The organism is Leuconostoc citreum, from assembly GCF_007954785.1.
GTDB lineage: Bacteria > Bacillota > Bacilli > Lactobacillales > Lactobacillaceae > Leuconostoc > Leuconostoc citreum.
Genome location: NZ_CP042410.1, coordinates 1,482,501 through 1,540,171 on the forward strand (window position 1 = coordinate 1,482,501; position 57,671 = coordinate 1,540,171).

The following is a 57,671-nucleotide window of genomic DNA, read 5'->3' on the forward strand; positions in this document are numbered from 1 at the left end:
ACTAACAATAAGGGTTGCGCTCGTTGCGGGACTTAACCCAACATCTCACGACACGAGCTGACGACGACCATGCACCACCTGTCACTTTGTCTCCGAAGAGAACACTTCTATCTCTAAAAGCTTCAAAGGATGTCAAGACCTGGTAAGGTTCTTCGCGTTGCTTCGAATTAAACCACATGCTCCACCGCTTGTGCGGGTCCCCGTCAATTCCTTTGAGTTTCAACCTTGCGGTCGTACTCCCCAGGCGGAATACTTAATGCGTTAGCTTCGGCACTAAGAGGCGGAAACCTCCTAACACCTAGTATTCATCGTTTACGGTGTGGACTACCAGGGTATCTAATCCTGTTTGCTACCCACACTTTCGAGCCTCAACGTCAGTTGTTGTCCAGTAAGCCGCCTTCGCCACTGGTGTTCTTCCATATATCTACGCATTCCACCGCTACACATGGAGTTCCACTTACCTCTACAACACTCAAGTTAACCAGTTTCCAATGCCATTCCGGAGTTGAGCTCCGGGCTTTCACATCAGACTTAATCAACCGTCTGCGCTCGCTTTACGCCCAATAAATCCGGATAACGCTCGGGACATACGTATTACCGCGGCTGCTGGCACGTATTTAGCCGTCCCTTTCTGGTATGGTACCGTCAAACTAAAATCATTCCCTATTTTAGCATTTCTTCCCATACAACAGTGCTTTACGACCCGAAAGCCTTCATCACACACGCGGCGTTGCTCCATCAGGCTTGCGCCCATTGTGGAAGATTCCCTACTGCAGCCTCCCGTAGGAGTTTGGGCCGTGTCTCAGTCCCAATGTGGCCGATCAGTCTCTCAACTCGGCTATGCATCATTGTCTTGGTAAGCCTTTACCCCACCAACTAACTAATGCACCGCGGATCCATCTCTAGGTGACGCCGTAGCGCCTTTTAACTTTATATCATGCGATACTAAGTTTTATTCGGTATTAGCATCTGTTTCCAAATGTTATCCCCAGCCTTGAGGCAGGTTATCCACGTGTTACTCACCCGTTCGCCACTCGCTTGAAAGGTGCAAGCACCTCTCGCTGCGCGTTCGACTTGCATGTATTAGGCACGCCGCCAGCGTTCATCCTGAGCCAGGATCAAACTCTCAATTTAAATGAATTTAAATTCATTGTTTGAAGATGTACTCTTCGATTAAACTGACTAATTGCTATATCTCTATAACGACTATCCGTTTATTGTTTGTTACGAATTGACTTCGCAAATTTGTTTTTGTTATTACTGCTAATAACTAGTCACAGATTCGTTTGTTCAAAGTTTTGTTCAGTTTTCAATGTGCTACTTGTTGTCGCTGAGACAACTATATTATCTTATCAGCTTTCGCTGCCGTTGTCAACACTTTATTTCGTCGCTTACTTTCGCTCGCATCGCTTTCGCTTTTTGACAACTTTATTACTATACTTTATTCTTCTCGCTTTGTCAACTACTTGCTCGCGTTCTTTTTCACTCGCTCACACCGTTGCTCTCTTTCGCTCTTAAGAACATATACTAATATACCAACCTTTTCCCCCCTCGTCAACTACTTCCTTTACTTTGTTTTTACTCTTCGTTTTATCTTCCTTATCCTCTTGATTTCCCCTTGCCTCGTTCGCTTTCTGCCTGTGAGGCATGTCTTTATTTTGATAATTTTCGTTTTTGTAGTTACTGTAATGTTAATCGTAAGTCTTCTGGTTGAATCCATCTTAGTTTAACAATGAAAATCCAGCGCAAAATGACAGCAATCGTAATTGGAAAAATGATAAAAGTCACTAAAATAGCAATTATAGCGCCCACTGTTTTATTTGATAGGTTATAGGCTGTTAATGGTCCAATGAGGCCAGAGAAACCAAAGCCAGCTGAAAATGCCGTCCCCTTAATATCAAACATTGTTGCTATTGCACCCATTATTGCTGCCCCGATTGTAGTTGGCAGAAAAAGTTTGGGCTTTGTTAACATATTAGCCATCTGTATTTTAGGCGACCCAATGAAATGCGCTAGTGTCCCACCTAATGGATTAACACTAGCACCCATTGCAGCTAACGTGAAACTTGCAACGACAATACCAGCATTTGCTGCACCCGATCCGACACCTGTTAATCCAATTGCAGTCGCAATACCGACTGAAGATAATGGTGAAACAATTAGAAAGGCGAATGCGGCGCCTAGCAAAGCGCCCATAATAATGGGTGTAAAGTCTGTTGCATAAGCAACGCCAGTGCCTATCCACACTTGAACTTGCCGCAAAGGTGATAACGTAAACAACCCAATGCCACCGGCTACTAAGACCAAAAAAAGTGGCTGGATGAGTATCTTAAGATGGCCAAAGGTAACTTGCGTTAATTGCGCCAGTCCAGTCGCCAAAATAGCCACTAGAATGATATTTAAAATAACGCCAGTACCACTAATCACCATACTTTTTTGTGATTGTATAACCACCCCAGAAGACACAAACATAGCCAGGGCAATCGCCCCTGAATCAATTGCCGACATTTTCCTAATTTGGCCAACTGCAAAACCTGAAACAATTGGTAACGCACTCTGTACCAGCGTTGTCATGAAACCAACTTTCAATGCCACAACACTAGTAGGGAACAGTAGCAAAAATTGACTCACTAGCGCACTAGGTATTAAGGTAATAACAATCCCTAAGCTCGTGCCATTTAAGACATCCACAATAAATTTTTTAACGCGTTTGCGATCACTTTGAGCCATACCCTATGTCCATTGTCCTTTTCATTCTAAAATTGTGTCGCCAGTGTAAAGCTACTGATTGCTTATATTTCGTTAACAGCCTGATGACCTGATATAATCGCTAAAACATCATCCAACGCCGTATTAACCATATTGTCTACTGCAATATTTGTAAAAAAAGCAATATGTGGTGTGAGTAACACGTTTGGCATCGCCATTAATTGTCTGATTTGTGAGTTATCAATGCCTTGTTGCCTTAAATCACGGTTAAAAACGAGTGACTCACCAGTTACAGTATCTAAGGCAGCCGCTGGTATTTTACCTGAAAGCAACGCCGCAATGAGGGCCTCTGTGTTAACCACATCCCCACGTGACATGTTCAAAAACAAGCTACCTATTTTCATTTGATTAAAATCAACCGCTTGGAGTAAACCAACCGTACTATCATTTAAATCAACATGCACACTAATGACATCACTTTGAGCCAATAATGTTGCTTTAGAAACGTATGTCAGATACTTTTTTAAACATTCTTGTGGCTTGACATCGTAGGCAATCACTTTAGCACCAAGTAAATGTAGGAGCTTAGCTAACGTCCCACCAATGCGTCCAGCACCTATAATACCCACAGTAATGGTGTGAATCTCTCTCGCCTGCAAACCAGCCCAGCGAAAATCATTCTGATTCATACGTTGTTCAAAGGCCCAAGTCCGTCGCAGTAATTGAAATATTTGTGTCAAGGCGAGCTCTGCAACTGATCTAGGTGAATATTTCGGCACGTTTGTAATTTTTAAACCAGCACGTTTAGCAAGTGTAACCGGAATCATATCAACACCGGCAGTACGAGTCGTTATTTGTTTTAAGCCTTGATGAACTAATGACTGGTAGAATGCTTCATCACCACCAATATTAGCAGTCTGCTGAACAATTAAGCCATTGTACTCTGATAAATTATCATGCTGTCCGGGATGAAATTCTTCGCGTACCATATCAATTTGTAGATTGTGCGCTTTAGCATAGGTTTTAATACTAGGTTCTTCATCAGATCGTACACTCGTCATCAAAATTTTTGTCATATATTCACCGTGCCATATAGGCTGATAAACGTGCCATAGCTTCTTTTAGTTGTGCCATTGATGCAGCATAACTGATACGAATATAGCCCTCACCACCAGGACCAAAAGCAGAACCAGGTACAACTGCCAACTTATCTTTCTGGGCTAAATCTCTGGCAAATGCAACATCGTCTTGCAGATAACCGGCTGGAATTTTAGCAAAGATATAGAATGCACCTGCTGGCTTTGGCACTACAAAACCTAGCGATATCATTGTTTGATAGACAAAATCTCGTCGTGCTTGGTAAGCTTTTTTCATATCTAATGTATCTTGGCGACCAGCTTCTGTACTTAAAGCTTCAGCCGCAGCAGCCATAGCAGAATTTGTTGCCGTTGTAATCGTGAACTGATGAATCAAGCCCAATTTTGCCACCAATTCAGCAGGTCCTGCCAAGAAACCAATACGATAACCGGTCATCGCATGAGATTTTGAGACACCATTGAGTAAAATTGTCTGTTCGGGAAGATATTGAGCCATTGATACATGCTTTTCATCATAGGTAAGTTCAGAGTATATTTCATCCGAAATAACCACAATGTTAGTGTCTCGTAAGACGTCAGCAAGTGCTTTGATTTCATCTGCAGTGTAGGTTACACCAGTTGGATTAGAAGGGAAATTCAATACAATTGCCTTGATTTTATCGCCATGTTCTGCAATGGCTGCTGTTAACATTTCTGGACTTAAAACAAAGTTATTCGTTGATGTATCAATAAACACAGGTTCACCACCACCGACAATGGTAACGGGTATATATAATGGAAAAATGGGTGTTGGTAATAGGACTTTATCACCCACGTTGAGTAGCGATGTTAACACGGTATATATCGCTTCAGTTGCACCGACAGTGACAATAATTTCATTTTCTGCATGATAATCGAGTTGATAACGGTCTGCCAAGAAATTGGCAGCGGCTTTTCTCAATGCGATTGTCCCATTAGATGCTGAATAATGTGAATCATTGGCTGTTATCGAATGAATGGCGGCGGCCTTAATATGCTCAGGCACATTAAAATCTGGCTCCCCTAAAGTTAATTTCAAAATATCAGGAATCGCACTGACTTCATTATCAAATGCTCGTATAGCACTTGGTTTTACTAAATCTAAACGGTTATTAAATGAGCTTAATAATGATGGCTTTGCTTTGGGCATATTTTTCTCCTAAATTCTGCTTCCTAAATCCTGCTAATGATTTCTAACAAAAACGCACACTCGGTCGATTCCGAATGTGCGTTTACACCAGCCAATAACTGTGTTTACTTTAGCATTCGAACCGTTGATTATCCGAATACCACAACAAAATGCTTTTGGTAAACGGCTACTACCCGAAATACCAAAAGTAAAATCGCATTTTAATTTGTGTTGCTTTATTTGTCATTTGTTAAAAAACCTTAATTTTATTATGAGATAATAATAATCTTTCTTAATCAAAATGTCAAGTTATAAAATACGTCAACTTTTTATTCTAATTGTTTTTTGGGCAAACGACGACCATGCATTATATCTGTCACAAGTAAATCTAGTCTTGTTTTTGTCTTTGACCAGTCATCGTTCACTAATTCATACGCTCTCCCCTTGAGATTCTGCGGCAACTTCATATCTCTCAAAAATTCAGGTGAGGCAACACGTTGTTTGACAGCATGTGGATCATCCCCTCGCACTTGCACGCGGTCGACCAAAACAGACGGACTAGTTACCGTCACAAAAATAATAATCGCCCGTGATCCCAATTCTTGTGCATAAGTAATTGCACCAGCTGTATCCAAGACAATGGTAATATATTGGCTTTTCTGCCATGCACGGTCTAGTCCTTCATACGACGAACCGTATTTAGCCCCTGCATAGGTCACACGTTCTAAATAATGATTATTCTCAAAAGAATCATCCGTTTCAAAGTAGTAGGCAATACCATTCACTTCACGTTCTCTTGGTCGACGTGTTGTATGTGTAATCACACGAGGCATACGATAATTTTCTTGTAAATAGCGGGCAATTGTGGTTTTGCCAACACCTGTCGCACCAGTGATGACAAATACTTTGTTATCTTTCATATAATCTTATTCCTTATCTTTTCTATTGTAACGTATCTGCAAGAGCAAAGTTAGACATTCGCCTATGAAATTGCTAAAATAATAGTTATGTTTAAATTAAAATAATATGGGAGAAACATCATGTCTATCTTTGCGAGAGCATTTAAACGAGAATCTATTGATAATTATATGCAAGCCGATTCTCATATGTCACGAATATTAACCACACGTGATCTCATAGGCCTTGGTGTTGGGACTGTGATTGGGACTGGAATATTTATTTTGCCCGGCCATGAAGCTGCTCAACATGCCGGCCCAGCGGTATCTATTGCTTTTCTTATTGCGGCTATATACTCTGGCTTATCTGGCATGTCATTTGCTGAATTTTCTTCAGCTATGCCAGTTGCTGGATCAGCCTACTCATATGGTAGCGTCATTTACGGTGAAATTATTGGCTGGTTACTTGGCTGGTCCTTAATATTAGAATACTTTTTAGCCGTCTCTGCCATTGCTACTGGTTTTTCAGCCTATCTCAATAACCTGCTCTTAACCTTTGGTGTTCATATGCCAAAGTCGTTACTGGCTGGCCCAATGGAAGGCGGCATCGTGAATTTATTTGCGGTTATGATCATTCTCCTTGTTACCGCGATTTTATCTCGTGGTCTTAACGCTTCAAAGAAGATTGAAAATGGCGCCGTCATTTTAAAAGTAGCCATCCTTGGTTTGTTTATTATTGGTGGTTCATTTTTCATTAAGCATACAAACTATGTCCCATTCTATCCGAAAGAATTTCACACTGGACCACTTGGTTTAAATGGTATTATGTCAGCAACTGCAAGTATCATTTTTGCTTTCCTTGGTTTCGACACAATTGCCGCACACGCTGCCGAAGTGAAAAACCCACAAAAAACAATGGTACGCGGCATTGTTGGCACAGTTTTAATTTCTGCTTTACTATATGTCCTATTTTCAATCGTGTTAACTGGTATTGTTAACTATAAGCAACTAGGTGTTGATGACCCTGCTGCTTTTGCTCTACAGGCTATTCATCAGACGCAATTTGCTGTTGTGATTACAGTTGGTGCTTTGGTTGGTATGTTTACGGCTATTCTCGCTTTGATATATGCTTCTTCCAGACTAACTTATTCCTTTGGTCGTGACGGCTTGCTCCCACGTTCACTTGGTAAAATTTCAAAAAGTTCAAGACTACCCGTTAACGCTTTGCTTGTGGCAGTTGTGATTGAGGCTATATTTGCTGGTCTAATTCCTTTAAATACCCTAGCGAGTCTGATTAATGCTGGTACATTACTGGCTTTCACATTCATTAACTTTGGCGTACTGATTCTACGCCGACGTCAAGATTTGGCTCATGACGGTTTTAAAGTACCTGGTTATCCTGTTATCCCATTCATCGCTGGGATAATTAGTCTATATCTCATTACTAAGTTACCAATCGATACTTTAGAACTATTTAGTATCTGGGTACTTATCGGCGTTGCATGGTACTTCATATATGGTATGCGCCATTCAAAACTATCATGAATGCATATTAAAAGGCCACCTGACTTAAATCGGGTGGCCTTTTAATATATATCAAACTCAGTTTATTTATAATAGTGGCGTTTTACGACGCATATAGGCATCTACTAACTTTTCGTAGACACCAGGTTCCACACTATCAAGTGCCGGTCCCAAAACATCCATCGCCTTATCAAAGTTATAATCACGCTCGTAAAACATGCGCGCCTGCTCACTCGCAGCTGCCACCCGCTCATTAGTAGCGCGATAACGATTAGCATATTGAAGTAACTGCTCAGTTAAATTAGCTTGATCAACAATTTTATCAGTTTTTTCTTTCAAGGTATCGATGTCTGCTGAAACAATATTAAGCTGTCTTTGAACTTCGTCCATGTTAACCAATGTCGCTTGTAGTGATTTGGCTAATCTCTCCAGCTCATTCGATACTGCAAAGAAATACTCCAAATAACTGGCAGGTAGTCCGGGTAAGTTCATACGTTCAACAGCATGCTTGATGTTTTCAATATCTTGTTGGTATTGTCCACCAAATTGTCTTGCAGAACGCTGCGCTTTTTCAAGTCCAGAAATTTTATCCCAAATCTCTATTTGTTGTGCCTCTATTTCAGAAACATGTGCCAGTAACTTTTCTTGCTTAGCCTGTAATTCACTAAAGGACATTTCTGAAGATTCGAGCAAATCATCATTATGGTTAACTTGTTCTTCAGCCGCATTAATTTGTTCTAAAAGCGTCCGGCGCATTTCAATTTCTCTATTGTTGAATTGGAAACTTTGGCCTAAGCGATCTAATTCAATCGCCAATGTACTATTTTGCTCACGTAACCGCAACAAATCTGATGATAGTTGGTCCGCGTGTTTAGTTACTTGCTGACGCGCCGTCATTTCAGTTTCCATCATATCGTAGAGTGTCTCAATTCGTCTTTCGATATAACCATTTTGTTCTGAAACTTCTTTTAACTTTAATTCACTGAGCAACTTTAATACTTGCTGACGTTGGTCATCAATAGCATTAAGCTCCTGATTAATTGTATCGTTTGGAAAAACGTAACCTTGCGCAACTAAATCAGAATGCCCCTGTGACAATTCATTGAGTTGCTCAACGTAGACCCTATCTACTTTATCAAACAGGTCTGGGATGTCTGCCATCATGTTTTCCATTTGTGTGGTTTCCATGGCTAGCTGTTCGTATATATCGGATGCTGTTACGTGATCCCCATCTTCAGTTAAACGTGTGAATTCATCATAGTCGGCTTCTAGTTGTGACAAAAACTTATCTAACCCTGCGTTTGCTGGCCCAAATTTGAAGTTTTCAGCTAATAATCGTTTGCGCAAGTCGTCATATTTTTTCTTTAAATCATTGATTGCTTCACGATGCGCTTCATTAATTTTTTTGAGCTCGGTTAACCCTTTTCGGACATCACTGATTGTTTGTTCCGTTTCGTTGACCATCGCCTCCAAACGTGCCAATTCATGACGCGTTTTAATAAAATTAATACCCCGTGCTTCAAATAATACTAAATTAGCCTGTTGATCAATTTTTAAGAACTTATTGTTTTTAACGTCGTTAAACTGTCTTTCAAGATTCTGATACTCTTTTAAGGACTGTCCAGTTAATGATAACTTCCGCCCTTCAACTAACTCCTCGCGTACCTTCAAAGACGCTAGCTGTTCTTTTCTGAGCTTGAAAACATTGACTTTTTTAATTGTAGTTCGTTGCATCGCAAAAATTGCTATGTAAGCAATAATAACGATACCTAAAATAATAGCTAATATAGTTAAATTCATGTGTTTTTATCCCATTTTTATTGATAACCCAATTCTAACACGCTGTGCCTTGGTTATACAGTAACAGACTGTCTTTTTTGCCAAATCTCAACTCGTTTACACTTTTCTTAATAACTTGCTATGCTGTCTAGTTTCTGTTATTATTAAAAGAAGTTGTTAATTGAGTAGCAGTAAGTAAAGAAGCGCGTCAACAACGCCCCAAATCGTTAGTAAGGCCATAGCTACTGGTTCTGAGAAACGTCAAGTTAGGCGCTGCACGCATCTGGTACTTACCCTCAAATGTACGACAAAATACATTTTGGAGGACATATACATGTCACGTTATACAGGTCCAAAGTGGCGCATTTCACGTCGCTTGGGTGTTTCATTGTCAGGTACTGGTAAAGAATTGTCACGTCGCGCATACGCGCCTGGCGATCACGGTGCCGGACGCCGCGCTAAGATTTCTGAATATGGTATGCAGTTGCGCGAAAAGCAAAAGTTGCGTTTTACTTACGGTTTGACAGAACGTCAATTCCACGCTTTGTTTAACAAGGCGGGTAAGATTCGTAAAGGTACTCACGGTACTAACTTTATGATCTTGTTGGAGCAACGTTTGGATTCACTTGTTTATCGACTTGGTTTTGCAACAACACGTCAACAAGCACGTCAGTTGGTTAACCATGGTCACATCATGGTCGATGGTAAGCGTGTTGATATTCCATCATACAACGTTACCCCTGGTCAAGTTGTTTCAGTACGCGATAAGTCAAAAAACATTGTACCTATCCAAGCTGCTGTTGAATCAGTTGTTGCACGTCCACAATTCGTATCATTTGATGCTGAAAAGCTTGAAGGATCACTCGTTCGCTTACCTGAACGTGAAGAATTAGATGCCGACCTTAACGAAGCTTTGATCGTCGAATACTACAACCGTTTGGGTTAATATACTTAATCTGATTCTGGTTGAAACGTCACCTTTGGGTGGCGTTTTTTGTTTGTCATGTTATTTAATCATAACGTATAATAGAAGTACTACAACGTATCGGAGAATAAAAATCTATGGATATCAATGAACGCCTGCAACAAGAACAATTAGGTGGTCAGCCTAAAATCAACCCCGACGAACAACGTCGATACTTGGGTACTTTTCGTGAACGTGTCATTGCAGCAATAAAAGTATCTCAGCTAACCGATAAAACTATCCAGTCTCAATTTGAAAAGATATTAACCAAACATTCAACCGGAAAAGTCTTAATTGACCAAACCCTCACCACTGATAATTTTCCAACATTTGTCAGTTTAGCAACCAAAACACATCATCCATTTACTGTGTTATCTGATGTTACTGTTAAAAATCAAGTAACCGACCCGATTGCCGTTTTACTGGCAGCGGATACAGCTGTCAACGTCAATACTATTTATCTAGACTAGTTCACTAAAGAAAGGCATTTGAGAAACTATCTTGAAGCATGTCAATCATAGACTTCAACTTGTTTACTCAATATGAAAAATGACTATGCAGCAACCACTTGCTTATCGTATGCGCCCAAATAAAATTGAAGACATTGTTGGCCAACAGCATCTTGTTGGCTCTGGTAAAATCATTTGGCGTATGGTGGCTGCTAAACGCTTAAGTTCAATGATTTTATACGGCCCCCCAGGAACAGGAAAAACATCAATTGCTTCAGCAATCGCCGGTTCATCTAAATATGCTTTTCGTGTGCTAAATGCCGCAACAGATAGTCAAAAAGACTTACAGATTGTTGCTGAAGAGGCTAAAATGTCTGGTACTGTTGTCTTGTTACTAGATGAAATTCATCGTTTAAACAAAGTAAAACAAGATTTTTTATTACCACATCTGGAATCAGGCGCCATTATTTTAATTGGTGCAACTACTGAAAATCCTTATATCAACGTCACGCCAGCAATACGCTCACGAACACAAATTTTCCAAGTGACGCCTTTAACTGAAGATGACATTAAAAGTGCAGTCCATCGTGCATTAAAAGATGACACACATGGTTTAGGCAAATATAAAGTGACGCTAACAGATGACGCAATGAATCATTTGGCACAAGCAACAAATGGTGATTTGCGTAGTGCACTCAATGGTTTAGAATTGGCTGTTTTATCCACACCAACAGCAAAAGATAAGACAATTCACATTACGTTACCAGTCATTGAAGAAACTGTTCAGCGAAAGGCGATGTTTGCTGATAAAGATGGTGATGCGCATTATGACGTGATATCTGCTTTGCAAAAATCAATTCGGGGATCTGATACAGATGCTGCATTGCACTACGCTGCACGTATCATAGAGTCTGGTGATTTACCTATCTTAACTCGGCGATTAACTGTTATCGCTTATGAAGATATTGGTTTGGCCAACCCCACTGCTGTGCAACATGCTGTCACAGCTATCCAATCTGCTCAATCACTTGGCTTGCCAGAAGCACGCATTCCCTTAGCCAATGCCATTATAGAATTAGCGTTATCACCTAAATCCAACGCTGCTTATTTAGCCATTGATAAGGCACTTAGCGACATCCAATCCGGTAAAACAGGTGATGTGCCAGATCATCTTAGGGATTCACATTACAAAGGTGCCGCTGAACTCGGTCATGGCAAAGGTTATATCTATCCTCATGATTTTGACAATGATTGGGTTCCACAACAATATTTACCAGAAAAAATTAGCCAGACACAGTATTTTAGTCCTAAAGGTAATTCAAAAATTGAAAAAGCGTTCAGCGACGTTTATCAAACATTAAAAAAATCTCAGCGTGACGGATTAGACTCCTGACACACTGCTGCTTTTCATTTTGTCAAGACTAGTGATACCCGAATTTTTGCGTTATAATATATTATGAATTACTCAGATATACGCATTGCTACATTATCAGCTTTTTCCTTACAACCTTTATATTTCGGTTGGGAATTCTTGACTTAGAAGATCTGCCTTCTCATTTGGTAATCTGACAATCTTGATGAACCATCCACCTCGATAAATTCGAGGAAAATCTGCGTAGCGATTAACGGTATCAAGAGTATTCCGGGTTTAACCCGTGCGTTCACATCATGTGAGCGCTTTTTTTGAAAGAATGATTGCAAAAATTGAAAAAGACTATTATTTTTTCAATGTAAGCGTTATACTTAGTGTATAAACAGACTTAAGGAGAACGATCATGACAGCAAACTACAACAAGATTTTAGTACCAATGGATGGTTCAAAAGAATCAGAAGCTGCACTTGTACGTGCCATTGAGTTAGCCAACGACGCCGGTGAAAGCGGTGTTTTGTCAATCTTAAATGTCATTGATACACGCGCATTTCAAAATGTGGCTAGCTTTGATGATACTATGGTTGAAGCTGTATCAGATGAAACACGTAAGAGTCTTGAAAAGTACAAGCAGCAAGCGCTTGATGCGGGTGTCAAGAATGTGGACTATCTCATTGAGTATGGCTCACCTAAAACACTAATCGCTAAAGAAGTCCCAAATGAAGTTAGTGCTGATATCATCGTTATCGGTGCAACTGGTTTGAACGCTGTTGAGCGTCTTGTTATTGGATCAGTAACAGAATTTGTCACGCGTACAGCAAAAGTTGACGTACTAGTCGTACGTGGTTAATTTTGATTAATTAAGCTCTAAAAAAAAGGTCTCACACAATGTGAGACCTTTTTTTAGAACTTAATTGTATCCAACTGAGCTAAACGTGCTTCTGCTTTTTGGCAATTTGACAAATAGGCAGCAACATGAGCATAATGAATCTGTTTTTGTGCAGCTTCGTGATTACCACGCTTTTCTTCAACTTGTGCTAATAATTCACTCAAGTCAGGCACCCAGAATAGATCAACCCGCTTACGTAAAATTTCTAACCCCTCAGTCAACAAATCAGCTGCCTTATCCAATTCATTCTGTGCAATCAAAAATTCAGCATAATATTGCCGGCCTTGTAATGCACCATGGAATTCCATATCACCCGCAGTCAACAAATTAGGTTCTAGTTCAAATGCGTACTCAAATTTTTCCTTCGCTGCTTCAATATCACCTTGCAAGTAATAGTTGGTGCCCATTTGACGGTAAGCATAGAATGTATAAAAATCACCTAATGATGGTGTTCTGGTATCAACTGCCAGGTCAGCATAGTGTACGACTTCAGCAAAGTCTTTTTTATTGTGACAAGCATCTGCAGCTTTTAAAATATAATAAGCTTGTAGCGTTGGTGCATTTTGACTTAAAGCTTTTTCAAACTCAGCAAACTCGGACAAGGCATCATGTTTCATTTCTAACACAACTTTGCCAAGTAATTCTTTGGCTTTTTGTGTTAAAAAGTCACCCGAAACAAATTCAGAAATATCTAAATTTAAACGATCGAGTATCGCCAATAAAACATCAGCGTTTGGTACACGATTTTGATTTTCAACAAGAGAAATGGTGGCTTGTGTTGTAATGCCTTCTGCTAACTCTACTTGCGATAAATGCATTTTCTTTCGCGCCGCGCGAATTGCCTTACCATCAAAACTATCGTTTCTATTGTTTTTTACCATTAGTTAAACTTCCCTATTTTTTCTTCACCTAGACTAACAAATTCATAACTTAATTGTGCATTCTTTTCAAATTCAGCAAAGCCATAATCAATCAATTTATCGACTAACTCAACATTATCTATATCTGAATAATCCCACAGGCGCTTAAATAGTGACATGTTTGTAAAACCAGGTAAGGTGTTTGGTTCGCCAAGATATGGTACATTATTCTCATCTAATAAGAAGTCCATACGTGCTTCACCTCTTAAATCGAGTACTTTATAAGCTTTTAAAGCCATATCTTTTACTTCAGCAGTAACAGCATCTGGCAGATTAGCTGGAATTTCAAACTGCACACTTGAATTATCAACGAATTTATTATTGTAATCGTACCATGCATCGCCATCGCCTTGATTTGGTACATGATGGGCACCTATTTCAGACACAATAGGGGCTTCGTTCCCAATCACACCAACTTCAAGTTCACGTGGCCCCTTGACAGCCGCTTCAATCAATACTTTATAATCGTACTGGAATGAGTCCGTTAATGCAGCCTCAAACTCATCTGCCGTTTTAGCACGTGATACGCCAACGGATGAGCCTTGATTAGCCGCTTTAACAAAGACAACGTCACCAAGGTCTTTCACAACTTGCGCCCAAGTTAATGTTTTTGCTGTCTTTTCATCAACCACAATGTATTTTGTATTGCGAATATTATTAACAGTTAATAATTCTTTGGTTAATACTTTATCAAAACTAACGGCATGACCGCGCAAAGGTGCCCCAACATATGGCTTGTTGAGCAACTTGAACAACCCTTGTAATGTGCCATCTTCGCCTAAGTTACCATGAACAACAGGGAAGAAAATATCAAAATCACCAGCCGCACGCAAAGCATTGATACGGCTTAATGGGTCTTGCTGATCAACTGTCGTCATATAGTCTGCAACAATTGGCCTTTCATCTTCCAAAGCCAAAATGCGCTTTGATCTTTCTGGATCAAGCACATAACCATTTTGGGCAATAGCAAAAACCGTTATACGATATTTGCCTGTCGCTAAAATAGCATCATAAAAGTTTTGTGCTGAACGTTTAGAAACATCGTGTTCTGAAGAATTTCCACCGAATATTAAAGCAACATGTTTTTTTGTCATTTTCTTTCACTCCAAATTTTATTATATCAAAACAAAGTAATATTAATCAAGAAATACCCTATTATGTCAGAAAGTCTCGTGTCTCGGAAACATAGTTAAATATTTTTTCAGGCACATTATCCTTGCCTCGTAAAATAATGGCATTAAAGAAGCGCGCGCGATTGTACATTTGATGCCACCGACCCTCATTTTGTGGTGGCTGACGGGTAACCAGATCTTTGCGCCATAATTTAAGTGTTAATAAAATATAATCATGGTACAAAGGGTGCGCATTAGCGCTATACATGGTCACTTCAACCAGTCTCTCTGTTTCACCCATATTGAGAGGCTGCTGCAATTCACGATAACCAGCCAGCATACTTGCTAGTAAAAATAGCTTGTCTGCTCGCAGTAACTGTGGCATCATGAGTATCTCAGCAACTGCATTGCCTATGTGAGTAAAGGCGTGTGCCCAACCATTCGTGCCAATAAAGCCACGCGTATCACGTTCTATTGCAACGTACAAAGCAATTTGGTTAATGACAATTGCCAACTGCTGTGGCGCCATAAAAGCTGACTTGGTTCTTTGTGTAAAAAGTAATAATGACAACACTAAGATACTAAAAGAGCGTTGATAAATTGCCGCATTATTTGGTTCGAAAATGTGTGAAAATAGCACATCATCACTAATCAAGTACGATGTCAGCCACCGCATTTGCTCATCAGATAATAAGTCATTTTGTATCACATCACTTAGAAAAAAGAACGCACCAGTATCACGATACTTTGGCAATGGATTCGCTAATTGTGCTGCTGCTAAATGCAAATCTGCATCTGAAACCATATCTAAACCATCACCACTTCTGTGATTATCTAAGCGTTGACTGTAGGCTTTCATTTTTGCCAATGCATCGTCACCATTTTCTGGTAACTGAACTGGCGTTTTTGGCTGAACTTTAACTTGAGTTAAAGTGTCGCTAAGCACCTCGCCGATTGACTGAAATATATCACCTACACGTGTCTTTTGCTGTATGGCTATAAATTGTGTGCGTAAATTTTCTAATTTATCCATTAAACTGAAAAACCTGTCGATTCCGTAAAGGTTGTGTTTTGCTGTTGGTAACCAATGGTTAAAATCAGCCCGACACCAATCATATTACCCAAAAGAGAAGAACCACCTTGTGAAATAAATGGTAGTGGAATACCCGTTAACGGTAACAAACCAATACTCATACCGATGTTTTCAAAAACGTGAAAGACAACCATCATGACAACGCCTGTTGCAATATAGGCATAAAACGCATTTTGTGCCCTAAATGTTGCTCTAATTAACCGATAGATTAAGGCAAAGTATAATACAATTAACAACGTGCCACCAACGAAACCAAAACTTTCACCAATAACCGAAAATATCATATCGGACTCTCTGACTGGCACATAAACTTTGAGATGGCCAAAACCCTGCCCCGTTAACTGTCCCGAACCAATTGCTTTCAAGCTTTGATATGTTTGATAACCCTTTGAAGAAGTGTCTTGATCGGGATGCAACCATGTCTGAATACGATCAAATTGGTATAACTTGAAGCCAAGGGCATCCAAAATAACTTTTCCTGTGGGTGAAAGAACGAGTGCCAAAAGTGTCGCGCCTATCGTCGATGCTAACGCTATTACAGGAGCTAAAATCCGCCAAGTTACGCCCGAAACTAAAGCAACACCACCTAAAATAGCAATAAAAACTAGTAACGTTCCCAAATCAGGCTGTAATAAAATAAGCACAGCGATTGGTAGAAAACATAACGCCATCTTACCTAACAAGATTGCATCAGATTTAACATTATGGTGTTCATACAGGCGATTATGTTGTACCACAACACGACTAAGCATTAAAATGAAAGCAGGTTTAACCACTTCAGTCGGCTGAAAAGACACAGGGCCAAAGACAAACCATGATTTGGCACCTGTAGAAGCTGCCATTGAACGATCATAGAAAATAAGCACAGCAATTAATAGAAATATACCCAGACCATAAGCGATTGGTGCTAATCGCCATAACTGTGATGCATCAAATCGCAACAAAAAAGCGATAATAATCGCACCAATAATCCAGAAGGCGCCTTGTACAATTGTGGTACGCAGTGCTAACTGCATTGTGCCATACTGTGCGTGTAACGACGCTTGGAAAATTGAACTCAAACCAATAATCATGAGTAGCAGTAACGATAAAATAATACCCCAATCAAGTTCTGAACCTGACGTTCGGTTACTGATTTGGCGTGATGGTATATTTTGCATATTGATGTCCCCTCACCTATGTACAAGCCCTTATCACAAAAGATGATAAGGGCTTTTTTAACTATTTTACTGATAGAGATTAAAACTGGATAAAACAGCTTGTATTGCTTCATCTTGTGTTTTTGCTTGATTAATAACAGCTTGCTTACCAAAATAACCTGAGAAGCCACGGTCACTTGCTATAACATACCCAATTTGTTTATTGTCAATCAATACTTGTGTCTGACCATCGTTATCGATTAGCTCAACATTAAAATTTTGATTTTTTTTTCGCATTTTATAATCCCTTATGGCTTGATTTCATATGTTCTAATAATGCCCCGGCACCCTTAGCAACATTATCAAGTGGTGAATCAGAGACAACGACAGGCACCTCTAGCGCATCAGAAAGCAATTGATCCATGCCGTGCAAAAGTGCGCCACCACCAGTTAACATGATACCGCGATCAATAATGTCAGCTGCTAATTCAGGTGGCAACTTTGCTAAGACAGAGTGTGCAGCACGGACAATTTGTTGTAGCGTATCGTGTAATGCCTCTTCGACTTCGTTTGAGTTAATCGTAATAGTTTTTGGCATACCTTCAAAATTATCACGACCGCGGACTTCCATTGTCAAAGGTTCATCGACAGGCAACGCTGAACCAATCTGAATTTTAATAGTTTCAGCCGTACGCTCTCCGACAATTAAATTGTGACGGCGCTTTAAGTAACCAACAATATCAAAATTCATCTTGTCACCGGCAATACGAATTGACTCAGACACAACAATATCGCCAAGTGAGAGGACGGCGATATCTGATGTACCACCACCCATATCAATTACCATCGATCCGATTGGTTTGAAAATATCTAATCCTGCACCGACAGCCGCAACCTTTGGTTCGTATTCTAAGTAGACTTTAGCGCCCCCAGCTTTTTCAGCAGCTTGAATAATTGCTTTTCGTTCGATTTCAGTAATATTTGTTGGTGCGCAAATCATAATGTTAGGCTTAGACATGAAGCCCTTAACATTTAATTTGTCAACGAAGTAGGTTAGCATTGCTTCAGTAACATCAAAATCAGAAATCACACCGTCTTTCAAAGGACGCACGGCGCGTATGTTGCCCGGTGTACGCCCAACCATTCGATAAGCTTCCGAGCCAACGGCCAACACACGATCTGTTTTATCATCTACTGCAACAACAGAAGGTTCATTCAAAACGATGCCCTTACCTTCTACATAAATGAGAACATTGGCTGTTCCCAAGTCAATGCCAATATCTTTTGCCATGTTTATTCTCCAGCATTTTTATTTTTATAAAGGGGCACAAATGTACCAAATTATCTACATAATCTAGTCAATTATACCATAATTTGTTCCCTTTTTTGTTATTTTCCCAATAGTGAACTTGGCAAAGCAACAACCCAATTTGTCATAGCAATAAAGAAACTAGCTACCAAATAACCAATAGCAATTGACAATAAAACCTTTAAAAAAGTCGCTTGTTTTGGTGTGTAGGGCATGAATTTAGCAAAGTTAATCGGCCGAATCGTCCAAAAAACAAAATACGTCGCTAGTAAGTTGATACATAACATAAATAAAGGTCCCATTTTGTCCTCCTGATTGGCAGATACCTTATCGACTGATTTATTCGTGGTTCCATTATAGCAGTCGTATGACTGAAATTCTAATACAACATCGCTTGACAAAATAAAGCAATAAAAAAACCAGTCATATACTGGCTTTAAGACATTAGCGATGTTGTTTTAAATCAACCGCCTCTAATTTAATCATTTTTGTTTTATATCTTATTTTGTAACCAAAGTACAAAATGACAAATAGCGGTACAGAGAGATAAGTAACAGCTATTTTTTCCCAATTCAAATGCGTAAAACTACCTGGATCTTGACCGATAATCACCCCGATTGAAATCACAAGCGCAAATAGTGGGCCAAACGGGAACCACTTCGCTTTATATTTCAAAGCTTTTAAATCTTTTCCTTGGGCCACATAAGCCCTACGGAAACGATAATGTGAAATGGCGATGCCAACCCAAGCAATGAAGCCAGTTAACCCAGAAGCATTTACCAACCATGTGTAGGCAACAGAACCACCTTTTGTATTTGAAATAAACGCTAATAATCCGATAACTGTCGTCAATAGCAAGGCAAACACCGGTACACCACGTGTCGAAACTTTGGCAAAAATCTTAGGTGCCTCCCCCTTACGTGCCATAGCGTACAACATTCGTGTTGAGGCATATGAGCCCGAGTTAGCTGAAGAGACAATCGATGTCAAAATAACCGCATTCATTAAACTAGCGGCAAAGGCAATTCCGGCATTTTTAAAGACAATCGTGAAAGGCGACACAGCCACATTTTCCGTTGATGAGCTGAGTAAGCGCGGATCTTGATAATAAACTAATGCTGAAATAACAAAAATTGCTAAAATATAAAATAGCAAAATACGCCAAAATACTTGATTAATCGCCTTGGGAACTGACTTATCAGGATCTTGTGCCTCACCAGCCGTAATCCCGATTAACTCCGTACCTTGAAAGGAAAAACCTGCCACTACAAACACTGATAATACAGCCTGTGGTCCGCCAACAAAACCATGGTTACCAACAGAAAGATTTTTCATCACATTAACATCTGAGTGAATCACACCAAAAATAGTTGCTACACCAACAATCAGAAAGGCAATAATTGTAATCACCTTAATCATTGATAACCAAAACTCAGCTTCACCAAAAGCACCCACAGAGAATAAATTGATTAAAAAGATAAGAATTAATGCGACTGCAGAAAATATCCATGCCGGTGTATGCGGAAACCAAAATTTCGATACTAGACCAACCGCCACAATATCAACTGCTAGCGTAATCGCCCAGTTGAACCAATAATTCCATCCCATAGCAAATCCCAATGCTGGATCAACGTATTTTCCTGCGTAATCTGAAAATGACCCTGATGTAGGTGAATATGTTGCCATTTCTCCCAAACTTGTCATTAAAAAATAAACCATTACACCAATTGCTAGATAAGCAACAATCGCACCGAATGGCCCAGCCTGTGCCACGGTTGCCCCAGAAGCAACGAACAACCCTGTCCCTATTGAACCACCTAACGCAATCATTGACACATGACGCGTCTTCAGATTACGTTTAATTTCACCATTATGTTCTGCCATAAAAATCTCCCTGTCGGGGCAAATAAAAAGCCCCTTTCTTATATAGAAAGAGGTTTAAAAAGTCATTGTATCGTAACTTTTCAAAGCACACCACATTACTGTGACAGTCTAACAAGTATTAGTTGTTAGCCCAATATCATTCTGCCTTAAATGATATTTCGGCAACCGCCCCTTTGACGCAAAGTCACAGTTCTTGGCGAACTCATTTGCGCTAATCATGTTGGTTGCAACCTCTTTGATAACTTGAATATCATATCATCTTTAGATTTGTGTGTCAATTTTCAACACAGAACGCCAATGCTGGGCTCGTTTACGATATTGTTGTTCACTCAATTGCCACCAAAAATAACCAAAGAATAAAGCACCCATACCACTTGACAGTGGCATGTCAGCAAACTTCATACGTGCTAACAAGATCAGTAACCAGATCACAACAGTAACTGTTGTGATAATGACACGTGTTCTTTGGTGTTGGCACACTCTGGGTAAAATGATAGCCACAATCACAGCCAAAAATTGTAGCCACCAAACAAGTAATAAATCCGGCATCATCGGCCCAATTTTTAAACCATTTGACCAATAGACTTGGAGTATAAGTGATAATACGCCTGTTAATAGCAACACAGCAAACTGTGTGATGAGAAACCACCACATCGCAATTTGATAGTTAATAGCCTTGAAAAATAACGCTAACCCTATGCTCAATAGGACAATGACCCAATAATGGGCAAAAAGGCCACCCAAAGCTACCCAAATTGCCAAGGCATGTGGTAACAAATTTTGTATCACTAATGTGCCACCATTATCTAATACGTGGACGAACAACATGTCAAAGCGGACTTGTATAGCTAACACTAAGAACAACACACTAAAAACAACAATCAATAATTTTCTTAATCTGTCTGGCTGGATTAACATTTCATTAACTCTCTTGTTTATTTATCACAGTAATTGTACCATTATATACAATGTACACAATAAAAAATAATTAAGTGACGGTATCATAAAGGTGTCTTTATCTATAGCGATTATCATCATGTTATCTGTTGGCGTTTTTGCCGGAATTTTGGGTGCCTTACTCGGACTAGGCGGTGGGATTGTTGTCACACCAATTTTAGTCATTGGTTTTAATCTACCCATTCATTATGCAATCGGTGCTAGTATTGTCGCAGTCATTGCAACCTCTTCTGGCGCATCTATTGCTTATTTAAAGGATGATTTACTCAATATCCGCACAGCCATGTTTCTGGAAATATTTACAACTGTCGGCGCCTTGCTGGGTGCTATTTTTGCCGGCTTTTTTGCGCCAATTTGGTTGAATTTTTTCTTTGGTATCCTACTAATGTATCAGGCTTTTCGTATGTGGCGCAAATTATATGGCAAGCAAGTATCTGAGACGGTGGCTAAGCCAAACCAACTGGCACACAAGTTACAACTCAATGCTTCTTATTATGATAAAGCGCTCGGCAAGCAAATTGATTATCATGTTGAAAATGTTTTTTTGGGGTCACTGATTATGTTGTGGGCCGGCCTAGCGTCTGGCTTGTTAGGCATTGGTTCTGGTATGTTTAAAGTTTTTGCCATGGATTCTGTCATGAAAATGCCACTCAAGCCTTCCAGTGCGACTTCTAATTTAATGATGGGTGTCACTGCCTCTGCTAGTGCCTTGGTTTACTTTTTCAACGGTACTATCCGAGCTGATATTGCTGTCCCAATAGCACTAGGCATTATTGTTGGCGCAACCATTGGCGCAAGAATGATGCCCCATGTCTCCACACGACACTTACGCCAATTGTTTATTCCGGTTGTTGGTTTAGCTGGTATCCAGTTATTATTAAAGGCCTGTAACATAACATTGTATTAAGGAGTACAGCAATGTTTGATAAACAAAAAGAAAAAAATATTGAGCGTCAAATTGGCGTCACCCTGCGTATTGGTGTCGTCATATCAGTTAGTATTATGCTGGTTGGCTTTGTATATTATCTCTTATCAAATGCACAAACCGGCCTATCAGGTAATCATTGGCCACAGCAATTCAATACATTAATTGTTGCTGCTGTGCAACTCAAACCCGGCGCCATCATGATGTTTGGCTTGTTGTTATTGATTTTAACGCCTATCTTACGCGTGTTAGCCTCTATTTATGCCTTTTATACAATAAAAGATTGGCAATATGTTACAATCACCACAATTGTTCTTTTCATCCTCATGCTTGCCATGTTTATTGGCCAAAATTAACTACCAGGAGAAAATCATGGATCCCAAAAATGATTCACGTTCTAAGCGTTATTCTGCCCCTAGTCATAGGCTACGTAACATTATTTTTGCAGTTATTACCGTTATTGTCCTCGTTATTGGTCTGTTTGCTTGGCAAGCCATCCATAACACCAAAGGTGCACTTGATAAATCATATGCTGGTGCTGGTTTAAAAAAATCACGTGATGTCTCAGATGTTATTAAAAGTGGCCGTCCTATTTCGATTTTGCTCTATGGCACAGATACAGGTGAATTGGGACGTACCTATCGTGGGCGCACCGACTCGATGATGTTGTTGCTTATTAACCCTAAAACAGAGAAAACAACCCTTATTTCATTGGCACGCGATGCCATGGTATCGATTGTCGGTTATGAAAATACTTTTCCTCAAAAATTGAATGCCGCGTACGCCTATGGCGCCACCGCAACGTCCATTAAAACTGTCGAATCTTTTTTGAATATTCCAATTGATTATTATGCCTTAGTCAACATGGGCGGTTTATCAAATATGGTTAACCAGGTTGGTGGCATTTCGGTTAAGTCCCCGATTGATTTTACATACAGCCAAGAAACTGCCCATGATTATGGGCCCAATCTTTATCGTTTCCATAAAGACAGCACTAAATTTGAACACTCTGATGACAATGGTAAGACTTGGTCAGCCTCACGAGCAACTATGGATGGCGATGCTGCTCTTGCCTTTTCAAGAATGCGTTATGACGATCCTAATGGTGATTATGGTCGTCAACAACGTCAACGTTTAGTCCTAGAAGGTTTAATTAAGAAATCAGCGAATATTTCTAATCTGTTGAATGATAAATTCATGTCAACCATTTCTAAAAACGTACGTACTGATCTGACCTTCGGTGATATGACAACTATGGCTAGCAAATATATCAAAGCTAAAAATAACATTGTCACAGAACACATGCAAGGTGTTGGTGAGAGTTATCCTGATGCAGAAGGTAATAATGTTTCTTATGAAGTCATTCCGCAACATGAAAAACAACGTGTCACTGATTTAGCAAGAAAGGCACTGGGTCTACAAGCAGCCAAGACAGGCTTACCATATGGTGGCGAAGTACCAGCAAACCTATCTGGTATAGCTACATCCTTAAGACCAGCCGGAGATAATAACGCTAATGAAACAACCACCCCAAAAACAACACAATAAAAAAGCCACTTGCTAAATCAAGTGGCTTTTTAGTTAAAATAATCAACACCCATGGCGTGACGAACATCTTTCATAGTCTTTTCTGCCACAGCATTGGCACGTTCTGACCCTTCTGCCAACATCGACAAAACTGCTGGTATGTCTTTTGCAAATACTTCACGGCGCGCGCGAATCGGTCCCATTTCTGCTTCCATAACATCAATCAAGTGCTTTTTAAGTTTCATGTCGCCTAAACCACCAGCTGTATAGTGATCTTTTAAATCTTGAACGCGTTGCTTATCTGGATCGAAAATATCAAGATAAGTAAAGACAACATTGCCTGCCACGTGGCCTGGATCAGCAATATTGATATGGCGCGGATCTGTGTACATGGCTTTCACTTTCTTTACCAATGTGTCGGCATCGTCAGAAATATAAATCCCATTTCCTAATGATTTAGACATTTTAGCATTACCATCTATACCTGGTAATCGCCCTTGCCCTTTGGGTGGAAATACACCGACTGGTTCGACAAGAACATCAGTATTATAAGCATTGTTAAAAGCACGTACTAGCTCACGAGTCTGTTCAATCATTGGCTCTTGGTCATCACCGACTGGCACCTTAGTCGCACGGAAGATTGTGATATCAGCAGCCTGTGAAACGGGATAAGTCAAAAAGCCGGCAGGAATACTTTCACCAAAACCTTTTTGGGCAATTTCGGACTTAACCGTTGGGTTACGCTGCAACCGTGCAACCGAAACCAAGTTCATAAAATATTCTGTTAATTCAAATAACCCCTTGATTTGTGACTGAACAAAAATTGTTGTTTTTGCCGGGTCTATGCCGACCGCTAAATAGTCTAATGCCACCTCTGTCAATGATTGTCGAATTTTTTCAGGATTTCTAGCATTGTCTGTGAAAGCTTGGGTATCAGCAATCATGACAAAAGGGTCATATGCACCAGAATCTTGCATGATAACACGATTTTTTAATGAACCGATGTAATGCCCAATATGTAACTTTCCTGTTGGACGATCGCCTGTTAAATATATTTCTTTAGACATATGAACTTCCTTTATTTGAAACGTGCAAAATGCACTATAAGTATTATTATACGTGAAAATTAACCAACTTCATAGCCTCAAGGTTTGGACTAACCCTTGACTTAAAATGTGATAAAGATTAGAATAATATCATTAAAAGTTAAGGAGATTCATACTATGAAATATGCAGTAGTTGGCGCAGGTGCGATGGGGTTGCGGTATGGTATTCTCCTTCAAGAAAACGCTGGGGTCGCTGTCGACTTTATTGAGCCGACTCAGGCAAGTTTAGATAAAATTCGCGCACAAGATAATCAGGTCTGGAAATCGCGTGATCACCAAGAACGGCATCAAATTAAAATTAATATTTTCTCACCAGAAGATTACACTAGTGAGCCGGATGTATGGATATTTTTCATGAAACAAATGCAGTTACAAGAGACATTAGAACGTTTGTCACCTAAATTTAAAGCTGGCCAAACAGCACTGGGTGCTATGAATGGTATGGGCCATATTGAAAAATTACAAAAATACTTTGACGACGAACACATCATTGGCGGTACAGCAATGATTGCCACCGTACTCAATGATTTTGGCGATGTGGACTTTATGGGGGCTGAAAGTGCCGGATCATCTGTCTACGCTAATCTGACTGAACAACCTTCACAGGTCATGGATAACCTTTTAGTTGATTTTCAGGCGGCCCATTTAAATCCCAGTTATACTGAAAATTTCATGGGAACATTGCTAACAAAAGTTTTTTTTAACGCTGTCGAGAATTCTATTGCCACAATGTTTCAATCACGTATGGGTCAATTGATGGCTTATGATGGCTTTTTAGAAGGCATTGCCCGACCACTCATTAACGAAGCTTATGATGCAGCCGAAGCGGCTGGCATTAAACTCATTGAGACACGTGATGAAATGGTTGCACAAGTTGATTACGTTTCTAATGTTGCTAACCCTCTACATTTCCCTTCTATGTATCAAGATTTTGTCAAGGGGCGCCCCACAGAAGTTGACTATATCAATGGTTGGATTGCTGACTTGGCTGAGAAGCATGGCACCAAAGCACCGAATCATCGCTTAGTGACACATTTTGTCCATTTAGCAGAAGCAATGCGCGAATTCACACCACCAGTAAACAAATTAGCACCAGATTATACAGGCGCTTAAAAAAGCAACGTGGCTTATCAAACACACGTTGCTTTTTATTTTGTTAATAATTCAAGTGTTGCTACATGTTGCTGGCCATTAAAATACTTGTCTAAAGCCGATTGGAACAAGCTAGCATCAGGCGAAATATAGTTAAACAACGTTAAACTGGCTTGAAACTTTTGCGCATCAACTTGTCCAAATAAAGCGACTGGATCACTCTTCGGCAATGCTAACGTCACTTTTATTAATGCTGCTAGTCGTTCATTGAGTTGTGGGTGCGCCAGATATTCATGTGCTTCTTTGACACCGTCAAGGCCATAAAAAATTGCACGTTCGCTGTTACCTAATCCGCGCAACTGTGGGAAAACAAACCACATCCAGTGTGTTTGTTTTAAACCATGAGCCAATTCGTCGCGGGCTGCTTCATAATCACTAACCCCAACAATTTGACCGTTCTGCGCGTCTAAAAATCTTTGCAAATCAGAATCAAGCGTTAACATTTGCACTTGTTTCGTCGCTTGATACTGACGGTATAAACGATAAACTGCCTGTCCAGAAAACGTTAGATGCTTATGTTCAATTGTTTTGAGTGACATCCATTGTTTGGCATCAATCTCTGTATCATCAATAGCTGCCTCTCCTGTCTCCCAATGCGTTAAATGAAAGATATTCGTATACAGCTTAGCGACATCCCCGTTAGGATAATGTGCGACAAAATTTTTTCCTGAGATGGCGCCAATCAAGTTAAGTTGTTCAGGCTTTGCATGAATGCCTGCTTCTTCTAACACTTCACGAGCTGCATTTGCTTGCCAAGCCATTTCTGGTTCGACATAGCCACCGGGAAACGCCCAACCATCAAAATCACGATTATAAATCATGAGTAACTCACCTTGGCTATTTTCAATGACAACATCAGTTGTTGGCATAACTAATTCAAAGTCATGTCCAACGTAAGTCCGAATTTTGGCAACATAAGAATCTTGATATGGCATTTTTTTATCGTGCACATTCACAATGTGCACTTCCTTTCCTGAATTCGTTACGTCCATTATAACAGTAACATCTTAAATTTTTCTGATCTAAGCTAACTAGACCGTAAACTTATTGAAAACACTTTCAATATCTTTAATCACTAAGGACATTGTCCCATTAACGTTGTTCACAAATTCGACCTTTGACGGATCTTGATAAACTGATATAGGAATAGAAATTTCGATACCGGAATCTAGCTTAAATTTTTGTGTGCGATACTTTTTCTGATACTTTTCTTTATTTTCAATGGCAATCGTTTTATCGATTACTTGTGCCGCTATTTTTTCTTGATATTGCATTTTAGCAGTCAAATTGTCTGAAAACACTTTTTCCGCAATAGTATTTGTGTCTAATTGTCCCGATTCTAAGGCATCATAAATCACTTCCTGTGTTTTGGCTAATACTTCATGCGCTGGTAAATCATCATATTTGTCAGCAATATTTTTAACAGTACGCTTAATCGTCTGCATATTTTCTTTTACAGATGTCTCAGGCTGAATGGCTAAGAACTTCTCAGAAAAGTAAGCGACACGATGACCATCAATAAGGTATTTTTTCTCCAATAAATGGTATTGTTGTGTTGTTAAATCAACTAAAATTGCTTCATCAACTGTCTGCGTCGCTGCTGGTAAGACCGCCTGATTTAATACCAAATTATTGATCATTTGGTTATCTTGATATGCCACAACATGAGCATAGCGGGGTGAGAAATTTAATTTAATCAAACCAAATAAAGGACCATCATCTGTTGTTGCCAAAAAACTTAATATATCTCCCGGCCGTATCGCATCTTGACCAGACATAATATCAAACATTTTGCTGGCCAATTGCGTTGTCATATCTGAAAAATCGGCGTTATCTAACATTGTTGCAAGATAGTCCTGCGCCGTTAAGGTGCCTTTTTTGACATCCCCTGCATAAATTTTTTTCACTATTTGTTCAATATAGTCTTGAACTCCGGCGCCATCTAGAGCCATTTCACCTTGTGACGCAATTAAACTGCCAGTATTGGTATCCAAAATATGTAGTATTGCATGTTGAATAATCATCATCGTACCCTTTAATCGTAATTCATCCATTATAACATGCGGATTTTTAAGATTTAACACAAAAAAACTGATAGACAAACTGTCTATCAGCCACATATACTGCTTAATTAATTACTTATCAATCACTGCCGAAATAACTACTTTACCATCAACTAGATCGGCACTCAAATGCTTCTCACCAGGATTATCGAGGTAGAAGTCAGTTACTTGATCACGAATTTGTTGTTCGATAACACGGCGTAATGGTCGTGCGCCCATCGCTTCATCATAACCAGCTTCAATCAAATGATTTTTAACTGCTTCTGAGACCTGCAATGTCAATTCCTTTTTGGCTAACGTTTGATTTACATCATCCAACATCAAATCAACAATTTGCTTCAAATCATCTTTAGTCAAAGCTGAGAACTCAATGACACCGTTAAAACGATTTAAGAATTCAGGACGGAAGTAAGGTGCCAAACGCGACATCAAATCACCTTCACGCTTGTCTGAAAAACCGGCATTTGATGTTGCGATAATGACTGTGTTCTTAAAGTTGACAACATTTCCTTGACCATCAGTCAAACGGCCATCGTCCATCACTTGTAATAGCAAAGTCAATACCTGCGGATTAGCTTTTTCAATTTCATCTAATAACACGATTGAATATGGGTTACGACGAACTTTTTCTGTCAGTGTGTTGCTATTATCATCATAACCAATGTAACCTGCTGTTGTACCAATTAACTTAGAAACAGCTGTTAAATCAGAATATTCTGACATGTCCAATCGGATAATATTTTCTTTCGAACCAAACATATCTAATGCTAACTGCTTAGCTAACTCTGTCTTTCCAACACCTGTTGGTCCCACAAATAAGAAACTACCAATTGGACGATTGCCTTCATCAAATCCAGCACGGTTTCGACGAATAGCACGTGCAACCATGTTGACCGCTTCATCTTGACCGATAACTTTACCAGCTAAACGCTGACCGATTGTCTTTAAGCGCTCAATATCAGAAGCGCCCATTTGCGATACAGGAATACCAGTCAAGCGTTCAACGGATTCCGCCACATCATTTGTTGTTGCCACAACCTTTGTGGCTTCATCAGCGCCAGCAATTTTCTTTTCCAACTCTGCAATACGATTCTTTTGGTTTAAGGCTGCTTCAAAGTCCTCGTCTGCTACAGCCTTGTCTTGCTTTGCTTTGGCTTCACTTAATGCTTTTTCCAGACTGACCTTGTCAGTCACAGGATTCTTAGCACTTAAATGTGCGGCTGTCATGTCTAACAGGTCAATTGCCTTATCTGGTAATGAACGTTGTGGAATATATTGTACAGAATAATCTACAGCCGCCTTTAAGACTTCTTCAGGGAGTGATACATGATGATGCTTCTCATATAAAGCAGCAATTCCCTTCAAAATCTCTAGCGTGTCTTTTGCAGATGGCGCATTAACGGTTACTTCATTGAAGCGGCGTGCCAATGCTGCATTCTTCATGATGGTATTACGATACTCGTCTTGCGTCGTTGCACCAATTAATGAAATTTCACCACGGCTCAATGCTGGTTTGATAATATCTGCTAATCCTTTACCACCATCTTCACCACCTGTTGAGCCGGCACCTAGAATTTGATGAATTTCATCGAAGAATAAGATAACGTTTCCAGCTGCCTTAACTTCTTTCATCAAATTTTGAATATTTTCTTCAAAGGCACCTCGAAATTGCGTACCAGCCTCTAAACTTGAAATATCAATTGAATAAATTTCCTTGTCTTTAATCGCTGCTGGCACATCACCATTAACAATTGCCTGGGCTAAGCCTTCAACAACGGCTGTTTTTCCAACACCAGCATCTCCAACCAAAACAGGATTATTCTTTGTACGGCGGCCCAATATTTCTGCCGTTTCTTGAATTTCTTTGTTACGACCAATGACTGGGTCAAGCAAACCATCGCGTGCTTCCTGAGTCAAATTACGTCCTAGCTTTGCCAACATACCTTCTTGCTTAGGTTGACCTGGTTGTTGGGCAGTCATTCGACCATTCCCAGAAACTTGCCCTTGTTGACCACCTTGTGGTAACTGACCATTCTGACGATACTGGGCAAATTGCTCGGGTGTGACTTCTTGACCGTTGATAAGATAACGTCTGTTTTCACTATTATAGCCATTCATGTTGCCCATCATGTTGTTAAAAATGTCATTCATATCTGATCCAAATGGATCGTTAAAAAAGTTATTATTCGCCATGTGTTAAAATCCCCTTTTTACATGTGCTCATCAGCTATCACTCATCCCCTAAAATATGATAAACATAACTGATTACTTGTGCTGATCGGAGTCAAAATACAATCGTTCGAGATCACGAAGAACCTCCCACATTGCTTTGTGCTGCGCTTTTGCTAAGGCATCTAAGTCTCTCACATTTAAACTCGTTGCATCCGATTGCGTCTTGTTAAACGACTTGTGAATCGTTGTATAGCCGTAACCAGAATCTTTCGCTACTCTATAAATTGTTAGCGAATTATCATCCAAATACGCCTTAATATCAAATCTCATCATCGTTTACTCCAACTTAATGTTTGTCCGCGGACACGAACGTGACTGCGGTTGATAAAGTTTATGCTTCTTGTCATTTTTCCACATCTCCTTTACAACAATAATTATATCACATCAGTGTTATAACACAAGTGTAAAACACTCACATTTGTAAACTATTTTAAATTCACATAGCTGTTATACTAGTTAGATAACAACGTCACCATGGCATTGCAATGCAGAAAGGATTGTGCTTTTGATTAGCACACAAAATATGACAGAAAATAAAAAACAAAAAAAAGCTTATCCATCTAAATCAAAATCTCAACCAGGCCAAAAGACTTATTATGGCAAGCATTTTGATCCACGTAAACAACATGGTCAGCAGCGCGCTTCAACTGATGGCGTTGCTGTTCGTATTGGACAGAATTTTCCATTAACAATCAAACGTTTGGGCATTAACGGTGAGGGCATTGGTTACTTTAAGCGTAAGATTGTCTTTGTTCCCGGCGTTTTACCCGATGAAGTCGCTGTTGTCAAAGTAACAGACGTCCAGCCAAAATATATTGCCGCCAAGGTCTTGAAAATTCGTGAAAAATCACCCAATCGTGTGAAACCATTAGATACATTCGCTGATGAAGTTGGTGGTTTTGAACTTGAGCACATGACTTACTCTGCGCAATTAGCCTTTAAAAAAGATGTTATTGCGCAATCACTAGAAAAATTCCAACCAAAAGGCTGGTCAGAGTATGACCTACGTGACACGATTGGCATGGCTAACCCTTATGAATATCGCAATAAGGCGCAGTTCCCCGTTCGCAAAATTGATGATGTACTTAGTGTTGGCATGTACAAGCGTGGTAGTCATGAACTAGTTGATTTACCCATTGTCCATACACAATCACCAGCGACAATGAAAGTGTTACGCACCGTACGTGATCTATTAGATAAATTGTCAGTATCTATTTATAATGAAGATAAGAATCGTGGTACAGTTAAAACAATTGTCGCCCGTGTGTCACACACCACAGGTGACGTACAATTAACATTCGTCACAAATACCGATGGTTTCCCTGGTGATGTCGCACTTATTGCAGCAATTAACCAAGCATTACCAGAAGTTAATGGTATTTTCCAAAACTTCAACCCCGGTCGTACGAGCCTTGTCTGGGGTGAAGAGACTATTAAGTTATGGGGCAAAGATTATATTGAAGAAACGGTGATGGGTAAGACATTCCAACTATCACCGCGTGCATTCATGCAATTAAACCACACCCAAATGACCGTTGTCTATAATGAGGCACTGTCGGCACTTAATTTAACACATGCCGATAAGCTCGTCGATGCATATGCTGGTGTTGGTACAATTGGTCTCAGCCTTGCTGATAAAGCTGGCGAAGTCCGTGGCATGGAAATTATTCCTGAAGCTGTTGACGACGCTAATATCAATGCTAAAATTAATCATATCTCAAATGCTAAGTATGAAGTTGGCACTGCTGAAGTACTATTTCCAAAATGGCAAGCCGAAGGTTGGTTAGCTGACGCGTTGGTGGTTGATCCACCGCGTACTGGCTTAGATACCGCGTTACGACGTGAAATTATTCGGACAAAACCAGAGAAATTTGTTTATATTTCATGTAACGCATCAACGCTGGCACGCGATTTAGTTGATTTAACCAAAGCATACAAGGTTGATTACATTCAAAGTATTGACATGTTTCCACAAACTGCGCGTTGGGAAGGCGTTGTCAAGTTAACACGTCGTGATTAACAAAAAAACCAAACTGTCATACAGTTTGGTTTTTTTAATGGTTACTTGTCGCTGCTTTCATTTAGCTGATAACATAGAAACCTTCATAATATTGTAAAGCACACTAGACTACAAAATAAAAAGCACTAATCTAAGATTAGTGCTTTTTGATTATGCCGACTAGCGGATTCGAACCGTTGACCCCCTCATTACTAGTGAGATGCTCTACCAACTGAGCTAAGTCGGCAACTCCAAGTACTCAAGTATGCCTATACCATACCAGATACCCCAGAGAATACACAATTCTCTTATACGGGTGACAGGAATCGAACCTGCACGCCTTGCGGCACTGGAACCTAAATCCAGCGCGTCTGCCAGTTCCGCCACACCCGCATGCTATTGCTAACACAACTATATTAGTTTACTTGAAAATAAAGCATTCGTCAAGAGTTTATTTCAATTTTGTTTTAAACGATACGCATGAACCAGTAAATCCAACATGATACCATTTTCAATTAATGCTTGCCACATACCAGGTGTATATTTTTCACCACGAATGATGGCTGACATAATGGCGCTTATCAGGCGATAATCATCTGAATTTTTTATGATTTCAGTTATCTCTGACTCTGGTAATCCTGAATAATAATGATGTTGATGTAACGAACGGTCAAAATTCCTATCATACTCCGCGGATTGATAATAATCTTGTGCTAAGGACAGGATTATAGTTGGGTAAGTGGGATATTCGGTTGCACCCCATGGTATTGTTTGCCCTTTAGCCTTTTGAAGTACCGCAATATATTTTTCAAAATCAAATGTTTTCACTGTCCTATTTTCTCTTTTCAACTTTTTAGACAGTTCTATACTAACACTTTACTTACTTTTTGTCAGAGAAAACAACTCAAAACCAAACTTCACAATAACCCTGAGTACCGCGTACACTGGCACGATTAATATCATACCAACAATGCCCCACAAATTACCCGCAACCATTAATAAAAATACAATCGTTAGCGGATGAATAGCTAATGATTTACCAATTACATTCGGATAAATGAAGTTACCATCTAATTGCTGCACTACGGTCATCACAATCAAAACAAAAATAACTTGTTTCCATGACTGTGTACTTGCGACGATCAAAGATGGTACGACACCAATCCATGGGCCAATATAAGGCACAATATTTGTAATCCCTGCAATAACCCCTAACAACCAAGCATAGGGCTGCCCAATAATGAAATAACCAATCGTCATTGATAAACCAACAAAGCCCATTTCAATCGCTTGACCAGAAATATATTTTTCGATGGTGCGATCCATTTTTGCCATTAATTCTGATATTTTTTCGGCATGACGTGCCGGAAACATTTTTTTAATCGCTGGCACAAAACGTTCACTATCACTAAGCATGTAAAACAAAACGACCGGAATGGTAATTAAGTTGATTGTAAACGACGTCACTGTTGTTACAACAGTGCCCAAGGTACCTGCTGTAATGGTCAGAAAAGATGCGGCATACTTGCCAACAGCATTTTTAACTTCAGACACATTAATTGATAAATTAAGATTCTCAAACCAGTGACTATTCATGGTTTTAGTTGCAAATTGTTGCATATCTTGTGCAAAACTTGGTAAGGAATCAGCCAAATTTGTAATTTCACGAATCAACGTGGGTACTAAGACCACCAACGCACCAGCAATAACCGATAAGAAGAAAATGAATGTTACCACTACCGCTAATTGGTGTGGTATTTTTTTGCCACGAATTTGAATACGCTTAATCAGAGTTAAAAGTGGTTTCAGGACATAGTACAAAAAGCCTGCCACAACTAGTGGTACAAAGACTGTTGAAATAAATACTTTAATGGGACGCATCAAAAAGTCAAACCCCAATAATAGGTAAACTAAAATCGAGAGCGCAAGTAGTTCAATGGTCCAGAAAAAAAGATGTTTGAGTTTAGTATTAGGAAACATTAGCGTAATTCCTCCAAAGCGGCAAGTAGTTTGTGTTGTACAGTTGGTAGAGAAAGCGCCTGCCACTGTGTTGATGACAAATATTGTTGTGTTGGTGTTGGTGTCGCTGTGACATCCTGTTTCACCAACCAGATTTCCCATCGGCGATGCGTAAAGACGTGGACAATTGGCTTAATATTGAGCTGTTGCCCTTTGATGTCGTCAATACTAGTAATTTCAGTTAAGGGAAAAGTCCAAAAACCTGATAATAGCCCTTTTTCAGGTCGTTTCTCGAATAATAATTCGCCATCTTTTTCAGAAATAGTAGCCATAAATAACTGTTTTACCGGTTTTTGCTTTTTTGTTTTAACCGGAAAGTCTAATTCGACGCCATCTCGATATGCGGCATTAAACTGACGTACAGGTGAATTGATACTATCTGGATTCTTAGCTGTCATATAGCTAGAACCCAAATCCATGATTGCTTGATTAAAGTCGCCAGGCCGTTGGGGGTCAACAATAGGTAGAATCGCATCATAAAATATTTTACGTGATTTTGTTTGCGCAATGTCTGCGTCAATTTTTAATAACCGACTAAAAACACGGTAAGCATTACCATCAACGGCTGGTACCACTTCATTAAAACTAATCGAGGCAATGGCAGCTGAGGTATACGGACCCACACCAGGTAGCTCCTGTAAATCATCTGCACTTTCCGGCCAATTACCATGTAACTCATCAACAACAAAACGGGCTGCTTTCTGCAAATTGCGTGCTCTAGAATAGTATCCTAAGCCCTCCCACAGCTTTAACACTTGTTCTTCCGGGGCACGCGCTAAATCCTGTACAGTCGGTAGATGTTGCATAAATCGTTCATAATAAGGTAAGACCGTATCAACCTGTGTTTGCTGCAACATAATCTCTGATACCAAAACACGGTAAGGTTCATGATTTAAGCGCCAAGGCAAGTTAGCACGGCCTTCTTGATCATACCAAGTTAATAACGTGTGACGAAAATCTCTAATTGTTTCTTCAGACCATAATTCCATATATCTATTGTACCTTATCTTTGTGAATTTTTATCACCGCAAATCAATGAGAGTCTTGATTTTTCCAGTTTTATACCGTATAATAATATCTTGTATGTAAAACATTTTAAAAAGGAGTACCCATCATGGCATTAAAGAAGCCGCTTAATTCATTCGCCCGTGCTCGTAAGGTCGGACACAACTCAGCCAAGAAGCAACGTCAAACTGCTATCGCAAAGTTGCAACAATGGGCAAAAGGTAAGTCAGAAGAATTACCTGCAACAAAGTAATTTTTATCTTTTACCGTTGAAAACCAGTATTTTACTGGTTTTTTTGTTTATTTTCATATCACTATACTATCAATGAAAGGCAGGTATGCTATTGAATATTTCAAAAAAACAACGTTCTATCCTCATTATTCTTGTTATCGGCACATTTCTAGGCTTTCTCAACCAAACACTAATGAATGTGGCTTTACCTAATATCATGACCGAATTTCACATTGGTCCAAGCCAAGGGCAATGGGTAACAAATGGTTATATGCTAGTTAATGGTGTGATGGTGCCGCTCACCGCTTTTTTAATCCAAAGACTCACCACTAGAAAACTATATTTAACTGCCGTTGGTTTATTTGCGTTAGGCACGCTAATTGCTGGATTTGCTAATAGTTTTGCTGTGTTAGTCACTGGTAGAATGGTACAAGCCATCGGTGCCGGTGTGTTTGGTCCGCTAATGAATGTCGTGGTTATGAACCTCTATGAATCAGATAAACGTGGTCAAGCCATGGGGATGATTGGCTTAGCACTTAACTTTGCGCCGGCCATTGGACCAACATTGTCGGGTCTGATTATCACGCAACTATCTTGGCGTTTTCTATTTTTAATTGTCGCCCCTTTTATTATTGCAGACTTTATATTAGCTTTCTACCTTCTAAAAAATATTGGCAACACTAAGCGGCTCAAATTTGATTTTCTTGGCGTAGTACTATCAAGTATTGGTTTGGGTAGTTTACTTTACGGTTTTTCAAATGCTGGTGCAACTGCTTGGTCAGATTTCACTGTATGGGGATTTGTAGTTATCGGCTTAATTGTCACAGCTTTGTTTATCTGGCGTCAAATAACAAATAAAACGCCACTACTCAACATGGCTGTTCTAACGTATAGGCAGTTCGTTGTTGCTATGCTTATTAATGTTGTCTTAATGATTGCCATGTACGGCGGCGCACTGATGTTACCATTGTATATTCAAAATGTACGTCACTATTCAGCATTAATTTCTGGTTTAATATTACTGCCGGGCGCACTAATTACCGCCCTTTTATCGCCTCTCAGCGGTCGTCTATATGATAAATATGGTCCACGCTACCTCACACTCACAGGTATCTTACTCACTACTGTAGGTACGTTTAGTTTGTCTATGGTCACTTTAAACACACCAATCTGGTTAGTCGTAGTGAGTCAATTAATTAGACAATTAGGCTTGGTCATCGTTTTGATGCCTATTCAGACTGAGGCATTCAATGCTTTGCCATTATCGCTGATGCCTGATGGTTCTGCTATGTTTACTACTGTTCGGCAACTGGCAGCTTCTTTTGGAACAGCTGCACTAGTCACTGTCATGACACAAGTCGTTGTCTATGCGGGCAAAGCATATCCAACCCATACGACATTAAATCAACTACAAGGCATTCAAGTTACTTTTTTGTTTGCAAGTGTATTGATGATTATTGCTGCTGCTATGACAACACTGTTAAAACAAAAAACAACGATTTAAAAAAGCAAACTAACGTTTGCTTTTTTATTTTAGGTCATTATTTATGATAAGGCGAGCCTTGTTGAATCATAAAAGCGCGATAAATTTGTTCAATCAGCACTAAACGCATTAGTTGGTGTGGCAAGGTCAACAGTCCAAAGCTAATCGCCATGTCTGCTCGCTGCTTAATACGTTCATCCAAACCAAGCGAACCCCCAATGATAAATGTAATGGTTGAATAACCAGACAGTGTGATATCCGACATTTTTTTAGAAAATGTCTCTGACGGTAACTGTTTGCCCTCAATTGCTAATACAATAACGTAGTCACGTGATCCAATTTTATCCGCAATACGTTCCCCTTCTTTAGCCATAATTTGTTGATTTTGTGCTTGACTAGCATGCTCTGGCGTCTTTTCGTCAGGCACTTCAATCAATTCAACTTTAGCAAATCTGGCTATCCTTTTACTATATTCTGCAATCCCATCTTTTAAATAGTGCTCTTTTAATTTACCTACTGTAATTAATTTAATATTCATAATTTCTCCGCATTTTTCATTTTCTTAAGTAATTTAATAGTTAAGCAAACATTTGTATCAGACCCTGATTCTAAAGATGTCCACACGAACAACAACATCAAAAAGGTGACATAAGCCAATTATATCAATTACCCCGCTGTTCGCATAATTTTTTATCCACAAGCGCACCGTTTTTTTACTAAAAGTGTGGATAACGTTATCAACGCTATATGTATGCGATTTGATAAAACAGTTGCCTCAAAAAAGATAGTTATCCACAGTTTTCCACTTTTTTATCCACAACTGTGGATAAGCACATTTGTTCCCTTGACAATACCTTTACGTCAATCAGAAATCGTTAGGTATTTATACCGTAACAGACAATAAATTCTCATTTCACTATCACTTTAACAAAAAAACCGTATAATCTATCGGCAGACATGATTGTCAAGATTTTTTAAACAAAAAATACTTCTTTTGTATAACGTAGCCTGAATTTTAGAAAAATTTATAATTTTTAGCCTTTTATCCACACAGTAATATGAGTTATTCACATTTTATCGACTTTTTAACCGATTTATCAACATTTTCAGCACAGTTTTCAACATTTTCAGAAAATACATACTTCATTTCTTTTGTCAACTAAAGGTAAAGAAAAAGCTAACGCGTAACGTTAGCTTTCAAGTTTTTGTGTTAGTTTCACTTTAACTGTCTTTTTATCATTTTGATGATAGAATGTGATATCAATTGTATCGTTTAGATTGTGTTTATAAAGTTCTTCTCTCAAGTCAGCCTGCCCAGATACTTTTTTACCATCAATAGCTGTGATAACATCATATTTCTTTAGACCCGCACGATCAGCTGGGCCATTAGGCGTGGTACTCATCACCACAACACCGCCAGTAACAGCATCAGGTATTTTGAGCAATGACTTCTGATCATCAACTGTTACGGCAGAAAGTTCAACTAAGCCAATGCCAATAGCTGGTCGCGTAACCTTGCCATCTTTCACTAATTTGTTGACAATATCAACCACTTGATCAGAAGGAATAGCAAACCCCATGCCTTCAACGCTCGTACCTGAGGCTGAAGATGATAGTTTCATCGAGTTGATACCGACAACCTGGCCAGCAAAATTAACTAAAGGACCACCCGAATTTCCTGGGTTAATAGCCGCATCTGTTTGAATAACTGTAGAGCCACCATAATTTTGGCCGTTCTCAGAACTAGCATCAACTAATCTTTTCTTCGCCGAAATGATGCCTTCTGTTACTGATGAAGCATACTGGGATCCCAGCGGTGACCCGATTGCTAAGACCTTTTGCCCCACTTGAATTTGACTAGAATCACCAAAGGCAGCTGTGGTTGTGACATTAGCAGGATCAATTTTGAGTACCGCCAAATCAGTCATGGCATCTTTACCAACCAACGTCGCTTCAACTTTTTTACCATCATGCAACATTACCTGTATTTTTGCTGCGCCGTGTATCACGTGATTATTTGTAACAATATAGGCAGCATCATTGGCCTTTTTATAAATAACGCCGGATCCTTCCGAAGATTCGGAAAATGAATTTTTTCCTGTTTGTGAAAAATTCAACACAGAAACAACCGCATCTGAAATCTTGTTGTACGCAGTTGTTGCCGTAGCGTTAGTTGGTATAGCTGCAGTCTTCTCTGCTTTTGTATTTACTTTTTGCGTTTTCGTCTGGATATCAGATAATTCGCGCTGGCCGTACAAAATTGCACCACCACCAATAACACCAGCTATCGCACCAGTTAATACAATTTTTGCTAAGGATTGTTGTGTCATACTAGTCACCCACTCTTTACTTTAAAATCATTATACTTTGGCCAAATTAACATTATATTAAAGTTCATTCAGACAAATTGTCACCTGTGAACGCATTAATCTTCAAAATAGCATGACGATTTTGCCGTTTCACCTCAAATACCCAAACAGGCAAATAAATATCATACCCATTAACAGATAACGTCTTGTCGTAACCTAAATATCCAGTTGATAAGCGATCACCACGATCAATTTCATTATACCGGTATAATGAAACAATCGCATCTTCTTCAGTCAATGTGGCCCGATCATCACGCAAATCCTGAATATTAGTGAGTTGCCGTTTTATGACAGTATCTGGCTTCCCGTCTTTCCCATATCGAAATGTCATTGTCCCAGCACTATTCATAACGGGTAAATCATTGATTCGTTGAGAATAAATTATAGTTTCGTCAGGCTGTGCTGCACTGAGTATAGCGTTATAATGATAGCCAGAATCATCAGCCACTGCTTTAATTTGTTTAGTGATGGCCTCGTAATCATCGCGATGTATCTCATCATCAGGTTTGAAACGAGCAATCAGTTCATCCCAATTACCACCATTTTTATCCCATGTCAGCGTGCTTGGTAGTTTCCCAATCTCATTTTTATGCGCTTTTTGAACAGCAATATAGCTATTATATTGTACTGAACGGCTAAATGTTGGTAACACAATGTTTTGTTTCTTCATTTCAGCAATAATATCAGCATTGGCATCAGCCACCTGCTCGTTAGTTGTCTGCCCGGCACGCCACCAATTAAACAGAAAAATATCCAATAAAACAAATAAAACTAACATTAATATTTTAATTCGTTTGAATTGCATATTTCCTCCTTATTAATCTTGTTGTGCATTAACATGCTTTTTTGACAAATATGCTGAGACACTTTGCCAGCCAGTCGGTGTTTCTATCATCCATGTGGGCACCATATTCACAGCTGCCTGACTATCTTGATTAATTAACCATTCATAGCCGGGTGTAATGAAATCATAATCAGACGACTTCACACCAGCATCATGTAATTGCTTTAATATTGTTTCCGTACTTGGCAATTGGACATCTGCCTGATTACTAGGAACGGGTACCCCGATTTCATTGAGTGAATAAGTACTTTTTTGATCACCATTTTTGGATAGCTCAATATGAATGGCCCCACTCTGAGACTGAAAATACACCGGGAAACCCTTAACATAGGTTCTAAAGGTAATTTTCTGACCCCCAGCTTGACTTTCATAAAAACGCGTATCCATTAAATTAAGCTGAAGCAAATTAATCTGAGAAAATGCTAGGTTTAGACGATTAACGTATTGTTGTGGCAATTTGTTTTTAGGATTTTTATCTTCAAATGTGACAGTTTCCCAAGACGGATCATATGTTATTTTCTGATTATTCAGCTTATTCGTATAAACTGTCTTGCTGCCTTCTTGGGTAACCGACAGTTGGTTGAGTGTTCCCAGTAAAGCTGAAACATAAGTTTTCGGGTCACGTTGATTAACTAAGTAAGAATAAACCGGTAATTTAAATTGTTTCGGATAAGACAACATCACACGACCTTGATACTTATGAAACTCAACCCCGACATCAGTTGGTAACTTAGCTGCCATTTGCCAGACATCAGGTGTATTTAATTGGCTAATATTAACAGTCGTTACTTCATTTGCATTCGTGTTAATAAAATACCCCTTATTCGACTGATCTAAGGCTAAAACAAAATAATTAAAGTTAAAGGGTTTCCCACTGTTAATTGTTTTACCATATCTTGTATTAAAGTAAGTTACTGGCACAACGTCTGGATACCTTAAAATTTGCGATTTCTTTTGAGATAATATTGTTTGAATAGCATGTGTTGTGCTTTTCTTCGTTTCGGCACCTGAAAATTTAGCTTTTGTAATAGCATCTTCAATCGTTTTGACTTGGGTGTTAGCAGGCGTTAAGGCAATATATTGATTGCCATTAGCTTTAGTAACAATATATTGTGTTGGCCGAAACACTTGTGATTGCTGTTCCGCTTGCTGTTCATTGACACTTTTTAATGGTTCATTTTTGCCAAATGAAATAAAAATAAAGCCTGTCAACACGACTGAAATGATAATAGCAATAACAAGTGAAAAGTCCAACGTGATACTCTGAAAAAAGCGATTTTTATTCCGCATCCCAATCAGCCTCCTGTAGTTCGGCGTCATCGACATAGGCTAGCGAAATATAGAAAGTAGAACCCTGATTTTCAACTGAATCAACCCAAATACGACCATTAAACTTTTCAACAACTTCTTTAGAAATAGCCAAGCCCAATCCAGTCCCACCTTGTGCGCGTGAACGCGATTTATCCACACGGAAAAATCGGTTAAAAATATTATTTAAATCTTTTTTAGGAATCCCCAAACCTTGGTCCGAAATACTCAAAATAGCACGCGTTTTAGTCTTAATTAACCGTGCTGTGATAACGCCACCATCAGGTGAATATTTAACAGCGTTATTCATGATATTATCTAATACCTGTGTAAATTTATCAGGATCTACTTCAACCCAAACATCCTCACTAGTAAATTCACGTTGTATACTGTAATTTTTATTTGGTGTTTCTGTATTCTTGGCATCATTTTCGATAATCATGTCAAAACGATTCAAAACAAAGTTAAATAAACTATTGAGATTGATCACTTCAAGTTTAACTGCCATGGTTCCTTGGTCTAAACGTGACAACTCTAATAAATCGTTAATCATGCGAATCATGCGCTGTGTTTCATTTTGAACCACACCCAGAAAATTATGTGCCATTTCAGGGTCATTAATTGCCCCTTCGGCAAGGGCATCCACATACGATCTAACTGATGTGAGTGGTGTTCGTAACTCATGCGAGACATTGGACACAAACATGCGCCGTTCAGCATCAATACGTTGTTGTTCGGTGATATTGTGCAAAACAACTACTAAGCCAGATATAAACCCAGATTGACGCTTAATCAGCGATACATAAGCTTGCACCAACAAATCTTTACTATCATCAGATAAATCAACACGAAAATCATCTAAGTTCTCTAGCATATCACGTAGCGTTCTTTTGCCCTTTAACTGCAAAAGTTCAATGACGTTCTGGCCAATGGCTGCGTCACGATCAACACCAACAAAATCTGCCGCAGCTTGGTTAATAATTGTTACTTCGCCACGCCGATTAGCTGCTAAAACACCATCAGCCATGTGTGTCAAAACAGAATCCAATCGGTTACGCTCTGCATTCACTGTCTCCGTTGATTCTTCGACACGTGTTGACAACTCATTAACCGACTGTGCTAAATGACCAAGTTCATCAGAACCATAAATATGATTAACCATTGAATAGTCGCCATTAGCAATTTTGGTTGTTTGTTCATCAATCTGCTCAATCGGTCGCGTTAATGTTCGTGCTAAGAACAGTGCTAATGCAATACTGACCATTAGCGCCAGAATACCAGCAATCACAAATAAGCGCATGACACTATCAATGTTTTTATAGACTGGTGCTAAACTTGCTTTAACAACAAGCACACCAACAATGTCTTTTCCTCGTCCGTTATTGGACCCTAATGTCGTTGTTAATAATTCTTTACGTTCGTTATTTTCATTAACTGTACGCGATTTCAAAAAGGACTGTTCGCCTGCAATCGCTTTTTGGGCATTTAAATCAGTTGTTTTCTGACCAATGGTCTGCTGTCCTGAAACGGATAAAGTCCCACGTATCGTCCCCGTTTTATCAATCACTTGCGCTTCTTGTAAGTTGGTATTGTTCAAACTAGACAGAATATCTTGGATCTCGTGGTTACCTTCATTACTGTCTTTTTTCTTTAAAGCTGTGGTGATTTGATCAGTAACATACTTTGGCAAGGCAATTTGCTGTTGAAAAGTTGTTAGGTTTTGGCGCTCTATTTGACGTACAAAAAACGCACCCAAAAGTTCGAGTGCGATAATCATTAACAACACAAAAACAAGTGCTATACGAAAGCGTATGGATTTAAAAAAATTAGTCGTACTATTCATAGTTGCTGACGCATGGCGTCTGTCTCCTTGGTATTGACTTAAAACCTTTTTGATGGTGACTTTAGCAAACCGTTCTATCTTTCACAGGCTAGCTTTTGCTTTTTATTCAGCGTCGGGCCTTAGATAGTAACCAACACCACGACGTGTAGCCAACCAATTTGGATGACTAGGATTGTCTTCTATTTTTTCACGTAGACGACGAACCGTAACATCAACAGTTCGCACATCGCCAAAATAATCATAGCCCCAGACTTGCTGTAAAAGATGCTCACGGGTCATGACTTGCCCAATATGTTGTGCTAAGTAATAGAGTAATTCAAACTCACGATGAGTTAATTCAATATCTTGGCCTGCCTTAGACACCATATAAGCTTGCGGATGGATAGTTAAATCACCCAGCGCAATGTCTTCATTATGAACAGTTGCCTCTTCACTATGTTGGGAAACGGCCTTACGGCTACGCAAATTAGCCTTAACACGCGCCACTAACTCACGATTAGAAAAAGGTTTTGTAACGTAATCATCAGCACCCATTTCTAAGCCTAAAACTTTATCAATTTCAGAGTCTTTTGCAGTTACCATGATTACTGGTGTTTCTGATTTAGAACGAATTTGTCTCAAGACTTCAACACCATCAATCTCTGGTAACATCTGATCCAGTAACACAAGATCAGGTTTTTCATCGTTAAAAAGTGCTAAAGCTTCTTGACCATCGGCGGCTGTAATTACATCGTAGCCTTCTTTTGTTAAATTAAACTTGATGATATCCGAGATTGGCTTCTCGTCATCCACAACCAAAATTTTACTCATGGACGTTCTCCTCACATGATTCTACTATTTGTCTATCTCTAAGTATATCATTTTTTCACTAGACTGTAATATTTTGCACAAAAAAAGCCGACCAAATCGACCTTTAAAAATTAACATTTATATTTTAATGTGTTCGCCGATGAAAACGTGTCTTAAATAAGGATGAAATCGCTTCGTTATTACTAATACGGCGAATTGCTTCACCAATAAGTTCACCAACCGATACAATCTCTAACTTATCAAATTTCTTGTCATCAGGTAAATTAATTGAATCTGTCAAAATAACTTTAGTGAATACAGAATTCTGCAAACGTTCAACAGCAGGACCTGAGAAAACTGCGTGGGAAGCCACCACGTAAACCTCTTTGGCACCATGCGCCATAATCAACTCGGCTCCTTGCGTGATTGTGCCAGCCGTGTCAATCATATCATCAATCATAATAGCAGTCTTACCAGCAACATCACCTACAATGCTACCGATTTCAGCAACGTTTGGCTTTGGACGGCGCTTATCAATGACTGCTACTGGTGCTTCCAGTTCTAGCATATTATTTAAATTACGTGCACGTGTCATACCACCATGATCTGGCGATACCACTACAGCTTGCTTTTTGTCAGCAATACCTGACTCAATTAAATAATCTGCAAGCAGTGGTGCACCTTGTAAATGATCCATCGGAATATCAAAGAAACCTTGAATTTGGGCCGCGTGTAAATCTAACGCTAATACGCGTGTTGCTCCAGCACGTTCCAACATATTGGCAACTAACTTAGCTGTAATTGGTTCTCTAGAACGTGCCTTACGATCTTGACGTGCATAACCATAATAAGGTAAAACAACATTGATCTGATTCGCCGATGCACGACGCAAGGCATCAACCATAATTAATAATTCCATGAGATTATCATTAACTGGTGACGAAGTGGATTGAATAACAAAGACGTTATCCCCACGAATGCTTTCCTCAATGTTAATCTGTACTTCACCGTCAGCAAAACGTTTGACAGATATTTCACTCAATGGGACACCAACGGCATCGGCAATCTTTTGCGCTAATGGTTCATTTGAGCTTAAAGAAAAAAGTTTCAATTTAGGTTCTGGCATGTCTGGCTCCAAATGTTTTATGTAAATTTCACGTTCATACTCATTTTAACAAAAAAGCTTGTTAAAAGCCACAAGGTCTCTATCTCAACACAATAAAAGAACCTTACAATATATCATATGAGATAAGGCTCTTTGCTGAAAACACTATTTGGTTAGTTCATTTAAGGCTGCCAAAACATTATCATAGTCCGGCTCTTGTGACACTTCAGATACAATTTGCGCATATCGAACAATACCTTGTGCATCTATGATATAAACCGCTCTTGTATCCCAAGCATTAGCTGGCAAATAAAGCTTTGTTGCATAGCCAAATGACTCTTGTTCATCTGACAACATACGCATATTTTTAACACCTTCAGCCGCACACCAATCACGCTGCTCCGCCACAGAATTAGTTGAGATAGTAATAAATTGTACATTTTTAAACTGATCAACTGTTTGATTAAAATGGCGTGTCTGAAGTGAACATGTTCCCGTATTCAAATCAGGCACAACAGAAATCAACGTTACTTGACCTAATAAATCAACTGTTTTAACCTTTTCGCCGTTCTTGTCTTCTAACTTAAAGTGAGGCAATGCCTCTCCGACTGCTAGCGGTTCCCCAACTAGCGCTGTTTCTTCACCGTTAATTAAAACGTTCATTTTGACAACCTCCGTTGTTTATTTTTTACGCTACCGTCATTGTAGCACGAAATGCTCAATTGCCTTCGCCACTCCCGACGCGTTGTTTGTCGCTGTTTCAAAATCAGCTATTTGCTTAATATCAGGAATTGCATTACCCATGGCAACCCCAATACCAGCCTGTTCAATCATGCTATAATCATTTGCTTGATCACCAATCGCCATCGTCTCCGATGGCTTGACTGCTAACTTTTTTGCTAACGCAAGAAGCGCATTACCCTTTGACGCTTGGCGATCAATGAATTCTAAATTATTAGCTGTTGATCGAATAACATTGACATTCTGACTAATGTCATCGGGAACAGCCGCTTGCACAAGATCGAGTTTAGATTCTTCATCGTTGGCAATCGCCTTAATAAACTCGACTTTTTCCAATTCAGCCTCCGAATCCAAAACAAATAGTGGCAAATTAACCAAACTATTCTCAAAACTAGCCCAAGGGTGAATTTTATGGTGTGTTGTGTAAGCAGCATCATGTGTTTCAACTTGCACATACGTATCTTTGGAAACCATAAAGTCATTGATTTTCTTAAATTCGGCCACAGACAAAGGCTGCCTGAATAACGTCTTCTTGCCATCGGCGGTCTGAACTAACCCACCATTATAAGTTATAACGTATTGGTTGTCACCAGCAATACCTAATTCTGCTAAAATACCTTTGACGCCTGGTAATGGTCTTCCTGTCGTAATCACAATCTTGACATCTTGTGCTAACGCATGTTTAATTGCTTGTTTGACTTCTGGCGTCACTTCACGTTGGTCATTTAACAGTGTCCCGTCAATATCAATTGAAACGATTTTAATTTCTGACATGTCCCATATATTTCATAAGCTGCTCATGAAAGTGCAGATTATTAGTTCCCTTTCAATTTAAATGATGACAACACGTTCACGCATTGTGTTGCCATGTTAATTTAAATAATTGACTCTATTATAGCAAAAATACGCCACGATTTATAATAACTATCGTGTGCGCTTTTCTCGCAACATTTGTACAGCTAAACCCGTAAATAGCATACTAGTTAAAGTCACAAGCAACAGTAACAAGGCCGCACCAACATTACCAATCAGTACTGAAGCACTAACTATACCAGACGACAAGATAAATCCGATTGGACGGATGGCCGAACTAAATCCACTGTAAACGCCTATTTTTTCTTGATTCATCATTTCAGCGCGCAGTGATTGACTGGCTGGTGTCACAATCATTTCGCCAATTGTTAAAATAATAGCTAGTACTAACAATGGCCAAAAATCCGTGAGTAAAAATGTGATAGCAAAACCAATGCCTTGTATCGCTGTGCCAACTAAACTCGACTTCAAATCCGACCATCTAGCAAATAACTTCGTCATGAAGCCCATGAGTAAGACAATCATCAATGTGTTGGTAATGGTGATAACTGACAACATACGTTGCCCAAATATCTGCACCCCAAACATTGATGTGGTATGAAAAGATTGCGCCAGGTGTGCTGCCAAATAGTAATCTGGCGAAGAAAAGATAACTGCAATACCTATGCCGGCAACCATAAATTTTACATAACGTCTGTCCAACAAGACAATACGATAATTTTTAATCACGGCCCAAACGGACCGTCCTTGTTTTTGTCGTCGTTCAACTGGCAGTGTTTCTGTAATCCAAAATAAAACAATTAACAAACTAATTAGCGCGCCTAATGCTGTTCCAATGAGTAATTCAAAACGTGCTGTCTTAAAGAACCAACCACCTAATGATGCACCGATCATGATTGATAAATTGATAACCCAGTAAATCATTGCGTAAATAAATTTACGATTTTGAACTGTTGACACATCAATCATCATGGCTTCTTCTGCTGGCGATGCAAAACTAAGACCAACTGATGCTAGTAAAAAACCAATAAATGTCACATAGGGATTGACATAGTATGGTGAATTCATCACTGCCGCAACAACGTACCCAACCACCATTAAAGCAATTCCTGTTAACATCACACGCTTACGCCCCCATGAGTCGGACAAATGACCACCATAAAGACCTGCTATAAAACCAGCGACTTGCACTGATACTAACAAAAATCCCGTGACCAGAGCACCCATATATTCGACATAATAAATTGTCATATTTGGTCCAACGGATGACCCAATTGCAACCGTTATAAACATCATCAAAATACGCAACTGAATATTACGATCTAACTTGAAAAAATCTGACATAAGACCTCCAAAATAAAAAGCATACAAAAGTTGTATGATTTTAAAAATGATACTTTTTTAAAACAGTAACGTCGCCGCCTTAGAAATTAAATTGGCTTCCGTTAGCTGATGATTGTTTTGCATGACTTGAAGAGCATCTGCCAATGACAACCAATCAGCAGCAATAACTTCCGCTGCTTGTAGTCGGATAGGCATTGTCTCGCTATCTATTTTTATAGCGTACCAATCTTCAATCCAACTGCTTAATCGACGCGTCAATAGGAATCGTAACTGGTGAGCTGGTACACAAATATTCATTTCTTCTGACAACTCTCTCACTAGGGCCTGCTGACTCGTTTCCCCGACTAAAGCTGAACCCCCAATTTCAGCTGTCCATAGACCTGGTCGACTCATCTTATGAAATGACCTTTGCTGCAATAAAACCTGTCCAGCAAGATTAAAAATAATGCCATTGGTCACTAAATGATACTCCCCAACATTGAGTTGCTCGTCACGTCGATGTGAGCGCCCCGTCTTTTGTTTATCGGCTGTGTAGACATCCCATAGCTCATCTAGTTTATCAGCACGCTCATCAACCATGTGCTGGCAATAAAACGTCAGCTAATGCTTCTCGCGTCGTGACAATACTATCTGGTTGTGCTGCTTCTAACGTTGCGAGATGATGTGAACCCCATGTCACAGCGATAGTTTTCATGTGTGCCGCATGACCAGCGTCAATATCAAAAGTAGCATCACCAATCATAACGGCTTGATTGGCAAGCAACTGGTGCTCTGATAAAGCCTGTAATAAGCCTTCAGGATTTGGTTTAAAGGCAACCACACGATCAGAACCATAAATATCAGTAAAATACTGATCACAAGATATCAACTTTAAATTCCGCTTTGCAACAGCTGACTTTTTACTAGTCATAATAAAGAGAGCTATGCCTTGTTGCACCAATTGTTGTAATAATTCTGGGATTCCTGAATAGGCTTTAATATTTTTTTCAGATTCATTATTTTGGTAAGCCTGACGAAATAGCTGGAATAGTTTTTTTAGTTTTTCTTCACTAAGTTGTCGTTCTGATAATTTTGGAAAAGAGGTTTCAATAGGCACACCTTGATAATTGATAATATCTTGAGCCACTGGTATAGGTAAACCAACCGATTCAAATGCTTGTTGCGTGGCTAACACAGAGAGCTTCTCTGTGTTTGCAATCGTACCATCAAAGTCAAAAAAAACAGCCTTCAGTGCTTGGTTTTTCATCATTTCAGCACCTCATTAAGTAGGTCAAAATGCCTACCGATATCATGCACACGATGTGCATCTGAACCGTAAATTATCGGTATCCCCATATCCTGAGCAGCAGTGATAATATCATTATCCGGGTAAGCCTCACCATTTTCCGGTTCACTTAAACCAGCTGCATTAAATTCTAATTGGTAGTCTCTTGCCTGTATCATTTGTAAAATATCTCCAATTTGGCGGTAAATTTCATCTGAATAGTCTGGCAGATTGAGTACCTTTTGAAACTTTTTTACTAAACCTAAATGTCCAATTCTAACAGGCACATCAAGACCAATTACTGCTTCAACACTTTGCGCGACAGTTTGGAAATAACGTTGGTAAAATTTTTGGGGATCAGCCAACAGGTTTGAGAAATGTGCTGACACATATTCCGCTGTATAGTCAATTGGACGCAATTCGCCTACGTCATCTGGTATAAAATGAACAGCAAGCACAATTTCATCGAGCCATGTTTGATTATCACGCAAAAAGCGACGCATATTCACTTCATTATTAGCTAAATAATCAACTTCAAATCCCTTTGTGATTGTAATCTGTTGCTTATATTTTTTTATTAAACGTGCCGTTTCACGTTTAACCTGAACAATGTCTTCATCAGTGACAACGGCATAATCACCTGGCAATGACAGTCCCGATAATAACGGTGCATGCTCGGTAATTGTATAGGTTTCAAATCCTAACGTCATTGCACGCTCAATATAAGCATCAAAAACTTCATCAGAATTTTGATGTGAAAACGGTGTATGTGTATGGCCGTCTTTTTTTGGTAACATCATTGCACAAACCTCTTCATTCTTTCCGTATCATTAACTATTATTGTACAGATAAGTTAAAAAAAAAGCGAACCAGAATATATCTGATTCGCTTAATGATTTAATGATTTAAAGAGTTGACTTAATCGTGATTAACATGGTTAATCACTTCAAAGCTGACCAATTCCAATCAGTAAATTCTTCGATATCGCGACCTTCGTTACGAGTAACTTCGAAATGCTTTGCCAAAGTAGCATCCATCTTTTCGATAAATGTATCAGCAGCTGCTTGATCAATTGTGCCATTAGCTGACAAAATTTCGGCAGCTTCCTTAGCTTGGTGGAAACGATCCAACTTTGAGTAAACACGCATGTCATAAGTTGTTGTGATGTCACCATCTTCACGGTAACCATGAACATAAACATCACCCTTGAACTTACGTTCGAAGAAGAATGATTCAATCAAATCTTCGTAAGCGTGGAAACCAAAGATAACAGGCTTATCAGCTTGGAAGAACTTGTTGAATTCTGCGTCAGATAATTCACGTTCATCATTCATGTGAGATTCTGACTTCTTTTGCAAACGAAGTAATTCAACAACGTTAACATAACGGAACTTTACTTCTGGGAAGGCTTGGTTAATCAACCACAAGGCAGCAAGTGTCTCGATTGTTGGTTCTGTACCAGATGATGCGAATGTAATATCAACATCACCAGATGGTGCAGTAGAAGCCCAATCAATAATCTTCAAACCTTCATTAGCTAATTCATCAGCTTCATCAGCAGTAAACCATTGTTGACGTGGTTGCTTAGAAGCAATAATCAAGTTAACCTTGTGACGTTCTGAGAACGCACGATCTTGAACAGCCAACAATGAGTTACCATCTGCAGGCAAGTATTCACGAATGAAGTTAGACTTCTTTTCAGCCAAATGAGTCAACATACCTGGATCTTGGTGTGTGTAACCATTGTGATCTTGTTGGAACGCAGTTGACGTTGCAATCAAGTTCAATGATGGATAATCATTACGCCATGCTTGTTCTGAGGCGTGACGCAACCACTTGAAGTGTTGTGTAACCATTGTATCCACAACACGCAAGAATGACTCGTATGAAGCAAAGATACCAACGCGGCCAGTCAATGTATAGCCTTCAAGCCAACCTTCAGCTTGGTGCTCTGACAATTGCGAGTCAATGATACGACCTTCTGGGCCAACATATTGATCATTTGGTTCCTTAACTTCTTCCATCCATTGACGGTTAGTTGTGTTAAAGAGACTCCACAAACGGTTTGACATTGTTTCATCAGGTCCAAAGACACGGAATGATGTTGGGTTCAACTTAGCAACTTCTTCCAAGTAGTTTGAAAGTGTTGTCATATCCATGTTTTGAGTAACCTTTGGCAACTCGTGTCCACGATTCTCATTTGTAATGTCATTTGTGAATTGACGCCAATCTGGCAATGTCAAATCAGTCGCTTCTTCACCACGACGACGTCCGCCGTTAGCGATTGGGTTAGCTGACATACGCTTGTCACCCTTAGGTGCAATAGCTTTCAATTCATCTTTTAATGAACCATCAGCATTGAACAATTCTTCTGGCTTGTATGAATTCATCCAGTCTTCGAATTGTGACAATGTTTCTAACTTATTTTGTGCCAAAGGCAATGGCACTTGGTGAGCACGGAATGAATTTTCGATAGGGTTACCATCTTCATCATGTGTTGGTCCACCCCAACCCTTTGGCAAGCGTGCAATAATTACAGGCCATGCTGGGATTGTACCATCTTCGTACTTACCGTTTTCACGCGCATCCTTTTGGATAGCTTGAATATCTTCAATAGCTTGATCCAAAACCTTAGCAGCCAATTCGTGATAAGCTGCATAGTCATGGATGTCATCATTTTCGATAAAGCGAGGTGAGTAACCCAAACCTTCAAAGAACTTTGTGATTTCTTCATCACTCATACGTGAGAAGATTGTTGGGTTAGAAATCTTAAATCCGTTCAAATCCAAGATTGGCAAAACAGCACCATCATTCTTAGCATTCAAGAACTTTGTTGAGTGCCATGATGTCATTGATGGGCCTGTTTCGGCTTCACCATCACCAACAACAGCAAAAGCAATTTGATCAGGATTGTCCAAAACAGCACCAAAGGCGTGTGACAATGAATAACCCAATTCACCACCTTCATGTAATGAACCTGGTGTTTGTGCTGTCATGTGTGATCCGATTCCGCCAGGGAATGAGAAACGCTTGAACAAGCGGCTCATACCTTCCAAATCTTGAGTGATTTCTGGGTAATCTTCAGTATATTCGCCATCCAAGTAGGCATTAGTAACCATTACTTGGCCACCGTGTCCTGGTCCACCGATGTAGAACATGTTCAAGTCATACTTGTTAATCAAACGGTTTGCGTGTGCATACAAGAATGTTTGACCTGAAATAGTTCCCCAGTGACCGATAGGCTTAACTTTAACGTCTTCGGCTTGGATTGGTGTGTTAGTAACTGAGAACAATGGGTTGCTCTTCAAGAAGATCATCCCTGCTGACAAATAGTTAGTTGCACGCCACCACTTATCAACGAGTTCCAAGTACTCTTTTGAATCGAAATCTGCCATGAGATTAAGTACTCCTTATTTTTTGAGAGAATCGTAAACCACGAATCTTTCTCCGTTATTTACTTCTCAAGTATAACCGATTTTAAGGATTTATTCAAGATAAAAACATTATTGGTTGATTTTGTTTTTTATTTTGGTTGGCGCAGTAACATAATTGGTACGGTCCAATACAATAAAAATAGTTAAGTTTTTTATTCGGAATCAATACTAACAAAGGCGTTATATCTTAAATATTTATAGTGTAGTCGCATACTGGAAAATTCCAACGGTGTCCCGTCATCCATGAAAAATATACCTTCCATAATCCCAACTGGTTCACGATCTGACAGTTCCAATAATTGTTGGTCTTCTGGGTTTGAAGGTTCAGCCATGATTGTCATAAAGGATTTGGTTACCGTTCGGTTTTTAGTATTTTCGACATACTCATAAACCGAACCTGAAACAATCTCTCGATTTAAGCCCGGTAATACATTAATCGGGACATAGCCCCTTTCAATCATAAACGGCACCCCCTCTAATCGTCGCAAACGTTTGATTTCATAAACAAAGTCACCTTCACTCAAAAATAACGCTTGTTGCTGTTCGGGTGTTGCTGGAATAACACGAAAATCTAATAATTCGATACTTGGTGCTTTCCCATCGACCCGAAACGAATCAGAGACACCTAAATTAGAGCCTTCATGTTGAAATAAAGCATTATTTTTAAGATAGAGCGGATTGACGAAAGTGCCACTGCCACGCTTTTTAAAAATAACCCCTTGTTGTACAAGAACATTCAAGGCACGCTTAATTGATGAGCGTGAGACATGATAATTTTCGGCCAAAGAACGTTCGTCTGGTAACTTTAGATTAGGAAAATCACCATTATATATTTTTTGTTTTAAGTCCGCTTGCACGGTTACATATATAGCTTCTGACATCATGCCAAATAGTATATCATGAATTGGTTGGACCGCGCTACTTTTTGGTTGTGCCAATTTGTGGTAAACTGTCATTATTATGGCAAAAAAGAAAATCAAAAAAACATTACCTGAGCAGATTATGGATAAGCACGATGTGGCATACGAAGGCTTTGAATTTAATATTCTAGACAAAACTGAAGCCCAACGGGATGCTCTATTAGAAAAATTCAATGTCAAACACGCAGACATCTATAAAACGTTAGCGGCTACTGGTGATAAGACTGGTCCAGTGGTAGCAATTATTCCCATTACACAACACCTCGCCATGAAAAAATTAGCACACGTTTCTGGCAATAAGAAAGTTACCATGTTGTCTTTGAAAGAACTGCAAAAAACTACCGGATACGTTCATGGCGCTAATAACCCAGTGGGTATTTGGCAAAATAAACATTTCCCCATTTTTATCGATAGTACTGCTGAAACTGCCCCTTATTTTCTGGTCAGCGCTGGTGAACTTGGCCGTTCTGATAAAGTTAAACCAAAAGATATCGCAACACTAGTCGGTGCCACATTTGCTGACTTGCTGGATAAATAAAATAATAAAAAAAAGGGACGGCCAATATATGGTCGTCCTTTTTTACCACCCTGGGTTACCATTTGGTCCAGCATTTGGATCGTCGCGAAACAACGGCGCCATCGGACTAAATTTGAATGTTGGTTTATTAAACATCAGCGTTGCAGTGCCTCGCGCACCAGCACGATTCTTTTCCAAAATGATTTCAATTGGAACAGCCTCATCATCATTACGCTGATCCCCACTACCGTCTTCATCTGTCCCATCGTTACGATAATAATCATCACGATATAAAAAGGCAACAATATCTGCATCCTGTTCAATCGAACCAGATTCTCGCAAATCTGATAACACTGGCCGCTTATCAGTCCGTTGTTCAACGCCTCGGCTAAGCTGTGCTAAGGCTAAAATTGGCGTATGCAATTCCTTCGCTAATTTCTTAATGGCACGTGATATTTCCGACACAGCTTGCTGTCTGCTTTCTGTGTTATTCGATTCAATCAAACCCAGATAATCAATAATGACCATACCAATTGGGTGAGGATTGTTAATTCTGTCTTCTTGCGTCATATCATTGAGCAAGTCTTTTTCTAACTTACGTAGTTTGGCACTAATTTGATTAATTTTAATACCTGGTGTATCATCCATGTAAATTTGCATGTTAGCCAAGGATTGCATGGCTAATGTTAGTGATTGCCAATCATCTTGGGACATTTGCCCAGTCGTTAGGTGAGCCGAATCAATTGCCCCTTCGGCCGCAACCAATCGTGTCACTAGGTCAACTGCACCCATTTCCAAACTGAAAACAACCACAGGCACTTGTTCTGCTTTAGCAACGTTCTTTGCAATATTTAACACAAATGCAGTCTTTCCGACTGCTGGTCGAGCCCCTAAAACAACCATTTGATCTTCTCGAAAGCCGTGCGTCAAATTATCTAACTCCGGATACCCTGTGGCTAACCCAACAATATCATTGTCGTTTTCAACAGCGTTATCTAAGTTCTCTTGAAATTCACGCAAGACATCTTTAATTTTTTGAAAATCTTCGTCACCACGATTTTCCGCCAATGTATCTAAATTACGGTTAAGTATATCTAAGATATCTTCACTCGGTTCAGCAGCATCATATGCCAAAGACATGCTACGTGTTAATGTTTCAATAATACGACGTAAAACGGATTTTTCGCGGACAATATTTGCATAATGCTTTAAATTGGCTGAAGACGCCGATGACTCAGATATTTCGGCCAAATATGTCATGCCACCAACATTTTCAAGTTGTTGCATGCTATTAAGCTTGTCTTGCAACGTCAACATATCAATAGGGCGCTGTTCATCGACTAACTGCTGCATCGCTTTGAAAATTGTTTGATGCGCTTGACGATAAAAGTCCGCAGGTTCCAAAATCGCCTGAGCTTCTACCATGGCACTATCTGATCTCACATCGAAAAAAATGGCCCCGAGCACCGCACGTTCCGCATCCACATCTTGTGGTACTTGCCGATACTCGTATGATCCCGGATTGTCCATATTATCCCTCGCTGACGTGTACACGCAAATTGGCTACAACATCACGATGCAACTTAACTGGAACATTCGTATATCCCAATGCATGTATGGGTTGATTCAACAATAATTTGCGCTTATCCAGCTTAATTTGTTTTTGTGCTGCTAATGCGGCAACAATTTGCTTAGTTGAAATAGCACCAAACAAACGTCCGTCGGCACCGGACTTCCCCTTAACTTCTACAACAAATTTTTCATCTGCCATTTTAGCCTTTAGTTGTTCGGCTTCGGCTAAGGCTTCAGCTGCTGCCTTTTCCTCTGCTTTTTGACGCCCTTTAACAGCACCTAAATTTTTACCTGTTGCTGGTTCGGCTTTTTTATTTTTAATCAAAAAATTGTTGGCGTAACCATCCGGTACTTCTTTAATTTCACCTTTTTTGCCACGACCTTTAACATCTTCTAAAAATACAACTTTCATCTTGAATCTCCTTCTATTTGTATGCACTAGCTGACAGCGTATTCCCCAATTACTGTGCTTCAATGGCTGCTTGTAAGACTTCTTTTAACTGCTTTGTCACTGCTTCTGGTGTCTCACCTGAAATTTGTGTTGCCGCATTGGATAAGTGGCCCCCACCACCCATTGCTTCCATAATACGTTGCACATTGCGTTGTCCTGTTGAACGCGCCGAAATACCGACACGACCATCCGCACGCTTTGTCACAACATAAGAAGCTTCTACACTGCTGATTTGTAATAATTCATCTGCTGCTTGTGCTGTAATCAAACCCGAATAGGTTTGATTACTTTCTCCTGTCACAATAGCATTACCTGAATCCACCACTGCCAAATTAATGAGATGCGTACGTGATTTAAAATCAGTTAGGTTTTCTTTCATAAACGATTGAATCAAATTACTATCTGCTCCATTGGCTCTAAGATAACTTGCCGCATCAAATGTACGTGAACCAGTTCGCAAGGTAAAGTTTTTCGTGTCAATTTGAATGCCACCAAGCATAGCGGTCGCTTCTAATTTTGTAATCGGCGCATGGCTCTGATCTTGATACTGTAACATTTCTACAACTAACTCAGAGGTTGACGATGCATAGGGCTCAACATAAGTCAACAAAGGTTTTTGGTCCAACCCTTGTTCTGCTAAACGGTGGTGATCAATCACTACCACTCGGTTGGCTAACCTATCGAGCAAATGTGGTGCACTAGTAATTGCCGATTGTGCATGGTCAATTAATATCAGCAATGTGTTCTCACGCACTAGCTTTAAGGCACGTGTTTCATCAACAATCGAATCATTAATATTGGAACCTGGTGCGACAATGTCAGGTGTATTTTTTCTAATTTCTGCCAATAATAATTTAATATCACTATATACCGTTTTTTGGTCAATAATAACGAATGCTGGCTTATTTTTAGTTTGTGCCATACGCCAGATACCTAATCCGGCACCAATAGCATCTAAATCTGGTGTTGCATGGCCAACAATCATAATGTTATCAGATTGTTCCATTAATTCAGCGACAGTTTGTGAAATCATACGTGCGCGGACACGTGTCCGCTTTTCCATTGGGTTTGTTGCACCACCATAAAAGCGAGCAGCTGATTGATTAGACTTGACAACAACCTGGTCACCACCACGACCTAATGCTAAATCTAAGTTGGTTTGTGCCATTTTAGCTAGTTGAATAATATCCTGCTCACCATAAGCAACACCCATGGATAACGTCACCGGTGAATTTTGTTGTGCTGTGGCCTCTCGGATTGCTTTTAGTACTGAAAACTTATCTTTTTCTGCTTCTTGTAACGCAGTTTTATAGCCAAACATGACATAATGAACTGTATTTAGCCTTCTTAAATAAATATGATGCGTGGTTGCCCAAT

53 protein-coding genes, 2 tRNA genes, 1 rRNA gene and 1 riboswitch (2 of these 57 cut by a window edge) are annotated in these 57,671 nt (G+C 39.5%); of the genes, 13 read left to right on the forward strand and 43 right to left on the reverse strand.

From position 1 onward, the window contains the following. The 5 genes from FGL72_RS07365 to FGL72_RS07385 all read right to left on the reverse strand — a co-directional run. Positions 1–1,134: ribosomal RNA gene (locus tag FGL72_RS07365) — 16S ribosomal RNA — on the reverse strand (it extends 416 nt beyond the left edge of the window). 546 nt (positions 1,135–1,680) lie between these two features. Beyond that, the gene (locus FGL72_RS07370) at positions 1,681–2,730 is read right to left on the reverse strand and encodes a PTS sugar transporter subunit IIC (protein WP_004905848.1); all 1,050 of its coding nucleotides are present in this window, start codon (positions 2,728–2,730) and stop codon (positions 1,681–1,683) included. A 62-nt stretch (positions 2,731–2,792) separates the two neighbouring features. Beyond that, the gene (locus FGL72_RS07375; protein ID WP_085699309.1) at positions 2,793–3,785 is read right to left on the reverse strand and encodes a D-2-hydroxyacid dehydrogenase; all 993 of its coding nucleotides are present in this window, start codon (positions 3,783–3,785) and stop codon (positions 2,793–2,795) included. 4 nt (positions 3,786–3,789) lie between these two features. Next, positions 3,790–4,974 carry an aminotransferase class I/II-fold pyridoxal phosphate-dependent enzyme gene (locus FGL72_RS07380; RefSeq protein ID WP_004905851.1) on the reverse strand — a complete coding sequence of 395 codons (1,185 nt, stop codon included), beginning with the start codon at positions 4,972–4,974 and terminating at the stop codon, positions 3,790–3,792. A gap of 308 nt (positions 4,975–5,282) precedes the next feature. Then, complete coding sequence (locus FGL72_RS07385) at positions 5,283–5,873, reverse strand: nucleoside/nucleotide kinase family protein (protein ID WP_004903765.1); 591 nt, start codon at positions 5,871–5,873, stop codon at positions 5,283–5,285. A 120-nt stretch (positions 5,874–5,993) separates the two neighbouring features. Between FGL72_RS07385 and FGL72_RS07390 the strand changes: the two genes are divergently transcribed. Then, positions 5,994–7,394 carry an APC family permease gene (locus tag FGL72_RS07390; RefSeq protein WP_085699311.1) on the forward strand — a complete coding sequence of 467 codons (1,401 nt, stop codon included), beginning with the start codon at positions 5,994–5,996 and terminating at the stop codon, positions 7,392–7,394. 66 nt (positions 7,395–7,460) lie between these two features. Here FGL72_RS07390 and ezrA read toward each other — a convergent pair whose 3' ends face one another. Further along, complete coding sequence (ezrA, locus tag FGL72_RS07395; protein WP_146992882.1) at positions 7,461–9,173, reverse strand: septation ring formation regulator EzrA; 1,713 nt, start codon at positions 9,171–9,173, stop codon at positions 7,461–7,463. Positions 9,174–9,486: 313 nt separating this feature from the next. Between ezrA and rpsD the strand changes: the two genes are divergently transcribed. The 4 genes from rpsD to FGL72_RS07420 all read left to right on the forward strand — a co-directional run bounded on the left by rpsD (position 9,487) and on the right by FGL72_RS07420 (position 12,784). Further along, the gene (rpsD, locus tag FGL72_RS07400) at positions 9,487–10,098 is read left to right on the forward strand and encodes a 30S ribosomal protein S4 (RefSeq protein WP_004903771.1); all 612 of its coding nucleotides are present in this window, start codon (positions 9,487–9,489) and stop codon (positions 10,096–10,098) included. Between the two features lie 116 nt (positions 10,099–10,214). Next, on the forward strand, positions 10,215–10,586 hold the full coding sequence (locus FGL72_RS07405) for a DUF1694 domain-containing protein (protein ID WP_085699315.1): 372 nt from the start codon (positions 10,215–10,217) through the stop codon (positions 10,584–10,586). A gap of 85 nt (positions 10,587–10,671) precedes the next feature. Continuing rightward, positions 10,672–11,958 carry a replication-associated recombination protein A gene (locus tag FGL72_RS07410; protein WP_004909224.1) on the forward strand — a complete coding sequence of 429 codons (1,287 nt, stop codon included), beginning with the start codon at positions 10,672–10,674 and terminating at the stop codon, positions 11,956–11,958. A gap of 382 nt (positions 11,959–12,340) precedes the next feature. Continuing rightward, positions 12,341–12,784, forward strand: coding sequence for a universal stress protein (locus FGL72_RS07420; protein WP_004903778.1), 444 nt, complete (start codon positions 12,341–12,343; stop codon positions 12,782–12,784). 53 nt (positions 12,785–12,837) lie between these two features. On the opposite strand, the gene FGL72_RS07425 is transcribed toward FGL72_RS07420, so the two are convergent. The 9 genes from FGL72_RS07425 to FGL72_RS07465 all read right to left on the reverse strand — a co-directional run bounded on the left by FGL72_RS07425 (position 12,838) and on the right by FGL72_RS07465 (position 21,198). Then, positions 12,838–13,704, reverse strand: coding sequence for a helix-turn-helix domain-containing protein (locus FGL72_RS07425; protein ID WP_004899498.1), 867 nt, complete (start codon positions 13,702–13,704; stop codon positions 12,838–12,840). Continuing rightward, positions 13,704–14,837 carry a D-alanine--D-alanine ligase family protein gene (locus tag FGL72_RS07430; protein WP_085699317.1) on the reverse strand — a complete coding sequence of 378 codons (1,134 nt, stop codon included), beginning with the start codon at positions 14,835–14,837 and terminating at the stop codon, positions 13,704–13,706. The genes FGL72_RS07425 and FGL72_RS07430 overlap by 1 nt, the downstream gene beginning before the upstream one ends. Positions 14,838–14,898: 61 nt before the next feature. Next, complete coding sequence (locus tag FGL72_RS07435) at positions 14,899–15,888, reverse strand: DUF2785 domain-containing protein (protein WP_085699319.1); 990 nt, start codon at positions 15,886–15,888, stop codon at positions 14,899–14,901. After that, positions 15,888–17,108, reverse strand: a complete 1,221-nt coding sequence (locus FGL72_RS07440) for an FtsW/RodA/SpoVE family cell cycle protein (protein WP_085699321.1) — start codon at positions 17,106–17,108, stop codon at positions 15,888–15,890. The genes FGL72_RS07435 and FGL72_RS07440 overlap by 1 nt, the downstream gene beginning before the upstream one ends. A 66-nt stretch (positions 17,109–17,174) precedes the next feature. Next, positions 17,175–17,384, reverse strand: a complete 210-nt coding sequence (locus FGL72_RS07445) for a DUF2969 family protein (protein ID WP_004899504.1) — start codon at positions 17,382–17,384, stop codon at positions 17,175–17,177. Position 17,385: 1 nt separating this feature from the next. Beyond that, positions 17,386–18,378: a rod shape-determining protein gene (gene mreB / locus FGL72_RS07450; RefSeq protein ID WP_004899505.1), complete on the reverse strand. Its 993-nt coding sequence runs from the start codon at positions 18,376–18,378 to the stop codon at positions 17,386–17,388. Between the two features lie 98 nt (positions 18,379–18,476). Next, positions 18,477–18,698, reverse strand: coding sequence for a DUF1146 family protein (locus FGL72_RS07455; protein WP_004899507.1), 222 nt, complete (start codon positions 18,696–18,698; stop codon positions 18,477–18,479). Between the two features lie 142 nt (positions 18,699–18,840). Further along, positions 18,841–20,280, reverse strand: a complete 1,440-nt coding sequence (locus FGL72_RS07460; protein WP_085699323.1) for an amino acid permease — start codon at positions 20,278–20,280, stop codon at positions 18,841–18,843. 75 nt (positions 20,281–20,355) lie between these two features. Continuing rightward, a riboswitch (Lysine riboswitch) is annotated at positions 20,356–20,524 on the reverse strand. Positions 20,525–20,541: 17 nt separating this feature from the next. After that, on the reverse strand, positions 20,542–21,198 hold the full coding sequence (locus FGL72_RS07465; RefSeq protein WP_085699325.1) for a phospholipid phosphatase: 657 nt from the start codon (positions 21,196–21,198) through the stop codon (positions 20,542–20,544). Between the two features lie 118 nt (positions 21,199–21,316). Between FGL72_RS07465 and FGL72_RS07470 the strand changes: the two genes are divergently transcribed. Genes FGL72_RS07470 through FGL72_RS07480 form a run of 3 tightly spaced genes read left to right on the forward strand, consistent with a single transcriptional unit; the run spans position 21,317 to position 23,710 of the window. Further along, entirely contained in the window at positions 21,317–22,144 is an 828-nt protein-coding gene (locus tag FGL72_RS07470) for a sulfite exporter TauE/SafE family protein (RefSeq protein ID WP_371862928.1), read from the forward strand. Between the two features lie 11 nt (positions 22,145–22,155). Then, positions 22,156–22,518, forward strand: coding sequence for a DUF1634 domain-containing protein (locus FGL72_RS07475; protein WP_004905871.1), 363 nt, complete (start codon positions 22,156–22,158; stop codon positions 22,516–22,518). A gap of 16 nt (positions 22,519–22,534) precedes the next feature. Next, entirely contained in the window at positions 22,535–23,710 is a 1,176-nt protein-coding gene (locus FGL72_RS07480) for an LCP family protein (protein ID WP_004905873.1), read from the forward strand. Positions 23,711–23,739: 29 nt separating this feature from the next. Here the strand turns inward: FGL72_RS07480 and trpS are convergent, their stop codons facing one another. Continuing rightward, the gene (trpS, locus tag FGL72_RS07485; RefSeq protein WP_004905875.1) at positions 23,740–24,756 is read right to left on the reverse strand and encodes a tryptophan--tRNA ligase; all 1,017 of its coding nucleotides are present in this window, start codon (positions 24,754–24,756) and stop codon (positions 23,740–23,742) included. Positions 24,757–24,912: 156 nt separating this feature from the next. Here trpS and FGL72_RS07490 point away from each other — a divergent pair, with 156 nt between their 5' ends. After that, entirely contained in the window at positions 24,913–25,908 is a 996-nt protein-coding gene (locus FGL72_RS07490; protein ID WP_146992884.1) for a ketopantoate reductase family protein, read from the forward strand. 35 nt (positions 25,909–25,943) lie between these two features. Here the strand turns inward: FGL72_RS07490 and FGL72_RS07495 are convergent, their stop codons facing one another. The 4 genes from FGL72_RS07495 to FGL72_RS07510 form a co-directional block, all read right to left on the reverse strand. Continuing rightward, positions 25,944–26,882: a DUF1810 family protein gene (locus FGL72_RS07495; RefSeq protein WP_170167806.1), complete on the reverse strand. Its 939-nt coding sequence runs from the start codon at positions 26,880–26,882 to the stop codon at positions 25,944–25,946. Between the two features lie 96 nt (positions 26,883–26,978). After that, positions 26,979–27,971 carry a nucleoid-associated protein gene (locus tag FGL72_RS07500; RefSeq protein ID WP_307726141.1) on the reverse strand — a complete coding sequence of 331 codons (993 nt, stop codon included), beginning with the start codon at positions 27,969–27,971 and terminating at the stop codon, positions 26,979–26,981. 111 nt (positions 27,972–28,082) lie between these two features. After that, entirely contained in the window at positions 28,083–30,203 is a 2,121-nt protein-coding gene (locus FGL72_RS07505) for an AAA family ATPase (RefSeq protein ID WP_085699333.1), read from the reverse strand. Positions 30,204–30,275: 72 nt separating this feature from the next. Beyond that, on the reverse strand, positions 30,276–30,512 hold the full coding sequence (locus tag FGL72_RS07510) for a hypothetical protein (protein ID WP_036058316.1): 237 nt from the start codon (positions 30,510–30,512) through the stop codon (positions 30,276–30,278). A gap of 253 nt (positions 30,513–30,765) precedes the next feature. Here FGL72_RS07510 and rlmD point away from each other — a divergent pair, with 253 nt between their 5' ends. Beyond that, on the forward strand, positions 30,766–32,262 hold the full coding sequence (gene rlmD / locus FGL72_RS07515) for a 23S rRNA (uracil(1939)-C(5))-methyltransferase RlmD (protein ID WP_085699502.1): 1,497 nt from the start codon (positions 30,766–30,768) through the stop codon (positions 32,260–32,262). 153 nt (positions 32,263–32,415) lie between these two features. On the opposite strand, the gene FGL72_RS07520 is transcribed toward rlmD, so the two are convergent. The 5 genes from FGL72_RS07520 to mutY all read right to left on the reverse strand — a co-directional run bounded on the left by FGL72_RS07520 (position 32,416) and on the right by mutY (position 35,249). Continuing rightward, positions 32,416–32,488: transfer RNA gene (locus tag FGL72_RS07520), tRNA-Thr, on the reverse strand. Between the two features lie 64 nt (positions 32,489–32,552). Then, positions 32,553–32,634, reverse strand: a tRNA-Leu gene (locus FGL72_RS07525). A 63-nt stretch (positions 32,635–32,697) separates the two neighbouring features. Next, positions 32,698–33,069: a DUF6508 domain-containing protein gene (locus FGL72_RS07530; RefSeq protein WP_024047568.1), complete on the reverse strand. Its 372-nt coding sequence runs from the start codon at positions 33,067–33,069 to the stop codon at positions 32,698–32,700. 48 nt (positions 33,070–33,117) lie between these two features. Next, complete coding sequence (locus FGL72_RS07535) at positions 33,118–34,221, reverse strand: AI-2E family transporter (protein WP_004899530.1); 1,104 nt, start codon at positions 34,219–34,221, stop codon at positions 33,118–33,120. Then, positions 34,221–35,249 (reverse strand): A/G-specific adenine glycosylase, encoded by a 1,029-nt coding sequence (mutY, locus tag FGL72_RS07540; protein ID WP_133285988.1) that lies wholly within the window; start codon positions 35,247–35,249, stop codon positions 34,221–34,223. Before mutY ends, FGL72_RS07535 begins: the two co-directional genes overlap by 1 nt. 125 nt (positions 35,250–35,374) lie before the next feature. On the opposite strand from mutY, the gene FGL72_RS09765 reads away from it, so the two are divergent. Together FGL72_RS09765 and FGL72_RS07545 are read left to right on the forward strand one after the other, a co-directional pair. Then, positions 35,375–35,518 carry a hypothetical protein gene (locus FGL72_RS09765; protein WP_004899533.1) on the forward strand — a complete coding sequence of 48 codons (144 nt, stop codon included), beginning with the start codon at positions 35,375–35,377 and terminating at the stop codon, positions 35,516–35,518. Positions 35,519–35,609: 91 nt separating this feature from the next. Next, a complete protein-coding gene (locus FGL72_RS07545; protein WP_085699504.1) occupies positions 35,610–37,001 on the forward strand; it encodes an MDR family MFS transporter in 1,392 nt (463 codons plus the stop codon). A 37-nt stretch (positions 37,002–37,038) separates the two neighbouring features. Here the strand turns inward: FGL72_RS07545 and rlmH are convergent, their stop codons facing one another. From rlmH to FGL72_RS07620, 15 genes are all read right to left on the reverse strand, one after another. Beyond that, positions 37,039–37,518 carry a 23S rRNA (pseudouridine(1915)-N(3))-methyltransferase RlmH gene (gene rlmH, locus FGL72_RS07550; RefSeq protein ID WP_004899536.1) on the reverse strand — a complete coding sequence of 160 codons (480 nt, stop codon included), beginning with the start codon at positions 37,516–37,518 and terminating at the stop codon, positions 37,039–37,041. 652 nt (positions 37,519–38,170) lie between these two features. After that, positions 38,171–39,310 (reverse strand): S1C family serine protease, encoded by a 1,140-nt coding sequence (locus tag FGL72_RS07555; protein WP_004899538.1) that lies wholly within the window; start codon positions 39,308–39,310, stop codon positions 38,171–38,173. Between the two features lie 64 nt (positions 39,311–39,374). Next, positions 39,375–40,154, reverse strand: coding sequence for a two-component system regulatory protein YycI (gene yycI, locus FGL72_RS07560; protein WP_085699337.1), 780 nt, complete (start codon positions 40,152–40,154; stop codon positions 39,375–39,377). A 12-nt stretch (positions 40,155–40,166) separates the two neighbouring features. Further along, complete coding sequence (locus FGL72_RS07565; protein ID WP_004904471.1) at positions 40,167–41,483, reverse strand: regulatory protein; 1,317 nt, start codon at positions 41,481–41,483, stop codon at positions 40,167–40,169. Beyond that, positions 41,473–43,344: a cell wall metabolism sensor histidine kinase WalK gene (walK, locus tag FGL72_RS07570; RefSeq protein ID WP_004899542.1), complete on the reverse strand. Its 1,872-nt coding sequence runs from the start codon at positions 43,342–43,344 to the stop codon at positions 41,473–41,475. Before walK ends, FGL72_RS07565 begins: the two co-directional genes overlap by 11 nt. Positions 43,345–43,446: 102 nt before the next feature. Then, entirely contained in the window at positions 43,447–44,154 is a 708-nt protein-coding gene (gene yycF / locus FGL72_RS07575) for a response regulator YycF (protein ID WP_004899544.1), read from the reverse strand. 124 nt (positions 44,155–44,278) lie between these two features. Further along, on the reverse strand, positions 44,279–45,259 hold the full coding sequence (locus FGL72_RS07580; protein WP_004899545.1) for a ribose-phosphate diphosphokinase: 981 nt from the start codon (positions 45,257–45,259) through the stop codon (positions 44,279–44,281). A 144-nt stretch (positions 45,260–45,403) separates the two neighbouring features. Beyond that, positions 45,404–45,901, reverse strand: coding sequence for a thiol peroxidase (locus tag FGL72_RS07585; RefSeq protein ID WP_004904476.1), 498 nt, complete (start codon positions 45,899–45,901; stop codon positions 45,404–45,406). A 36-nt stretch (positions 45,902–45,937) separates the two neighbouring features. Beyond that, the gene (locus tag FGL72_RS07590; RefSeq protein ID WP_004899548.1) at positions 45,938–46,753 is read right to left on the reverse strand and encodes a Cof-type HAD-IIB family hydrolase; all 816 of its coding nucleotides are present in this window, start codon (positions 46,751–46,753) and stop codon (positions 45,938–45,940) included. Positions 46,754–46,903: 150 nt separating this feature from the next. Beyond that, entirely contained in the window at positions 46,904–48,136 is a 1,233-nt protein-coding gene (locus FGL72_RS07595; protein WP_085699341.1) for an MDR family MFS transporter, read from the reverse strand. A gap of 57 nt (positions 48,137–48,193) precedes the next feature. Then, positions 48,194–48,715 carry an NUDIX hydrolase gene (locus FGL72_RS07600; RefSeq protein WP_085699343.1) on the reverse strand — a complete coding sequence of 174 codons (522 nt, stop codon included), beginning with the start codon at positions 48,713–48,715 and terminating at the stop codon, positions 48,194–48,196. Next, positions 48,708–49,385: an HAD family hydrolase gene (locus tag FGL72_RS07605; protein WP_004908465.1), complete on the reverse strand. Its 678-nt coding sequence runs from the start codon at positions 49,383–49,385 to the stop codon at positions 48,708–48,710. Before FGL72_RS07605 ends, FGL72_RS07600 begins: the two co-directional genes overlap by 8 nt. Then, positions 49,382–50,200, reverse strand: a complete 819-nt coding sequence (gene hisJ / locus FGL72_RS07610; protein WP_085699345.1) for a histidinol-phosphatase HisJ — start codon at positions 50,198–50,200, stop codon at positions 49,382–49,384. The genes FGL72_RS07605 and hisJ overlap by 4 nt, the downstream gene beginning before the upstream one ends. A 141-nt stretch (positions 50,201–50,341) precedes the next feature. After that, positions 50,342–52,795, reverse strand: a complete 2,454-nt coding sequence (locus tag FGL72_RS07615; protein ID WP_004904494.1) for a phosphoketolase family protein — start codon at positions 52,793–52,795, stop codon at positions 50,342–50,344. A 191-nt stretch (positions 52,796–52,986) separates the two neighbouring features. Beyond that, positions 52,987–53,715 carry a GntR family transcriptional regulator gene (locus FGL72_RS07620; RefSeq protein ID WP_036058318.1) on the reverse strand — a complete coding sequence of 243 codons (729 nt, stop codon included), beginning with the start codon at positions 53,713–53,715 and terminating at the stop codon, positions 52,987–52,989. Between the two features lie 79 nt (positions 53,716–53,794). On the opposite strand from FGL72_RS07620, the gene FGL72_RS07625 reads away from it, so the two are divergent. After that, positions 53,795–54,292 carry an aminoacyl-tRNA deacylase gene (locus tag FGL72_RS07625; protein ID WP_004899560.1) on the forward strand — a complete coding sequence of 166 codons (498 nt, stop codon included), beginning with the start codon at positions 53,795–53,797 and terminating at the stop codon, positions 54,290–54,292. 42 nt (positions 54,293–54,334) lie between these two features. On the opposite strand, the gene dnaB is transcribed toward FGL72_RS07625, so the two are convergent. The 3 genes in view from dnaB to FGL72_RS07640 are tightly spaced (at most 49 nt apart) and all read right to left on the reverse strand, a layout consistent with a single transcriptional unit that may run on beyond the window. Further along, positions 54,335–55,801 carry a replicative DNA helicase gene (gene dnaB, locus FGL72_RS07630; RefSeq protein ID WP_004899562.1) on the reverse strand — a complete coding sequence of 489 codons (1,467 nt, stop codon included), beginning with the start codon at positions 55,799–55,801 and terminating at the stop codon, positions 54,335–54,337. Between the two features lies 1 nt (position 55,802). Beyond that, positions 55,803–56,255, reverse strand: a complete 453-nt coding sequence (gene rplI / locus FGL72_RS07635; protein ID WP_004899563.1) for a 50S ribosomal protein L9 — start codon at positions 56,253–56,255, stop codon at positions 55,803–55,805. Between the two features lie 49 nt (positions 56,256–56,304). Then, a protein-coding gene (locus FGL72_RS07640) for a DHH family phosphoesterase (protein WP_085699346.1) crosses the window boundary here: on the reverse strand, positions 56,305–57,671 show its 3' portion. It continues 664 nt past the right edge of the window; 1,367 of the gene's 2,031 nt are visible here — the last part of the coding sequence; its start codon lies off the right edge, out of view; its stop codon occupies positions 56,305–56,307.

What these genes read in the sequence shown, in the direction of transcription:
- FGL72_RS07615 (WP_004904494.1), bottom strand. Translation starts at nt 52,795, where the DNA reads ATGGCAGATTTCGATTCAAAAGAGTACTTGGAACTCGTTGATAAGTGG.
- FGL72_RS07505 (WP_085699333.1), bottom strand. Translation starts at nt 30,203, where the DNA reads ATGGCGAATAATAACTTTTTTAACGATCCATTTGGATCAGATATGAAT.
- FGL72_RS07425 (WP_004899498.1), bottom strand. Translation starts at nt 13,704, where the DNA reads ATGGTAAAAAACAATAGAAACGATAGTTTTGATGGTAAGGCAATTCGC.
- FGL72_RS07495 (WP_170167806.1), bottom strand. Translation starts at nt 26,882, where the DNA reads ATGCCATATCAAGATTCTTATGTTGCCAAAATTCGGACTTACGTTGGA.
- FGL72_RS07385 (WP_004903765.1), bottom strand. Translation starts at nt 5,873, where the DNA reads ATGAAAGATAACAAAGTATTTGTCATCACTGGTGCGACAGGTGTTGGC.
- FGL72_RS07585 (WP_004904476.1), bottom strand. Translation starts at nt 45,901, where the DNA reads ATGAACGTTTTAATTAACGGTGAAGAAACAGCGCTAGTTGGGGAACCG.
- FGL72_RS07445 (WP_004899504.1), bottom strand. Translation starts at nt 17,384, where the DNA reads ATGCGAAAAAAAAATCAAAATTTTAATGTTGAGCTAATCGATAACGAT.
- FGL72_RS07455 (WP_004899507.1), bottom strand. Translation starts at nt 18,698, where the DNA reads ATGGGACCTTTATTTATGTTATGTATCAACTTACTAGCGACGTATTTT.
- FGL72_RS07595 (WP_085699341.1), bottom strand. Translation starts at nt 48,136, where the DNA reads ATGTCAGATTTTTTCAAGTTAGATCGTAATATTCAGTTGCGTATTTTG.
- dnaB (WP_004899562.1), bottom strand. Translation starts at nt 55,801, where the DNA reads ATGGACAATCCGGGATCATACGAGTATCGGCAAGTACCACAAGATGTG.
- FGL72_RS07390 (WP_085699311.1), top strand. Translation starts at nt 5,994, where the DNA reads ATGTCTATCTTTGCGAGAGCATTTAAACGAGAATCTATTGATAATTAT.
- rlmH (WP_004899536.1), bottom strand. Translation starts at nt 37,518, where the DNA reads ATGAATATTAAATTAATTACAGTAGGTAAATTAAAAGAGCACTATTTA.
- rplI (WP_004899563.1), bottom strand. Translation starts at nt 56,255, where the DNA reads ATGAAAGTTGTATTTTTAGAAGATGTTAAAGGTCGTGGCAAAAAAGGT.
- yycI (WP_085699337.1), bottom strand. Translation starts at nt 40,154, where the DNA reads ATGCAATTCAAACGAATTAAAATATTAATGTTAGTTTTATTTGTTTTA.
- FGL72_RS07590 (WP_004899548.1), bottom strand. Translation starts at nt 46,753, where the DNA reads ATGTCAGAAATTAAAATCGTTTCAATTGATATTGACGGGACACTGTTA.
- FGL72_RS07370 (WP_004905848.1), bottom strand. Translation starts at nt 2,730, where the DNA reads ATGGCTCAAAGTGATCGCAAACGCGTTAAAAAATTTATTGTGGATGTC.
- yycF (WP_004899544.1), bottom strand. Translation starts at nt 44,154, where the DNA reads ATGAGTAAAATTTTGGTTGTGGATGACGAGAAGCCAATCTCGGATATC.
- FGL72_RS07380 (WP_004905851.1), bottom strand. Translation starts at nt 4,974, where the DNA reads ATGCCCAAAGCAAAGCCATCATTATTAAGCTCATTTAATAACCGTTTA.
- FGL72_RS07625 (WP_004899560.1), top strand. Translation starts at nt 53,795, where the DNA reads ATGGCAAAAAAGAAAATCAAAAAAACATTACCTGAGCAGATTATGGAT.
- FGL72_RS07410 (WP_004909224.1), top strand. Translation starts at nt 10,672, where the DNA reads ATGCAGCAACCACTTGCTTATCGTATGCGCCCAAATAAAATTGAAGAC.
- hisJ (WP_085699345.1), bottom strand. Translation starts at nt 50,200, where the DNA reads ATGATGTTACCAAAAAAAGACGGCCATACACATACACCGTTTTCACAT.
- walK (WP_004899542.1), bottom strand. Translation starts at nt 43,344, where the DNA reads ATGAATAGTACGACTAATTTTTTTAAATCCATACGCTTTCGTATAGCA.
- FGL72_RS07580 (WP_004899545.1), bottom strand. Translation starts at nt 45,259, where the DNA reads ATGCCAGAACCTAAATTGAAACTTTTTTCTTTAAGCTCAAATGAACCA.
- mreB (WP_004899505.1), bottom strand. Translation starts at nt 18,378, where the DNA reads ATGGCAAAAGATATTGGCATTGACTTGGGAACAGCCAATGTTCTCATT.
- FGL72_RS07510 (WP_036058316.1), bottom strand. Translation starts at nt 30,512, where the DNA reads ATGAGATTTGATATTAAGGCGTATTTGGATGATAATTCGCTAACAATT.
- FGL72_RS07465 (WP_085699325.1), bottom strand. Translation starts at nt 21,198, where the DNA reads ATGTTAATCCAGCCAGACAGATTAAGAAAATTATTGATTGTTGTTTTT.
- FGL72_RS07405 (WP_085699315.1), top strand. Translation starts at nt 10,215, where the DNA reads ATGGATATCAATGAACGCCTGCAACAAGAACAATTAGGTGGTCAGCCT.
- FGL72_RS07470 (WP_371862928.1), top strand. Translation starts at nt 21,317, where the DNA reads ATGTTATCTGTTGGCGTTTTTGCCGGAATTTTGGGTGCCTTACTCGGA.
- FGL72_RS07440 (WP_085699321.1), bottom strand. Translation starts at nt 17,108, where the DNA reads ATGCAAAATATACCATCACGCCAAATCAGTAACCGAACGTCAGGTTCA.
- mutY (WP_133285988.1), bottom strand. Translation starts at nt 35,249, where the DNA reads ATGGAATTATGGTCTGAAGAAACAATTAGAGATTTTCGTCACACGTTA.
- FGL72_RS07430 (WP_085699317.1), bottom strand. Translation starts at nt 14,837, where the DNA reads ATGACAAAAAAACATGTTGCTTTAATATTCGGTGGAAATTCTTCAGAA.
- FGL72_RS07605 (WP_004908465.1), bottom strand. Translation starts at nt 49,385, where the DNA reads ATGATGAAAAACCAAGCACTGAAGGCTGTTTTTTTTGACTTTGATGGT.
- FGL72_RS09765 (WP_004899533.1), top strand. Translation starts at nt 35,375, where the DNA reads ATGGCATTAAAGAAGCCGCTTAATTCATTCGCCCGTGCTCGTAAGGTC.
- FGL72_RS07620 (WP_036058318.1), bottom strand. Translation starts at nt 53,715, where the DNA reads ATGTCAGAAGCTATATATGTAACCGTGCAAGCGGACTTAAAACAAAAA.
- FGL72_RS07535 (WP_004899530.1), bottom strand. Translation starts at nt 34,221, where the DNA reads ATGTTTCCTAATACTAAACTCAAACATCTTTTTTTCTGGACCATTGAA.
- FGL72_RS07375 (WP_085699309.1), bottom strand. Translation starts at nt 3,785, where the DNA reads ATGACAAAAATTTTGATGACGAGTGTACGATCTGATGAAGAACCTAGT.
- FGL72_RS07490 (WP_146992884.1), top strand. Translation starts at nt 24,913, where the DNA reads ATGAAATATGCAGTAGTTGGCGCAGGTGCGATGGGGTTGCGGTATGGT.
- FGL72_RS07480 (WP_004905873.1), top strand. Translation starts at nt 22,535, where the DNA reads ATGGATCCCAAAAATGATTCACGTTCTAAGCGTTATTCTGCCCCTAGT.
- rpsD (WP_004903771.1), top strand. Translation starts at nt 9,487, where the DNA reads ATGTCACGTTATACAGGTCCAAAGTGGCGCATTTCACGTCGCTTGGGT.
- FGL72_RS07460 (WP_085699323.1), bottom strand. Translation starts at nt 20,280, where the DNA reads ATGGCAGAACATAATGGTGAAATTAAACGTAATCTGAAGACGCGTCAT.
- FGL72_RS07565 (WP_004904471.1), bottom strand. Translation starts at nt 41,483, where the DNA reads ATGCGGAATAAAAATCGCTTTTTTCAGAGTATCACGTTGGACTTTTCA.
- ezrA (WP_146992882.1), bottom strand. Translation starts at nt 9,173, where the DNA reads ATGAATTTAACTATATTAGCTATTATTTTAGGTATCGTTATTATTGCT.
- FGL72_RS07600 (WP_085699343.1), bottom strand. Translation starts at nt 48,715, where the DNA reads ATGGTTGATGAGCGTGCTGATAAACTAGATGAGCTATGGGATGTCTAC.
- trpS (WP_004905875.1), bottom strand. Translation starts at nt 24,756, where the DNA reads ATGTCTAAAGAAATATATTTAACAGGCGATCGTCCAACAGGAAAGTTA.
- FGL72_RS07475 (WP_004905871.1), top strand. Translation starts at nt 22,156, where the DNA reads ATGTTTGATAAACAAAAAGAAAAAAATATTGAGCGTCAAATTGGCGTC.
- FGL72_RS07420 (WP_004903778.1), top strand. Translation starts at nt 12,341, where the DNA reads ATGACAGCAAACTACAACAAGATTTTAGTACCAATGGATGGTTCAAAA.
- rlmD (WP_085699502.1), top strand. Translation starts at nt 30,766, where the DNA reads ATGACAGAAAATAAAAAACAAAAAAAAGCTTATCCATCTAAATCAAAA.
- FGL72_RS07555 (WP_004899538.1), bottom strand. Translation starts at nt 39,310, where the DNA reads ATGACACAACAATCCTTAGCAAAAATTGTATTAACTGGTGCGATAGCT.
- FGL72_RS07500 (WP_307726141.1), bottom strand. Translation starts at nt 27,971, where the DNA reads ATGATTATTCAACATGCAATACTACATATTTTGGATACCAATACTGGC.
- FGL72_RS07435 (WP_085699319.1), bottom strand. Translation starts at nt 15,888, where the DNA reads ATGGATAAATTAGAAAATTTACGCACACAATTTATAGCCATACAGCAA.